The sequence below is a fragment of the Desulfopila sp. IMCC35006 genome (genome assembly GCF_005116645.1).
Taxonomy (GTDB): Bacteria; Desulfobacterota; Desulfobulbia; order Desulfobulbales; family Desulfocapsaceae; genus Desulforhopalus_A.
This window is the reverse complement of record NZ_SWCM01000023.1, coordinates 1-56162: the sequence shown is the minus strand read 5'-3', so window position 1 is coordinate 56162 and position 56162 is coordinate 1. Positions and strand designations below refer to the sequence as shown.

Annotated in this window: 46 protein-coding genes; 23 read left to right on the top strand and 23 right to left on the bottom strand. The window is 51.2% G+C overall.

Annotated features, from left to right (window positions below; all coding sequences use genetic code 11):
• Positions 1 to 221 precede the first annotated feature (221 nt).
• The 6 genes from FCL47_RS23125 to FCL47_RS23095 all read left to right on the top strand — a co-directional run bounded on the left by FCL47_RS23125 (position 222) and on the right by FCL47_RS23095 (position 5941).
• Positions 222 to 542: a hypothetical protein gene (locus FCL47_RS23125; RefSeq protein WP_136816087.1), complete on the top strand. Its 321-nt coding sequence runs from the start codon at positions 222 to 224 to the stop codon at positions 540 to 542.
• Between the two features lie 105 nt (positions 543 to 647).
• Positions 648 to 1883 carry a tryptophan synthase subunit beta gene (gene trpB, locus FCL47_RS23120; protein ID WP_136816086.1) on the top strand — a complete coding sequence of 412 codons (1236 nt, stop codon included), beginning with the start codon at positions 648 to 650 and terminating at the stop codon, positions 1881 to 1883.
• A gap of 255 nt (positions 1884 to 2138) precedes the next feature.
• A complete protein-coding gene (locus tag FCL47_RS23115; protein ID WP_136816085.1) occupies positions 2139 to 2462 on the top strand; it encodes a DUF134 domain-containing protein in 324 nt (107 codons plus the stop codon).
• A 67-nt stretch (positions 2463 to 2529) separates the two neighbouring features.
• Entirely contained in the window at positions 2530 to 2730 is a 201-nt protein-coding gene (locus FCL47_RS23110; RefSeq protein ID WP_136816084.1) for a hypothetical protein, read from the top strand.
• Between the two features lie 27 nt (positions 2731 to 2757).
• Complete coding sequence (locus tag FCL47_RS23105; protein WP_136816083.1) at positions 2758 to 3090, top strand: DUF5320 domain-containing protein; 333 nt, start codon at positions 2758 to 2760, stop codon at positions 3088 to 3090.
• Positions 3091 to 3364: 274 nt separating this feature from the next.
• Positions 3365 to 5941: an ATP-binding cassette domain-containing protein gene (locus tag FCL47_RS23095; protein WP_167496612.1), complete on the top strand. Its 2577-nt coding sequence runs from the start codon at positions 3365 to 3367 to the stop codon at positions 5939 to 5941.
• A 310-nt stretch (positions 5942 to 6251) separates the two neighbouring features.
• On the opposite strand, the gene FCL47_RS24490 is transcribed toward FCL47_RS23095, so the two are convergent.
• On the bottom strand, positions 6252 to 6500 hold the full coding sequence (locus FCL47_RS24490) for a hypothetical protein (protein WP_153306391.1): 249 nt from the start codon (positions 6498 to 6500) through the stop codon (positions 6252 to 6254).
• Between the two features lie 158 nt (positions 6501 to 6658).
• Here FCL47_RS24490 and nifE point away from each other — a divergent pair, with 158 nt between their 5' ends.
• The 7 genes from nifE (at position 6659) to pntB (ending at position 15493) form a co-directional block, all read left to right on the top strand.
• Positions 6659 to 8014 (top strand): nitrogenase iron-molybdenum cofactor biosynthesis protein NifE, encoded by a 1356-nt coding sequence (nifE, locus tag FCL47_RS23085; RefSeq protein WP_136816080.1) that lies wholly within the window; start codon positions 6659 to 6661, stop codon positions 8012 to 8014.
• A 2-nt stretch (positions 8015 to 8016) separates the two neighbouring features.
• A complete protein-coding gene (locus FCL47_RS23080; protein WP_136816079.1) occupies positions 8017 to 9369 on the top strand; it encodes a nitrogenase component 1 in 1353 nt (450 codons plus the stop codon).
• Positions 9370 to 9593: 224 nt separating this feature from the next.
• Positions 9594 to 10871, top strand: a complete 1278-nt coding sequence (locus FCL47_RS23075) for a radical SAM protein (RefSeq protein ID WP_136816078.1) — start codon at positions 9594 to 9596, stop codon at positions 10869 to 10871.
• Between the two features lie 133 nt (positions 10872 to 11004).
• Positions 11005 to 11424: a hypothetical protein gene (locus tag FCL47_RS23070; protein ID WP_136816077.1), complete on the top strand. Its 420-nt coding sequence runs from the start codon at positions 11005 to 11007 to the stop codon at positions 11422 to 11424.
• A gap of 216 nt (positions 11425 to 11640) precedes the next feature.
• Positions 11641 to 11841: a helix-turn-helix domain-containing protein gene (locus FCL47_RS23065; protein WP_167496611.1), complete on the top strand. Its 201-nt coding sequence runs from the start codon at positions 11641 to 11643 to the stop codon at positions 11839 to 11841.
• Between the two features lie 690 nt (positions 11842 to 12531).
• Positions 12532 to 14085, top strand: a complete 1554-nt coding sequence (locus FCL47_RS23060; RefSeq protein ID WP_136816075.1) for a Re/Si-specific NAD(P)(+) transhydrogenase subunit alpha — start codon at positions 12532 to 12534, stop codon at positions 14083 to 14085.
• A gap of 10 nt (positions 14086 to 14095) precedes the next feature.
• Positions 14096 to 15493, top strand: coding sequence for a Re/Si-specific NAD(P)(+) transhydrogenase subunit beta (gene pntB, locus FCL47_RS23055; protein WP_136816074.1), 1398 nt, complete (start codon positions 14096 to 14098; stop codon positions 15491 to 15493).
• Positions 15494 to 15533: 40 nt separating this feature from the next.
• On the opposite strand, the gene rpiB is transcribed toward pntB, so the two are convergent.
• From rpiB to FCL47_RS23030, 5 genes are all read right to left on the bottom strand, one after another.
• Positions 15534 to 15980: a ribose 5-phosphate isomerase B gene (rpiB, locus tag FCL47_RS23050; protein ID WP_136816073.1), complete on the bottom strand. Its 447-nt coding sequence runs from the start codon at positions 15978 to 15980 to the stop codon at positions 15534 to 15536.
• Positions 15981 to 16064: 84 nt separating this feature from the next.
• A complete protein-coding gene (locus FCL47_RS23045; RefSeq protein ID WP_136816072.1) occupies positions 16065 to 16271 on the bottom strand; it encodes a hypothetical protein in 207 nt (68 codons plus the stop codon).
• 406 nt (positions 16272 to 16677) lie between these two features.
• Positions 16678 to 18336, bottom strand: a complete 1659-nt coding sequence (groL, locus tag FCL47_RS23040) for a chaperonin GroEL (RefSeq protein ID WP_136816071.1) — start codon at positions 18334 to 18336, stop codon at positions 16678 to 16680.
• Positions 18337 to 18424: 88 nt separating this feature from the next.
• On the bottom strand, positions 18425 to 18715 hold the full coding sequence (gene groES, locus FCL47_RS23035) for a co-chaperone GroES (protein WP_136816070.1): 291 nt from the start codon (positions 18713 to 18715) through the stop codon (positions 18425 to 18427).
• Between the two features lie 235 nt (positions 18716 to 18950).
• A complete protein-coding gene (locus FCL47_RS23030) occupies positions 18951 to 20033 on the bottom strand; it encodes a branched-chain amino acid aminotransferase (RefSeq protein ID WP_136816069.1) in 1083 nt (360 codons plus the stop codon).
• A gap of 698 nt (positions 20034 to 20731) precedes the next feature.
• Between FCL47_RS23030 and FCL47_RS23025 the strand changes: the two genes are divergently transcribed.
• Positions 20732 to 21829 (top strand): AI-2E family transporter, encoded by a 1098-nt coding sequence (locus tag FCL47_RS23025; RefSeq protein WP_240744346.1) that lies wholly within the window; start codon positions 20732 to 20734, stop codon positions 21827 to 21829.
• Between the two features lie 60 nt (positions 21830 to 21889).
• Here FCL47_RS23025 and FCL47_RS23020 read toward each other — a convergent pair whose 3' ends face one another.
• From FCL47_RS23020 to FCL47_RS22980, 9 genes are all read right to left on the bottom strand, one after another.
• Positions 21890 to 23209, bottom strand: a complete 1320-nt coding sequence (locus tag FCL47_RS23020) for a putative sensor domain DACNV-containing protein (protein WP_136816068.1) — start codon at positions 23207 to 23209, stop codon at positions 21890 to 21892.
• Between the two features lie 219 nt (positions 23210 to 23428).
• Positions 23429 to 23857: a YkgJ family cysteine cluster protein gene (locus FCL47_RS23015; RefSeq protein WP_136816067.1), complete on the bottom strand. Its 429-nt coding sequence runs from the start codon at positions 23855 to 23857 to the stop codon at positions 23429 to 23431.
• Positions 23858 to 23866: 9 nt separating this feature from the next.
• Entirely contained in the window at positions 23867 to 24898 is a 1032-nt protein-coding gene (locus tag FCL47_RS23010) for a histone deacetylase (RefSeq protein WP_136816066.1), read from the bottom strand.
• Complete coding sequence (locus tag FCL47_RS23005) at positions 24888 to 25451, bottom strand: GNAT family N-acetyltransferase (RefSeq protein ID WP_240744345.1); 564 nt, start codon at positions 25449 to 25451, stop codon at positions 24888 to 24890. Before FCL47_RS23005 ends, FCL47_RS23010 begins: the two co-directional genes overlap by 11 nt.
• A gap of 57 nt (positions 25452 to 25508) precedes the next feature.
• Positions 25509 to 28586: a PAS domain-containing protein gene (locus tag FCL47_RS23000; protein ID WP_136816065.1), complete on the bottom strand. Its 3078-nt coding sequence runs from the start codon at positions 28584 to 28586 to the stop codon at positions 25509 to 25511.
• A 61-nt stretch (positions 28587 to 28647) separates the two neighbouring features.
• Positions 28648 to 30180, bottom strand: a complete 1533-nt coding sequence (locus FCL47_RS22995; protein WP_136816064.1) for a chemotaxis protein CheW — start codon at positions 30178 to 30180, stop codon at positions 28648 to 28650.
• 21 nt (positions 30181 to 30201) lie between these two features.
• Positions 30202 to 30603, bottom strand: coding sequence for a hypothetical protein (locus FCL47_RS22990; RefSeq protein WP_136816063.1), 402 nt, complete (start codon positions 30601 to 30603; stop codon positions 30202 to 30204).
• A gap of 201 nt (positions 30604 to 30804) precedes the next feature.
• Positions 30805 to 32211, bottom strand: a complete 1407-nt coding sequence (locus tag FCL47_RS22985) for a sigma-54 dependent transcriptional regulator (protein WP_136816062.1) — start codon at positions 32209 to 32211, stop codon at positions 30805 to 30807.
• A complete protein-coding gene (locus tag FCL47_RS22980) occupies positions 32204 to 34135 on the bottom strand; it encodes a PAS domain-containing sensor histidine kinase (RefSeq protein WP_136816061.1) in 1932 nt (643 codons plus the stop codon). The genes FCL47_RS22985 and FCL47_RS22980 overlap by 8 nt, the downstream gene beginning before the upstream one ends.
• Positions 34136 to 34345: 210 nt before the next feature.
• Here FCL47_RS22980 and FCL47_RS22975 point away from each other — a divergent pair, with 210 nt between their 5' ends.
• Positions 34346 to 34738: a universal stress protein gene (locus FCL47_RS22975; RefSeq protein WP_136816060.1), complete on the top strand. Its 393-nt coding sequence runs from the start codon at positions 34346 to 34348 to the stop codon at positions 34736 to 34738.
• Positions 34739 to 34776: 38 nt separating this feature from the next.
• Here the strand turns inward: FCL47_RS22975 and FCL47_RS22970 are convergent, their stop codons facing one another.
• From FCL47_RS22970 to FCL47_RS22955, 4 genes are all read right to left on the bottom strand, one after another.
• Positions 34777 to 36039, bottom strand: coding sequence for an amidohydrolase family protein (locus FCL47_RS22970; protein WP_136816059.1), 1263 nt, complete (start codon positions 36037 to 36039; stop codon positions 34777 to 34779).
• Positions 36011 to 36556: a ferritin gene (locus FCL47_RS22965; RefSeq protein WP_136816058.1), complete on the bottom strand. Its 546-nt coding sequence runs from the start codon at positions 36554 to 36556 to the stop codon at positions 36011 to 36013. Before FCL47_RS22965 ends, FCL47_RS22970 begins: the two co-directional genes overlap by 29 nt.
• Positions 36557 to 36640: 84 nt before the next feature.
• On the bottom strand, positions 36641 to 37831 hold the full coding sequence (locus tag FCL47_RS22960) for a phospholipase A (protein ID WP_136816057.1): 1191 nt from the start codon (positions 37829 to 37831) through the stop codon (positions 36641 to 36643).
• A 46-nt stretch (positions 37832 to 37877) separates the two neighbouring features.
• Positions 37878 to 41036, bottom strand: a complete 3159-nt coding sequence (locus FCL47_RS22955; RefSeq protein ID WP_136816056.1) for a hypothetical protein — start codon at positions 41034 to 41036, stop codon at positions 37878 to 37880.
• Positions 41037 to 41355: 319 nt separating this feature from the next.
• Here FCL47_RS22955 and metC point away from each other — a divergent pair, with 319 nt between their 5' ends.
• The 6 genes from metC to FCL47_RS22925 all read left to right on the top strand — a co-directional run bounded on the left by metC (position 41356) and on the right by FCL47_RS22925 (position 48910).
• On the top strand, positions 41356 to 42513 hold the full coding sequence (gene metC / locus FCL47_RS22950; protein ID WP_205747414.1) for a cystathionine beta-lyase: 1158 nt from the start codon (positions 41356 to 41358) through the stop codon (positions 42511 to 42513).
• A gap of 143 nt (positions 42514 to 42656) precedes the next feature.
• The gene (hgcA, locus tag FCL47_RS22945) at positions 42657 to 43757 is read left to right on the top strand and encodes a mercury methylation corrinoid protein HgcA (RefSeq protein WP_370459590.1); all 1101 of its coding nucleotides are present in this window, start codon (positions 42657 to 42659) and stop codon (positions 43755 to 43757) included.
• 15 nt (positions 43758 to 43772) lie between these two features.
• Entirely contained in the window at positions 43773 to 44066 is a 294-nt protein-coding gene (gene hgcB, locus FCL47_RS22940; protein WP_136816054.1) for a mercury methylation ferredoxin HgcB, read from the top strand.
• A 319-nt stretch (positions 44067 to 44385) separates the two neighbouring features.
• Positions 44386 to 46623, top strand: coding sequence for an HDOD domain-containing protein (locus tag FCL47_RS22935; protein ID WP_136816053.1), 2238 nt, complete (start codon positions 44386 to 44388; stop codon positions 46621 to 46623).
• Positions 46624 to 46628: 5 nt separating this feature from the next.
• A complete protein-coding gene (locus FCL47_RS22930; RefSeq protein WP_136816052.1) occupies positions 46629 to 48557 on the top strand; it encodes a response regulator in 1929 nt (642 codons plus the stop codon).
• 14 nt (positions 48558 to 48571) lie between these two features.
• Positions 48572 to 48910 carry a PilZ domain-containing protein gene (locus FCL47_RS22925; RefSeq protein ID WP_136816051.1) on the top strand — a complete coding sequence of 113 codons (339 nt, stop codon included), beginning with the start codon at positions 48572 to 48574 and terminating at the stop codon, positions 48908 to 48910.
• A 56-nt stretch (positions 48911 to 48966) separates the two neighbouring features.
• On the opposite strand, the gene FCL47_RS22920 is transcribed toward FCL47_RS22925, so the two are convergent.
• Positions 48967 to 49302, bottom strand: coding sequence for a membrane lipoprotein lipid attachment site-containing protein (locus tag FCL47_RS22920; protein ID WP_136816050.1), 336 nt, complete (start codon positions 49300 to 49302; stop codon positions 48967 to 48969).
• A gap of 128 nt (positions 49303 to 49430) precedes the next feature.
• Here FCL47_RS22920 and tdh point away from each other — a divergent pair, with 128 nt between their 5' ends.
• The gene (tdh, locus tag FCL47_RS22915; protein WP_136816090.1) at positions 49431 to 50465 is read left to right on the top strand and encodes an L-threonine 3-dehydrogenase; all 1035 of its coding nucleotides are present in this window, start codon (positions 49431 to 49433) and stop codon (positions 50463 to 50465) included.
• Between the two features lie 3 nt (positions 50466 to 50468).
• Positions 50469 to 51707 (top strand): pyridoxal phosphate-dependent aminotransferase family protein, encoded by a 1239-nt coding sequence (locus FCL47_RS22910; RefSeq protein WP_136816049.1) that lies wholly within the window; start codon positions 50469 to 50471, stop codon positions 51705 to 51707.
• Between the two features lie 61 nt (positions 51708 to 51768).
• Here FCL47_RS22910 and FCL47_RS22905 read toward each other — a convergent pair whose 3' ends face one another.
• From FCL47_RS22905 to FCL47_RS22895, 3 genes are all read right to left on the bottom strand, one after another.
• Positions 51769 to 52947 carry a 4Fe-4S dicluster-binding protein gene (locus tag FCL47_RS22905; RefSeq protein WP_136816048.1) on the bottom strand — a complete coding sequence of 393 codons (1179 nt, stop codon included), beginning with the start codon at positions 52945 to 52947 and terminating at the stop codon, positions 51769 to 51771.
• A 167-nt stretch (positions 52948 to 53114) separates the two neighbouring features.
• Positions 53115 to 54827: an acyl-CoA dehydrogenase gene (locus FCL47_RS22900; protein ID WP_240744343.1), complete on the bottom strand. Its 1713-nt coding sequence runs from the start codon at positions 54825 to 54827 to the stop codon at positions 53115 to 53117.
• Positions 54828 to 54849: 22 nt separating this feature from the next.
• Positions 54850 to 55797, bottom strand: coding sequence for an MBL fold metallo-hydrolase (locus tag FCL47_RS22895; protein ID WP_205747413.1), 948 nt, complete (start codon positions 55795 to 55797; stop codon positions 54850 to 54852).
• Positions 55798 to 56162 lie beyond the last annotated feature (365 nt).

Here is a 56162-nt window from a genome sequence, read left to right as displayed (position 1 = left end):
CGCAATCAAATTCGAAATGAAGCAACACAACAAGCTGTGGCGCAATCAACGATACAAAATCGAAAACGAAAAAAGCTCCTTAAACGATTAAAGAAACCACCTGCAAGTTCTTAACCGGATATTACTGATTATGGCTGGGATAATATTGCCTCTATTCGAACACTCGGCAAGACCGAATAGCAGGCCACAACCATTTGTCTTATTCTGCGAAGGAGAATATTGTGACGAGCAATGCACCGGTTCCATACAGGCCCCTTGGACTCCTGAAAAATCTTCTGGAAAATCTGGGATTCCATGTGGCTTATTGCTACGAAGACCTCGTTTTCGTCGAACATAATGCATTTTTGTTGCGCATGGAGGAAAAAGGCGAGGAGGTGAGTCTGCTGTTCAATTCTGAGTCAGATATGGACAAACGTGAGGCAATCGCTGCACAATTTACAACCGAAGGCAAAGCGCATAATCTCATCATCTCCTTTCCGGGGACCTATCAAATGGTCCCCAATGAAGCAGACGGCACCATCGCTCTTGCATTCCAAGAGTGATGGTGCCGTAAAAATTCCCCTTCTTCTTCTTGTAAATACGGTTCAATTTATATACTATCCTGTTCATTCTTTAACGCACACAACCTTAAACAGGAAGGAACCGCCATGACCAAAGATTATTCTCGCTATCCAGACCAGCATCCTGATTCCACCGGGCACTTCGGTGCCTACGGTGGGTCATATATCCCACCTGAATTGCAGCAGGAAATGGATAAAATCACCGATGCCTATCTCACCATAAGCAAAACCCATCGATTTATCGAAGAACTGCGCTCCATTCGGACACACTATCAGGGACGGCCGACTCCGATATACCACGCGGATCGTTTGTCGAAGATGTGCGGCGGCAGCCAGATCTATCTCAAGCGTGAAGATCTTAACCATACCGGGGCTCACAAACTCAATCACTGTATGGGCGAGGGGCTGCTGGCCAAATACATGGGGAAAAAGAAATTAATCGCCGAAACCGGTGCAGGACAACACGGTGTGGCCCTGGCAACCGCGGCGGCCTATTTTGGCCTGGAATGCGAAATCCATATGGGCGAAGTCGATATTATCAAAGAGGCACCCAATGTTATCCGCATGAAACTGCTTGGCGCCACGGTAGTGCCCGTTTCTTTTGGGCTCAGAACCCTGAAGGAAGCAGTCGATTCGGCTTTCCAGGCCTACCTGAAAGACCCGGTCAACTCAATCTACTGTATCGGTTCGGTGGTTGGCCCCCACCCTTTCCCCATGATGGTGCGTGATTTCCAGGCCATTGTCGGCATTGAATCCAGGGCACAATTCCTGGAAATGACCGGCAGCTTACCGGATGTGGTCTGCGCATGCGTCGGTGGCGGCAGTAACGCCATGGGCATTTTCTCAGGCTTTATCAACGACCCCGTCAAACTCATCGGCGTCGAACCCGGAGGACGTTCACTCAATCTTGGCGACCATGCGGCCACCGCGACTTTCGGCAGGCCAGGCATTATCCATGGGTTTAAATGCTACCTGCTTCAGGACGAAAAAGGCGAACCGGCTCCGGTTTATTCCATCGCCAGCGGACTCGATTACCCCGGCGTAGGCCCGGAGCACAGTCTTCTGAAAGACGAAGGGCGTATCAGCTACGAAATAGCCGATGACGTGGAAACACTTGATGCGTTTTATACGCTCAGCAGCGTCGAAGGGATTATTCCAGCCCTTGAGAGCGCCCACGCCGTTGCCTATTGCATGAAATACGCCAAAGAAATGAAACACGGCAGTATTCTGATAAACCTGAGCGGACGGGGCGATAAAGACCTCGGCTTCGTCACGGAAAACTATGGTTTCAACATCGACGAAGCGAAAAAGAGCATGGCCTGAAAACACCGGCAACCCCCTGACTGTCTCCTCTTGCGGAGACAGTCGATCGGGCTTTCCCCTCCCGCCTGTATTCCCGCTTACCATGGCCAGTGCGTACCCCACTTGCCATTCCCTTGTTTTTTCCCAAAAAATCCTGACGCATAGCGATCCAGATGCAAAACCGCAATTTATTTTGGTCGTACGACCAAAATAAAACTTGCCAAGCACACCGCCCGGCATTACGTTATGAGCAAATACCCATAAACGGAGCACTGCATGCCAAGACCGAAAAAAATGCGACTTGTATCGGACCATCCGTTGATGTCCGGGTACCTGCCTGAAAACATGGCGCCCACCGGCACTGTCAATCTATCGGTGGAAGGAATGGAAGCCATACGCATGAGTGACCTCGAAGGTCTATCGCACGAGGCTGCCGCCGAGCAAATGGATATATCGAGACAGACCTACGGCAGAGTATTGGCCGAGGCGCGCAAGATCGTTGCCGAGGCACTCGTAACCGGAAAAAGGATTTGCTTTGGCGGGGGCATGTATGCACTGCATGGTGGACATCGACGACGGCGGCAAAGGGGTCGCCAATAAATTGCCCATTGATTTTTCGGATTTTCCCCGAAAAATTCAATGAAAAAACACAACTGGAGGTACTCTCATGCCACAAGGAAACGGCGGCGGACCGAATAATACCGGCCCCAACAATAACGAAAACAACAAACAGGACAACACCAACAAAAGATGCACTCCCGGCGGCAGAGGATTGGGCCGTGGTGGCGGCCAGGGTCGCCGGGATGGAAGCGGAGGCGGCCAGGGTCGTGGCGGTGGAGGCAAAGGCGGCCGGCGCAGTCAAGGTTAAATCAATGTGAGAACAGGAGGTTGAATCATGCCAGGATTTGACAGAAGCGGACCAATGGGTGGTGGAGCAATGACCGGTGGACAAAGAGGATTCTGCAACACGACCAATAGAGCAGGCGCAGGCGCTGCTGCAGGATACGGATTTGGCCGAGGATGCCGCAGAGGCGGTTTTTATGGCGGTGGAGCAGGCCGGGGCTTTGGACGGGGGTTCGGGGTAGAAGGACGCACTGTCTCTTCGCCCATGGGCGCGGCCGCCCCGACGGATGAGCTGGAATACCTCACCCGGCAGGCGCAGAATCTGGAAAGCAGTCTGCAAACGATAAAAAAACGAATTGACGATTTGCAGCAGAAGTCGGAATAAAACAGGAATAAGAAAGTGTTGCCATTACGCTCACCAAAAGCAGAGTTGAGAATGTAATGGCAACAACTTCACAGAAATTTCCACCAGGGTCCAGGCCGAGACAGCGCAGTCACAGTCGACATTGTACTGTAAGGGAATATTACACGTTATCATATACTTCCAGATGGCCGTCCGGCTCAGGCCAACTCGTCTTGTCACTTCCGCTTTATTCCAACCACAGTCGGTCAGAAGACCAAATAGAATGTCCTTGCTACGATCTATCTGGATACCCGCAATGTACCATAAAATAAAAGTGCCCATCACCAAACGGTCCCTTTATTACTGGATTTTCCGTAAACATCACGGATTGCAGCTATTCCTGCTGGCCATTATTCTGATGGGCGTTTTTTTCAAGGTTGTGCCGCTGGAGCTGCAGAAAAGAATCGTCAATGAAGCCATCAGCCAACGAGATGAGCACCTGCTTCTGTGGTATTGCGGCCTCTACCTGTCAGCGGTTCTCCTGGCCGGGTTGAGTAAATACCTGATCAACATGCTCCAGGTGATCATTGGCCAGAAAATCCTCATCGGCTTGCGGACAGAACTCTATTTGCACGTGCTGCATTTGCCACTCCAGCGTTACCGGGGCCTGCGGCCGGGGTCAGCCATCTCGGCCATTACCGGAGAACTGAATGCCATAGGTGCTTTTCTGGGCCAGGCCCTGGCCGTTCCACTCACCTCAATAATTACCTATGTCGTCGTGTTCAGCTATATGTTTTCATTGAGCCGTACGCTGACCCTCATTACCATCGCTGTTTATCCGTTTGAAATCGTCCTCATTCCCCTGCTGCAAAAAAAGTTCAACACCTGGAATCAAAAACGCATCAGCACCGTGCGGGAGATGAGCGACACCGTCAATGAGGCCATCAGCGGAATCGTGGAGATTCAGAGTTATAACAGATACCAGTTTGAAAAAGACAGGATCAGCCGGATAATAGCCAAACTCTACCGCATAATCATCACCCTCAATATCTTTAAATTCGGCATTAAATTTTCGGGTAATTTTTTCCAGGCCCTGGGGCCTTTTTTATTATTTCTAGTCGGCGGCCATCTGGCAATCAACGGCCAGTTCAGCCTTGGCGCCCTGGTGGCATTTCTCTCCGCCCATGAAAAGCTGTACGATCCCTGGCAGGAGCTCCGCCTTTTTTATCAAGAATATCAAAATGCCCTTGTCAGCTATCAACAGATCACCAGACTTTTCGAGAATCATGAAACACTGCCGCCCCCGGCTGCAGCGCAGGTCATTTCACCCGCTGCCTACCTGGAGCTTTGCCATATCTATTATAACCTCCCCGGCAACGTCACCCTCCTGCGTGACGTCAGCCTGAGCATACGCAAAGGTGAACATATCGCCCTGATAGGAGCGTCAGGATGTGGTAAATCCACCCTTGCCCTGGTGCTGGCCCGCCTGTATCAAACTTCAGAAGGCACCATCCATTTCCAGGGTCGGGACATGACCCATTGCTCCCCGGAGTTTATCAGCTCCCGAATTGCCATGATCCCGCAACGCCCATTTATTTTTTCAGGAACGATTGCGGAAAATATCATGTACGGTTTGCCTGAGACACCGGCAAACAGCGGCTCGCACACGGAAATCCGTGCGCGCATACGCCGCATCATTCAAAGCATCGGCCTGGAAAAGGACGTAATCTGGCTGGGAATGAGCTCTATCCCCCCCGTTAAGGAGGCACGCAAGCTCCAGAAACATGTCCTGAAGATGAGACAGATCGTGCATCATGAGCTCAGGAGTCAATTCGAAGAGGTCGTGGAGTTCTACGACCCTGATGCGTTTCTTCACTATGCCACCCTGCGCGACAATCTCATCTTCGGTGAATGCGAGAGCGGAAAACTGGCAATCGATAAACTGCCGACCAACGAGAAATTTCTCGTTTTAATGGAGAAAACCGATATTAAAAACGACCTGCTCGGTCTTGGCCTTGCCCTGGCCCGAATTACCATGGAGATGCTGCAACAGACCACGACTGACGAATCGTTTTTTACCAAAAGTCCCATGGAAGCTGTGGAAGTTGACAGATATGCCGATATCCTGAACCACCTGGATGATGCCGTCAGGTTGACCCGCGAGGAAAAAAATCGTCTGCTGCTCCTTGCTCTGCGTTATATACCGGCAAAACATGGACAGATTCGCCTGCAGCCGGAATTTACCGAAAAAATTCTCTCGGCCAGAAAGTACTTTCTCTCTGAAATGCAAAAGGTTGGCAATTGCCACGGCCATGAGCACCGTTCGGGAGAACTGTTCGACCCGGAAACATCCACAAAGGACAATGAGGAAAGTGAATTCAATACCTACTGTTACTCAGGCTATCTTTATAATCGTAATATCCGAACCAATATATTAATGGGCTCGGTCAAGAAGACATTTGAAGACATTCTGCAACTCAAAGAACTCGCCTGGGACACCTTTAAACGCAGAGGACTTCTGGAAGAAATTATTGATCTTGGTCTCGATTTCATTGTCGGCAGCCAGGGAAGCCATCTTTCCGGGGGACAAAAACAAAAAATTGCCATCGCCCGAGCCCTGCTCACCGACGCCCCCGTTCTCATAATGGATGAAGCAACGGCAAGCCTTGATAATATTTCGCAATCGATGTTTCAGGAGTATATTTCACAATCCCTCAGAGACAAGACAATCATCTCCATCATTCATCGCCTGGATCTCGCGCATTTCTATGACCGTATAATCGTGATGGATAACGGTGCAATCGTCGAAGACGGGACATACGAGGAACTCATGCGCCAAGAAGGTGCATTGTACCGGCTCTATCATAATAACACTCCCCCGAAAGCTCAGTGAATCTGCCGGGCATTGAACATTGTTTTACTTTACAGGTGATGCGAGCAAAACCGTTACCGCAGTGACGGTTTGCCCGGCAAGTAACGTTACCATATAGTTGCTGGACAAACCTGTATGGTTATTATTGATAGCATACCGTAGGACCTAGGAAATTATGCGCCCGGTTGGATGCCAACCGGATTATACCCATTTCCGCATCAATGCAGCTGAGGGAGCAGCAGGCAGGCTGCAATTCTTACCCAGTACAGAAGGATAAATAACCATGCCGACGTGTATCAATCACCCTGATCGAGAAACCAGCTACGTGTGCTTAAAAAACAATGTTGCTCTCTGCGAAGAATGTCTTGCCTGCAGTGATCCGCAACTTTTTTGTAAGTTTCGGCCGGCCTGTATAATCTGGTTTATGACCAAAAAGCTCGATGGGATGGACGCTGGCAGCAAAAAGGTCAAAAAATAATCCTCTCCGCAATAGCTTCGACATTGCGATGGCATCGCCCCAGCAACGACAAAACATCCTACAAAACAGGTAGCCATCCTTCTTTTTTGTAGGATTCCGCACAAACAGTCTCCTCGCATTCCCCACCGGGAAAAGACCGGCTTCAAAACATAACAGATTGATTTCATAGGATTAACACGACAATAAATCATCTGGCACATCCTTTGCTCAAGAGGGAATATGAAACGATCAACCTTACCTTGACGACAAAGGATGACAATATGAGCACAGCACCTCTTTTAAAAGACCGATCAAAACAGATTCACCGCAAGGGCTCTTCCCCATTTGAAATTGATTGCAATAAGGAAAGCCTTGCCGGAGCGGTAAGCCAGCGGGCCTGTGTCTTCTGCGGCTCACGGGTAGTCCTCTATCCCATCGCCGATGCGATCCATCTGGTTCATGGCCCGATAGGCTGTGCCGTCTACACCTGGGACATTCGCGGCGCGCTGTCGTCAGGGCCTGAACTGCATCGGCTGTCTTTTTCCACTGATCTGCAGGAACTCGATGTTATCTTTGGCGGGGAGAAAAAACTTGCCAAAGCCCTCGATGAACTGATCGATCTCCATCAGCCCAAGGCCGCCTTTGTCTATTCGACCTGCATTGTCGGAATTATTGGCGACGATCTGGAGGCCGTCTGTAAAAAGGCTTCCGAAGAAAAAGGAATCCCGGTGCTGCCGGTCGAATCAGCCGGTTTTAAAAAAGGCAACAAGCGGGGCGGCTATGAAGCCGCCTGCAATGCCATGTCCCGGCTGGTTGGCATGGGAGATATCAGCAACATCTCCAAACATTCCATTAACATTCTGGGCGATTTCAACCTGGCCGGTGAAATATGGTTGATCCGCGAATATTTCGAGCGCATCGGCATTGAAGTGGTTGCGAATATTACCGGTGACGGCCGGGTCGCCGACATTCAACGCTGCCATGGGGCGGCACTTAATGTGGTCCAGTGTTCCGGTGCGACGATGGATCTGGCCAATATGCTGAAAGACGGCTATGGCATTCCCTCCATCCGGGTCTCCTATTTCGGCATCGAAGATATGGCCGAAGCCCTCTACTCCGTCGCCCGCCACTTTGATGACCCGGAAATGCTCGCCAAGGCCAGGCAGGTGGTCAAGGACGAACTCGTCACCCTGCTGCCGGAGCTGGCCAGATACAAACAAGCCCTTACCGGTAAAAAAGCGGCCATTTACGTCGGCGGCGCGTTCAAGGCTTTTTCGCTGGTCAAGGCCTTCCGGCTCATTGGCATGGACGTGGTCATGGTTGGCTCCCAGACCGGCACCAAGGAAGATTATAACGAACTCGCAGAGATAACCGACGAAGGGTGCATCATCGTCGACGATGCAAACACCCTCGAGCTCTCCTCTTTCCTAAAAGAAAAGGACGTCGATGTCTTTGTCGGCGGAGTCAAGGAACGGCCCATCGCCTACAAACTCGGGGTGGCTTTCTGCGACCACAATCACGAACGAAAGGAGATGCTGGCAGGTTTCCAGGGCATGATGAATTTTGCCCGCGAGGTATACGGCTCGGTAATGAGCCCTGTCTGGAAATTTGTCCCCCGTAGATCCAAGGAGGGTTAATCATGACCACAATGCCAAGTTATACCGCAACCACGAATGCCTGCAAACTGTGTAAACCCCTCGGTGCGTCGCTTGCCTTCCGGGGTATCGAAAACTGCGTCCCCTTCCTGCACGGCTCCCAGGGATGCGCCACCTATATGCGCCGTTATATTATCAGTCATTTTAACGAACCCATCGATATCGCCTCGTCCTCCCTGGGCGAAAAACAGGCCATTTATGGTGGCGGAGCAAATCTGAAACTCGGCCTGAAAAACGTCACCACCAAATACGCGCCGAAGATCATCGGGGTCGCGACAACCTGCCTGACCGAAACCATTGGCGACAATGTACCGATGATCCTTGCGGAGTACCAGAAAGAGTTCGGCACTGCCGACTCCCCGCTGGTGGTCCATGTCTCGACTCCAAGCTATGCCGGGACCCACATGGAAGGCTTTAATGCCGCCATTAAAGAAATTGTCGACCAGCTGACCGTCGAATCGGAACCGAATGCAACCATCAACCTGTTCAGCGGGTTTATCTCCCCCGCCGACATCCGGTATCTCCGCGAAGTATGCAGTGACTTTGACCTCGATGCGACAATTCTCCCTGACTACTCGGACACGCTCGATGGCCAGGCACTGAACGATTATCCACTTATCCCCGAAGGCGGCACGCCTCTGGCGGCAATAAGGGCCATGAGCGGAGCCAGGGCCAGCATAGAGTTCGGCGCAACGCTGCCGGCTGAAACCGGCGGCAAAGTACTTGAACGAAAGTTCGGCACCAAACTGTATCAGACCGGGCTGCCCATTGGCATCCGGGCGACCGATACCCTTTTTGCCCGGCTGGCAGAACTCAGCGGCAACAAAATTCCGGCCAAATATGTAGCGGCCCGGGGACGACTGATCGACAGTATGGTCGACGGCCATAAATATATTTTCGGCAAACGGGCGGTGGTCTACGGGGAAGAAGATCTGGTTGTCGGCATGACCTCCTTTCTCGCTGAAATCGGCATTCATGTCGTCCTGTGCGCCTCCGGCGGTAAAAGCGGAAAAATGGCATCCGGTGTTGCCGCTGCCCTTGCAGGGATGGATTGTGAACTTCCGGTGGTAAAAGAAGATGTCGATTTTTTCGATATCGAAACCATGGCCAGAGAGCTGCAGGTCGACCTGGTTATCGGCCATTCAAAGGGATATGCCTTTGCCAGAAAAGAGAATCTTCCCCTCATTCGAGTGGGCTTTCCCATCCATGACCGCATCGGTGGGCAGCGGATTCTGCATCTCGGGTATCACGGTGCGCAGGCATTGTTTGATCTTATCACCAATACCGTTATTGAAAAAAAGCAGGGCGATTCCCCCGTCGGCTACAGTTATATGTGATGGGCTCGTAAAACGACAACCTTTTAAAAACCTAATTTTTACGATGGCTAAGTAAAAAACTTTCTGTTCGAGGGGTGAATGTTTCTATTGTTATGGTGTGCTAGAGTTCGCCGTAATGATGGCAAAACGCAACGCCCGAAGGAAGTGCCCTTGGGGTACAACGAAGAATATGAAGACACCTCTCCCCTTTTGGGGGTTTTTACGACACCATCAAAGGACATAACATGAAAAATTCAGAGAAAAGAGATTTTCGCAGCCACCCCTGTTTTAATGCCGACGCTAAAGGGAAATTCGGCCGAGTACATCTGCCCGTAGCGCCCAAATGCAATATTAAATGCAACTTCTGCGATCGTAAATATGACTGTGTCAATGAGTCACGGCCAGGTGTCACCAGCACCGTCCTCTCCCCGGAGCAAGCCGGTGTCTATATGCAGCGGGTGCTGGAAAAGGAACCCCGGATCAGCGTGGCTGGCATTGCCGGGCCCGGCGACCCTTTTGCCAATGGTCCGGAAACCATCGCCACCATGCGCACGATCAGGAAAAATCACCCGGAAACCCTTCTCTGTGTTTCCTCAAACGGCATGGCCATCGGGCCTTACATTGAGGCCTTGGCGGAAATAGAAGTCTCCCACGTAACTATCACCGTCTGTGCAGTTGATCCGGAGATTGGCCAAAAGATTTACTCCTGGGTACAAGACGGAAAGGTGATCTATCATGGATTGCAAGCGGCGGAAATCCTGCTGTCCCGCCAGCTTGCGGCAATCAAAAAATTAAAGGCCCATGACATTACAGTAAAGGTCAATTGCATTGTCGTCCCGGGAATCAATGACCACCATATTGAAGATGTCGCCCGAACCATGAAGGAACTGGGTGTTGACCTGCTCAACTGCATGGCCATGTTTCCCAACGTCAACACCCCCTTTGGCCACCTTGCCCAGCCGGATAAAGAACTGATGGAACGGCTTCGTGCCAAGGCTGAAGAGTATCTACCGCAGATGCGTCACTGCACGCGCTGCCGGGCCGATGCGGTAGGTCTGCTGGACGATGATCGTACCGAAGAATTCAGAAGCTGCCTGACCGCCTGTTCGTCACTCAAACCAATGCCTGCCGAAATGCGCCCGTATGTGGCCGTTGCGACAGAAGAAGGAATACTGATCAACCAGCACCTCGGTGAGGCACGCACCTTTCAAATCTGGGAGCAGCTTGACGGCTCCTATCACAAGGTCGAGGATCGTTCAGGGCCCGGAGTCGGCGGTGGAATCAAGCGCTGGCATCAGTTGGCCAAAATCCTCGGCGACTGCCGTGCCGTGCTGATCAGCGGCATCGGCGCAACGCCCCTGGAGATACTTTCCAAGTCCGGGATAAAGCCGATCGAAGCAGCCGGATTTATCGAAGAAGGCTTGCAGGCGGTTTACGAAAACAGAAAAACCTCATCGCTCAAAGGTAGAAAAGTCTCCTGTGCCGACGGCAGCTGCAGTGGATCGGGCGGTGGATGCGGTTAAATTTCTCTTTTGCATTTGTGTCAGGCAGAAAGGTGATTATTTATATCAGTACGCGATTTTCCTGTTTGCGTAAGGCATCCGGAATCAATTTCTGATAACCGAATGCCTGCCACCCTAAACAAAGGAGAATATTATGAAAGATACTGGAAGCTTGCACCAAAAAGTCCAAGGTCTTTGCGACTGCTTTGCCACCAACGACCCCCTCAAAGAAATGTCCAAGGTAAAGGGCGAGTCCGACACTGACGAGGCGGCATTGAAATGGATCGCCCTGGCCATTCTGCACGGGATTAACAGTAATGCAAAAGAAATAACCATCGCCAACACCAAAAAAGAAGGCGTAAAAGTAACCGCCGAATACAGAAAAGCAGACCTTCCTTCCCCCGGTGGCCCGATAGCCGAAAAAATCATTAACGCGGTAAGGGAAATCTCCCATCTTGAAGGGGGCAAAGCGGAAACAACTCTCGCCTTTGGCATCCGCAATAACAGCATGGATCTGAAAATTAAATCCAAGCATGAAGGTGGCGACGAAAAAATAACGATAAAATTCCCATAATTCTGTAATTTTTCCACTCGAAAAAAACCACGCCAAGCTGTTCTTTTCACAGCTCTAATACGGCTTTCTGGTTGGTAAAGCCGCCAGAAAGCCGCAGAATTACGCAATCATCGCCTGCAAGAAAAAATATTATGACTATTGTCTCACATTGTGGCACGAAACCAGATGCCCTCAATCAACAAATGTCTTAACAATAATCTTTACTCATGCAAGGCTATGCAAAAAAGAATTCCTATTCATCGTGAACTCCCTGATCTCGTAACTGTTCCTGAGGCCGCCAGATTCCTCGGGGTAGGACGAAAAGTGGTTTACCAGTTACTCGAGCATGGTGTATTACGCGCCATCAGGCAACAGAGCAAAATTTTCATCGACCCCTGTTGCCTCTACGACTTTCAGAGCAAAGGCAAAATGGCCTGAAACAGACGCCATCCTGACAACGTCCCTCGGAACTCTTCGAGGGACGTACCTGTCTCAGCGTAGCCTGTTGCATCTTTTCATATTTTTTCACAAGTAAATATTCTGTCGGCAGTTCATTCTTGCAGCTTGCTGCCCGCAGCGCGGAATTAAATCAATCAGCTTGTTATGGCTGGCTAGTTTCACGACGAAATGGCCTACCGAACCGGAGCTGCATCTCTATAAGATGTATTGTCTTTTCTCAGAACAGATATTATTTTTTGTGATTACCCCTAATGTTAAGCTACTGAACCAGGGTGTGGGCTGTTCGTTTCCCGGGACGCCGTAAACCCATCCCTGGGGGCTTCGCTGCAGCCATCCTTGGCTGCAGAGACCCGTAAAACAAACAGCCCACACCCTTCCATTTCGACAAGCTGAGCTTGAGGGGTAATCAGATTATTTTTTGCGGATTAGCGACTGATAAATATAGTGCCTGGGGTTTTGACCAGAAAATTATTTTGTGCCGGAACTTACCCCGCAAAGCTTTTTGGCAGGCTAAGTATTATAGTGAAAAATGATGCTCATTTCGGGGAGTTCCCCTGAGCCAATACGTTTTCAACCAACTCCATTGTCTTACCAGCCCCGCTTAGCAGCGCGGTATACGTTCCTTCACGGAAAAATTTTCTACTGCACTCAATGAAGAGGAGATAAAGCATGCGAATCGGTGTACCAAGAGAGATACACAACGGCGAGAAGCGGGTGGCGACGACGCCTGAAGCAGCCGAACTGCTTAAAAAGCTCGGTTTCGAAATCAGCATTGAATCAGGTGCCGGTTCCGCCGCAAAATTTCCCGATGAGGCGTATCGTGCCGTTGGCGTAAGGATAGAAAGCGATGCACAGACGCTGTACCGCGAATCGGACATCATCCTCAAACTCCGGCCACCTGAATCAGATCCCGATGGTCCTCTGGACGAAGTGGCGTTGCTCCGGGAAGGACAGACCCTCATCAGTTTTATTCAGCCTGCGCAAAATCAGAAGCTTTTGCAAAACCTGGCCCAGAAAAAAATCTCCGTGCTGGCAATGGACTCCATCCCGAGAATATCCCGGGCCCAGAAGATGGATGCGCTGAGTTCGATGGCCAATATCGCCGGGTATCGGGCCGTCGTTGAAGCGGCCCAGCACTTTGGCCGATTTTTCACCGGCCAGATCACTGCGGCCGGCAAGATTCCCCCGGCAACAGTGCTGGTTATCGGGGCGGGAGTCGCCGGCCTTGCGGCAATCGGCGCCGCCAGAAGTATGGGCGCAATCGTCCGGGCCTTTGACACGCGTCCCGAGGTGAAGGAACAGGTCGAGAGCATGGATGGCGAATTTTTGATGCTCGATTTCCCGGGGGAAGACGGTTCTGGCGAGGGCGGCTATGCCAAGGTAATGAGTGATGAGTTCATCAAGGCTGAAATGGAACTTTTTGCCCGCCAGGCCGAAGAAGTCGATATTATTATCACCACCGCACTCATCCCGGGCAAACCGGCCCCCGAACTGATCACCGAAGCCATGGTCAAATCCATGAAGGAAGGCAGTGTCATTGTCGATCTTGCTGCCGAAAACGGCGGCAACTGCAAACTCACCGAAGCCGATAACGTGGTGGTGCGACACGGAGTAACCATCATCGGGTACACCGACCTGCCGTCACGCCTCGCCACCCAGTCCAGCCAGCTGTATGCCACCAACCTCCGTCATTTGTTGACGGATCTCACACCGCAAAAAGATGGTGTGATTGCTCTTAACATGGAAGATGAGATAATTCGCGGCGCCACGGTCATCAAAAATGGTGCAATCACCTGGCCTCCGCCTGCGCCGAAACTTTCAGCTACGCCTAAAAAGCAGCCGGCATCGGCCACGAAACAGCCGAAAGTCGAAAAAAAACAAAACCCGCTCGGTCTGTTTCTGTTAATCATCGTCAGCGCTCTTGCCTTACTGGGCCTGGGCAGCGTTGCCCCTCCGGCCTTCATGTCCCATTTCACTGTTTTTGTCCTGGCCTGTTTTGTCGGATATATGGTTGTCTGGAATGTTAAACCGTCGCTGCATACACCGCTTATGAGTGTCACCAACGCGATCAGCAGCATCATCGTCATTGGTGCGCTGCTGCAGATCTCGTCTCAAAGTGGTTTGATCATGTTTCTGGCCGGAATCGCTGTTTTGATTACCAGCATAAATATTTTCGGCGGCTTTGCCGTCACTCATCGCATGCTGGCCATGTTCAGAAAGTAGGAGGACACACATGTCACAAGGTATTGTCAGCGTAGCCTATATCGGCGCAACTATCATGTTCATCCTCGCCCTGGGTGGTTTGAGCCAGCCGGAGACTTCGAGACGGGGAAATTATTTCGGCATGTTCGGCATGCTCCTCGCACTGCTGGCCACTATTATCGGTATTGTTTCGGACAACTATTTTATCTTATTTGCCGGCATTGCCATCGGTGGTTCTATCGGGCTTCTGGTTGCCAAGAAAGTCAAGATGACCCAGATGCCGGAACTGGTGGCGATCCTGCACAGTCTTGTTGGCCTTGCCGCGGTACTGGTTGGTTTTGCTAATTTTATCGGCCATGACACGGGCCTTGCCGGCATCGACAAGACCATCCATGACATTGAGACATATCTGGGCGTACTCATCGGCGCCCTCACGTTCTCCGGCTCGATTGTTGCTTTTCTCAAACTGAGCGCCAGAATCAGCGGCAAGCCGATGCTTCTTCCGGCCAGGCACTGGCTCAATCTTGCTCTGCTTATCGGCGCCATATGGCTGGGAAATATATTCGTCGGCCAGTCGGCGCTGGGCGGCGGCAGCTGGCCTCTGGTCATGATGACCATAATCGCCCTAGCCTTCGGAGTGCATATGGTCATGGCCATTGGCGGGGCCGATATGCCGGTGGTCATTTCCATGCTGAACAGCTATTCCGGGTGGGCTGCGGCGGCTACCGGCTTTATGCTCAATAACGATCTGCTCATCGTGGTGGGTGCGCTGGTTGGCAGCAGCGGCGCCATCCTGAGTTATATCATGTGCCGGGCGATGAATCGGAAATTCATTGCGGTTATCGCCGGCGGCTTTGGAACTTCAAGCGGTGCACCGGCTGCCGGAGTTGAGGGAGATGCCGGAAATATAATCGCCATTGACGGTGCAGAGGCAGCCGACCTGCTGTTGAATGCAAAAGAAGTCATGATAATCCCGGGCTATGGCATGGCCGTTGCCCAGGCCCAGCATACCGTACATGAGATCACCCGCAAACTGCGCGAGAAAAAAATTAATGTCCGTTTTGCTATCCACCCGGTCGCCGGACGTATGCCGGGACACATGAACGTGCTGCTGGCCGAGGCCAAAGTACCCTATGATATCGTCTTTGAATTGGATGAGGTCAATGATGACTTTCCTGAGGTCGATGTCTCGCTGGTAATCGGTGCCAATGACATCGTCAATCCGGCTGCACAGGAAGTCCCGGACAGTCCCATTGCCGGGATGCCGGTGCTGGAATGCTGGAAAGGTAAAACAACGATCGTCCTGAAGCGGTCCATGGCAACCGGCTATGCCGGGGTGGACAACCCACTTTTTTATAAGGAAAATACCCGGATGCTGTTTGGCGATGCCCGGGAAAGCCTGGATGGCGTATTGAAAAACCTGGATTAATCTCTATTCTGAGAGGCAATAATTTCTTTTTTATTGCCTCTCAGCATGTATTCCGCTCTGCCAGGGCTATCTTATCAATTCTTTTCTGGTGCCTGCCTCCCTGGAATTCAGCATTCAACCAGGCATCCACTATTTTGATCCCTTCCTCCAGGGAAATCATCCTCTCGCCCAGAGCAATCATGTTGGCATTATTATGTTCTTTGGCTAAACGGGCGCTTTCGACATTCCAGCAAACCCCGCAGCGAACACCCGGCACTTTATTGGCGACCATCGCCTCACCATTGCCGCTCCCGCCAAAAACCACGCCATACTCGCATTCACCCTTCGCAACACTTTCGGCAGCAGGGCGACAGTAGTCAGGATAATCAACAGCTTCTTCACTGTCCGTTCCAAAATCGATTACCTGATAGCCCTTATTCATTGCGTGGGCTTTGATAACTTCTTTCATTTTATAGCCGGCATGATCGGTTCCAAGCGCAATCTTCATCCCATCAGTTTCCTAATATACAGCCACATGGCGTCTTACTGCGTTTTGCATATTCGCAGAGCAGAACAGGCAATTCACTGAGGATTACCTTGGCGTCGGATCAGAGGCGCCGCCGGCATAGGTGCACTGCTTAAAATCCAGTGGCTTATGGCATTTCTTACAGGTGTGCTCATGATCGAACTCATCGGAAAAGATTTCAACTTCTGCACCACAATGACTACATTTACAGATGAACGATTTCAAGTTTTTAAAAGATTCAAATCCGGGACAGTGACTACTTGGGGTATTCATTCTGTTCACCTCCAGTGTTTACATGATAATCTGAAAAAAACCACCCCCAACGGGCATTAAAAATCCCGGCTTGCATCCTGTTTGCCGGGGTTAGGAAAAACATTGGCAAGCGTCGTGTTTCTGCTAATGCATCACTAACTTATCTAAGAATTGCAGAGAGCAAAGTCAAGTGACACATAGTGCTTCTTACTCCGTTCTCACAGGCTGTTACCTCCTGAAACCCTGGCAAAAGACAGAAGCCTGGAAATTAAAAAAGTCGGCGCAGCCACGAAATTTTAGCCTCTGCCTTCCTGCCAGCGGTACCACACTTGACGGCAGGCAGATAACGCTGCCGTCAAGACAAAAAAAAGGCCCCTAAAAAGGGGCCTTTTTTTACTACCATAAAGCAGGTGAACTGAAAAAACGGTTACATCATTCCGCCCATTCCGCCCATACCACCCATGCCGCCCATGCCTGGAGGCATTCCACCACCAGCGCCGGCACCAGCCTCTTCAGGGGCTTCGGCGATAACGCACTCGGTGGTCAGCAGCATACCGGAAACCGACGCAGCATTCTGCAGGGCGGTTCTGGTAACTTTTGCCGGATCGATAACACCGGCAGCGATGAGGTCTTCATACTCTTCCGTGGCAGCATTGAAACCCATTGCACCTTTTAAGGTCTTCACATGCTCAACGATCACCGATCCTTCACGACCGGCATTGTTGGCGATCTGACGAATGGGTTCTTCAAGGGCGCGGAGCAGAATGTTTTTCCCTGCTATCTGCTCGCCGGGCAAATCAAGCGCGGCCAAAGCGGTGAGACAACGGATATAGGCAACACCGCCGCCAGGAACAACACCTTCTTCAACTGCGGCACGAGTTGCATTGAGCGCATCCTCAACCCGGGCTTTTTTCTCTTTCATCTCAATCTCGGTGGCTGCACCAACATTGATAACGGCAACACCGCCAATCAACTTAGCAAGACGCTCCTGGAGCTTCTCACGATCGTAATCAGAGGTAGTATCATCGATCTGGGTACGGATCTGCTTTACGCGGGCGGCAAGCTTATCTTTATCACCGGCACCATCGATGATGGTTGTGTTGTCTTTATCAACGGTAATACGCTTGCAGGTTCCAAGATCATTGACAGTTACGTTCTCCAGCTTGATACCGAGGTCCTCGGTAATAACCTGGCCACCGGTGAGAACAGCGATGTCTTCGAGCATTGCTTTACGACGATCGCCAAAACCTGGCGCCTTGACTGCGGCAACATTCAAGGTACCGCGCAGCTTGTTGACAACGAGAGTGGCAAGAGCTTCACCATCAACGTCTTCAGCAATGATGAACAGTCCTTTACCCATCTTGGCGACAGATTCCAGTACCGGGAGAAGATCCTTCATGCTGGAGACTTTCTTTTCTACCAGGAGGATGTAGGGATCGTCCATGCTGACTTCCATACGGTCCGGATCGGTGACAAAATAGGGAGAGAGGTATCCGCGATCAAACTGCATACCTTCAACGACATCAAGACTGGTGTCCATTGATTTTGCTTCTTCAACCGTAATGACGCCCTCTTTACCAACCTTGTCCATGGCCTCGGCAATGATTTTGCCAATGGTCTCGTCGCTGTTGGCAGAGATAGTTCCAACCTGAGCGATCTCTTTCTGCTCTTTGGTCGGGGTAGCGATTTTGGCCAGTTCTGCAACCACGACCTCGACACCTTTGTCGATACCGCGCTTGATTTCCATCGGATTGCCGCCGGCAGCAACCAGCTTGACACCCTCACGATATATCGCCTGAGCCAGAACGGTTGCGGTTGTGGTACCGTCACCGGCAACATCGGAAGTCTTCGAAGCAACTTCCTTGACCATCTGGGCACCCATGTTCTCAAACTTATCCTTTACCTCGATCTCTTTGGCGACAGTCACACCGTCTTTGGTAATGGTGGGTGCACCGTAGGATTTTTCGATCAGGACGTTACGACCTTTAGGACCAAGAGTTACCTTTACCGCATCTGCCAGGATGTTTACACCTGCAAGAATCGACTCGCGGGCTTTCACTCCATATTTTAATTCTTTTCCAGCCATTATTGTATTCTCCCTTTTTCGTGTTCTACACTATTACGAAATATATTTTCATGAACAAAAACAACTTACGTCACAATTCCTTGAGGATTTACTTCTCCAGAACTCCCAGGATATCGTCTTCGCGCATGATCAGATAATCTTCTCCACCAAACTTTACATCCGTGCCGCCATATTTGGAAAACAGCACGCGGTCTCCAGCAACAACCTGCAAAGCAACCCTTTCACCTTTATCATTTAATTTGCCGGGTCCTACTGCGACGATTTCACCCTCTGCCGGTTTTTCCTTGGCACTGTCCGGGATAATAATACCACCTGCGGTTTTTTCTTCTTCAGCAAGTCTCTTTACCAAAAGACGATCATTCAATGGACGGATTTTCATTACTTCCTCCTAACGATACTAATTAAATGGTTCAAAAAAAAAGGGCCCATCGATTTTGTTTTTTCATGGAATCCCAACTTTATATTCTGCCCATTTTGGTGGGCAGGTATATCAAACTGGCCAAGAATATAGGGTTTGAATTTCAAAAATCAAGGGCGGTGGACAAAAAAAAGAGGAGGGAGTCGGCGACCCGACAGCAGTAATATAAGGTCGCCGAATTACAAATATTTTCTAATCAGGCGACACGAACCAGCCAGCGAAACGGATCGTCCTGATATCCTTTTTGAATGGCCTGAAGTTCCGTCAGTAATCGCGTCGACAATGGGCCTGTCTGACAGTTGTTGATCACATGGGTGCGGTCTTTGTACAACAACTCCCCGACGGGGGAAATGACCGCTGCGGTTCCGGTGCCGAAGACCTCCTGCAATTGTCCACTTTCATTTGCGGCGAGGACCTCATCAATGGCAATCTGTCTCTCGACAACATCGACGCCCCAGCTTGCGGCGAGTTTGAGAACCGAATCCCTGGTTAATCCGCCCAGAATCGATCCTTCCAGGGGTGGGGTTATCAGTTGATCGCCGATTTTGAAAAAAATATTACTCGTTCCAACCTCTTCGATGTATTTATGTTCGCAGGCATCGAGCCACAAGACCTGAGTGCAGCCGGCCTTTTTGGCAATCTCCGACATATAGAGTGAGGCCGCATAATTCCCGCCGGTTTTCACGCTGCCGACACCACCCTTGACTGCCCGGACATATTCATCACTGATATAAATTTTGGTCGGATTACAGCCTTCGGCATAGTAGGCACCGACCGGACACAAGATAATATAGAAATAATAGACACCGGATGGTTTCACCCCAAGAGTAGGTTCGGTCGCGATCATAGTCGGCCGGATATAGAGCGTTGCGCCTTCGGCTGCAGGCACCCAGTCTTTTTCCAGATAAATAAGGGCCTTGAGAATTTTCACCATCTTCTCGGCTGAAAAACGCGGCATGCACATCCGCAGGGCGGAATTGTTCATACGCTCAAAATTGTCTTTCGGTCGAAACAAAAACAGCTGATTGTCCTTGCCCCGATATGCTTTAAGACCTTCGAATATTGCCTGACCGTAATGGAAAACCATTGCCGCAGGGTTCAGGGTAAAATCATGATATGGGCATATTTTACTGTCATGCCACCCTCTTTCCCGGTCCCACTTCATCAAAAACATGTGGTCGGTAAAATGAACGCCAAAGCCAAGCTTATCGGCCGAAGGTTTTTCCTTCCGTTTATCCGCAGGCACTTTTTCCACTGTAACTTCAAGATCTTCCCACATTATCCCATTCTCCCTGACACGACTCGTTTCTATCACCAAATTTTCTTTGCTTAATCCGGTGAAGGATATATAGTTTCCTGCTAAACTCTGAGAACAAAGGCATTGAAACATTCTGCTGCCGTAGCCAAGCAGAATACCTCAGCCAACGGTTTTATTGCAACCCAATTTCTAACTTCCTGAGTGCTGATGATTAGTGACGTAGAAATTCTCTCGTGCTGTCCGAGAGAATTTCGTGACGGAACTTATCCCGCAAATCTTTTGGGCGGGATTAGTGATTTGATGACGGAACTTATCCCCGCACAACACGGGGACTGAAAAGAGTACCCGTCAAGCGAGTACTGAACAGAGTACCCGCAAGGGGCATTAAACAAAATCCCGCAAATCTTTTGGGCGGGATTAGTGATTTGATGACGGAACTTATCCCCGCACAGCACGGGGACTGAAAAGAGTACCCGTCAAGCGAGTACTAAAAAGAGTACCCACAAGGGGCATTAAACAGAATCCCGCAAATCTTTTGGGCGGGATTAGTGATTTCGTGACGGAACTTATCCCGCAAAGCACGGGGACTAAAAAGAGTACCCGTCAAGCGAGTACTAAAAAGAGTACCCGCAAGGGGCATTAAACAGAATCCCGCAAAGCTTTTCTGGCGGGGTGAGAGTCGGTTAATCACCTATTATTTCTTGGCAAAAACACTACCCATGAGCAAGGCCCCATCAGCACTTCCGTTTAACAACCAGCCGCCCAGCCCGGCGAGCATGAAGTATTTTCTGCTGGTCTTTATCATTTCGATTTTCTTCTTTGGCCGCATTCTCTGGCCACTGTGGTCGATTCTGGTACTGTCGTTTCTGCTGACCAATCTGTTTCGGCCCATTTACATCTTCGCCAGCAACAAGATACCGGATGCTCTCGCCTCAGCGCTCACCTGTCTGCTCATTATCGCTATTGTTTTTATCCCGCTGCTATTTTTCGTCTTTGCCCTCACCGACGAAGCACTCAATCTCATCAGCTGGGGAAAAGACAGTGGCGTTATTCTCAAACTGCAGACTTTTCTGCAGGAAAGTCCGTATGTTCTGCAAATCCAGCAACAATTGAAGGAGCTGGGCTTTAAATTCAACCCCACCCAGGTAACCGATACCTTTTCGTATCTCGTGAAAAACGGTGGACTGTTCCTCTATACTCAGGCCAGCGGCTGGGCAGCAAATATCCTGCAGTTTTTGTTTCTCTTTTTTATCATGATCCTGGTTATTTTCTTTCTCCTGATGGACCAGCCAAAATTAATCGCCTACATGATCCGCATCTCTCCTCTCCCCGAAGATGAAAACCATCTGCTGATTGCTAAATTTGATGAAATCGCCAATGCCATCCTCAAGGGAAATGGCGTCTGCGGCCTGATTCAGGGAATTTTAGGCGGGATTCTGTTTTCCATCTTAGATCTGAACTCGCCACTGCTGTGGGGTTCTGTCATGGCGGTTCTGGCCTTTCTGCCAATTTTCGGCATCGGACTGGTGATGATTCCGACGGCGATATTTCTCGCCCTGACCGGCCGGATAAACGAAGGTATTTTCCTGTTTATTGTCTATATCGTTCTTTCGGGCAGCTTCGAGTATCTCGTCAAACCCAAAATGGTCGGCACCCAGGTGAAAATGCACACGCTTCTGGTGTTTCTGTCAATTCTCGGCGGCTTGAGCGTCTATGGCATTTTAGGCATCATCTACGGTCCGCTGATCATAACGGCTTTTCTCACCCTGTCGGACATCTACTTGATCCGATACGACCAGCGCATTCAGCGGCAATAAGAGCCGTCAGTACCCTGCACCCCGCAGGGGGGTGCCGGAGAACGGTTACCTGAAAAGAAATCAGGTGAAGTCGATGGGGATCACATCCCAGCACGTCACCATGTCTCTTGACCAGGTAACAACCCGGGCTTTGGCATCCTGCGAGACAATGATGCCCAGAACATCGCGCAGCTTATGGCAGAGATAATAGAGCGACCGGTGCCGCGTACCGACGCTTTCAACCAGCTCAACCTGACGGCGGGTGGCCTCGGGATCAAGCGCCAGGGCGACACTGCCACCCATCTCCATGGTGCCCTGAATGATACCGCCAAAACCAATTAATTCCAGCCCCTCAGTGGTAACCACCGCCCCATCCACCCCGGTCAACCGGGCAATAAAACGGGCGAACTTAAAAATTCGCTCATCTAACTGGGCCATCTCTTCTGTTTGCAAAGAGACATAATCCTTCCATCCGGCATTATAGTCAGGACCATAGAGCCTGCCGCAATTTTTGGCCAGAACCTCCATGATCTGCAGGACGATTTTTCGCAGCTGATTTCGGGCTCCGTCTTCGGCAAAACGGTATTTCAGATCGATATAGGGATTATCGTGGGCAACCATTGCCTCCATCCCGGCCGGAAAAGAGATAATCGTGCCGCCATGACCTGAACGGCGCATGGTGCTGATCACATGCTTGAAGAACTGCAGATAAAGGCTGGGGACAAAAGACGGATCGATCCGTGCCCACTTCTTTTGCCCGGGATCCTGATTTTGTTCATGCAGCATGGCCAGCTCATCCCGTACCTGACCGAACCTTTTGGCCACCCATTGCGACTGAAATACATTCATAGCCGGGGCGGTTATATTGCCGCCACTCAACTGGGCCAGAATATCCTGACCGCGACAGACAATGAGGCGCCCTGATCCTACGACGTTGATCCCGAGAGCCGACGGCAAAGGAGTTGCCTGTTTGCTGCCACCGTGGATAACATGCATCCATTTGGAACCCGAATGGATCAAGCCCCAGATCTGCAGACCCTCGGAGATTCGGTAGCGTATGCCGATAAGAGAATTATTATAATCCGTCGAAGGGCCCAGCTTTAACAGTTCGTATTCGTTGTACGGTCGAGGTTTCGAAAAAACCAGGGTGAACAAGCCCTTGGATTCGCCACAACCATCGGCATCAATATCTTCCGGCTCGCACAGCATGATTCTGAAACGCAGACCACGCGCTTCCTCCTGCATCTGGCTGACCTGATAGCAGGTGGAAACCAGCTCCTCCACTACCGAAACATCCGGCAGTCTTTTGTAGCCTGCCCCGCCACTGTCAAGGCCGGGACTACCAAGGCGCCAGAGGGCCAGCAGTTCAAAAACCAGATCTTTTGGATACTTATGCAACATTGAGCATATCAGATGAAGGGGAAGAAGTTGGCAATCTGCCTGGATGCCGGCAATGGGCGGCATCCGGCAAAAAGATACAGAACCCGGTTCGAAAATCGTCGAACCTTCTCTTACGGAACTATAAGAGATTACCGGGAATGAGGAAACAAATTTATTGCAGAAACTGCCCAGAGCCTTACGACACCCGAACCCTTGGAAAAGCCCGGAAAATTTTGTGGCTCACTTCAATGGCAGGCCAAATCTGTCCTGACCGAGCAGATGTATCGCGCTGTCTCCGCCAAAGAGCTGCAGAAAACTATCGTCCGCCAGGTTGCAGCGAAACCCCCGGCAGGTCTTCGGGCGGTAATGATACAGCTTGCAGTAATACTTGTCATTGCGGTGCTCCAGGAAAAGGCACCCCCTATCATCGGGATGAATCATATACACCTTGCCGCTGCTTTTCGCTTCGAGCGTGGCCTGTTCCAGACCTTTCTCCCGGATATCCTGCATGCTGACATTGACCCCGACATGCCCCCCCATCTTCTTAATAAAATCAACCTCATCCGCCTGCAGCACGATTTTACGGTACTTTTTGCAACAGGTGCCGCATTGGCGGCACGCATGAAAGATCGTCCGCATCGCGCTTTCGTCGATATTTTTTTCCTTCATTTCAACACCTTATGTCAAAGTCCAATAATTGCGCAGGGGATGATTTTTCAGTAACTGATTGGCTCGCTCTGAAAAAAATACGCCGATTTTGTTCTGCCTTGGCTGCAACAGGCTATCGAAAGTTGCCAGAACCGATGCTTCCAGGGATACCGGATTATACCCTCCTTCGAGCACCATGAGAAGCCGGTCGCCACAGGCTTCATGGGCATACTGCTTCAGCATCCTGGTAATCAAACCATACCATTCCGTGGTGAGCAGAGTCCCACTGATAGTATCATCCCTATGCGCGTCATAACCGGCGGATACGAGAATGATCTGCGGCAGGTACTGCTCGACAACGCTCTGCAGGATTCGCCCGAGCAGAAAGGTGTACTCCGCATCGCCGAATTGGGGGAATACCGGAATATTAATGGTGTACCCCTCACCTCTGCCGGTACCGACTTCCGTCATTTCCCCGGAAAACGGAAAAATCCCCCGCTGGTGTACAGAGATGAACAGGACCTCGTCGGTATCATAGAATACCTCCTGCGTACCGTTGCCATGATGGGCATCAAAATCGAGAATAAGGATCCGGTTCAACGAATACTGGCGACGCAGATACTGCGCCGCTATGCTGACATTATTGAAGACACAAAAGCCCATTCCCCGTCCCGGTTCCGCATGATGACCGGGAGGCCGGATCATCGCGAAACCATAATCGATGTCCCGCGCCATAATCTGGTCGGCAAGCTCGAGACAGCCGCCTGCGGCAAGCTCGGCGACATAGAAAGAGTGCTCCATAAGATAGGTGTCACGATCGTATGAATAGGGATCGGACCGCACAATGTGTTCGCGCAACTGCTGCAGATAAAAAGAGGAATGGACGGCTTCGATCTCCGCAGCTACGGCGGCCCTCGGCTGGCATGGCAGGCATTTATTCCCATACCTTTCTCGAACAATCGAAGCCAGCTTGCGGATTCGTTCAGGATTTTCCGGCGAATGCCGGAGAATCGCATGATCAAGATATCGATCGTCTACGAGAAAACCAACCTTACTGTTCATAATGGTAGTGATAAATAGGCGTCCTGGCAAAAGAGACGGCATCAATGCGAAACAGATGCCCTACCCGTTGTACCCGGTGGTCATCGTAGTGCAGCGAATCGGCGAGCTGAAACCCCAGTTTTCTGAGGCAGCGCTGTTGTGGAACATTGTCAATATCGGTATACATCTCTACCCTCTGCATTTTCATCCGGGTAAACAACTGAATGATCGCATACTTCTGGGCCTCGGTACCATAACCCTTATTGCGCATTTCCGGTTCGGAAATTTTCAGGGCCATAACCGCGCAGCTTTTCTGTTCGGACCGGAGCCAGTAATGCAATGTCCCGATGGGTCCCTTTCCTTTTAATTCGATGATAAAGACCCGGTTTTCATCATTCCAGTAAGCCCCTGAGGCTATGCTCTCCAGACCTCTTGCCTCGTCGATGCAATCGGGAGTGAGGTATCTGCCATGAGCAGTCGCACTATTGCTCCAGTCCACGAAAAACGGCAGATCACTGGCCACAATCCGCCGCAAACTGAGACGCGGGGTCAATATCTTATCACCAAAGATCATAATCACACTTTTTAGCCCCGGACAGCACGTATAGCCTGTCCGGGGAATGACAGAGAATTAGAGATTCTGTACCGCATCCTGCAGATTTTTATTTGATTGAACCAAACGATCGAGAGCACCGACCGTCTCTGTCAGCGATTGATTGACGACCGAGATTGACTGCTGGTTTTCTTTGGCGGAAACAGCAACGCTCTCAATCTCCGTCATAACATTCTGACCGCCGGCACAAAGGTCTTTCGACTTCTGGCTGAGATTACCCACTGCCCCGGAAATAACCGTTATCCCTCTGGAGATGGTTTCCATCGAATCGAGCGCAGTATTGATAACCTTCCCGCCATCATCCAGCATAGTCATACCCGACTGCATGGCAGTGATGGTCTGCAGCGAATCTTTTTCGACCTGCTTGACGATGTCGGAGATATCAATTGCCGATTTGGAACTGTTTTCGGCCAGCTTGCGCACCTCATCGGCGACGACGGCAAAGCCTCGTCCGGCATCGCCGGCTCTGGCGGCTTCAATGGCCGCGTTAAAAGCCAGGAGGTTGGTCTTCGAGGCAATATCCTTGATGATATCGACAAACCCTGAAATCTTTTCCAGCTTATTGACCAGACCGCCGACCATCTCATTGTTCTTCTGCATGGTGCTGTTGATTTCCACCAGCTTCTGCTCGGCATTTTTACCGGCCGCCTTGCCTGTTTCCGCTTCCCTGGACAGATCTGTCGCGAGCTGATTGGATTCGGTGGAAAGATTCAGCATCTCCGAAGAATTGGCAACCATCTCCTTGACCATCTTCAACGATTCCTGAAGCTGTTTCGCTTCCTGATCGATCAAGCTGTTCATTTCATCGACCTTCTGATCTGCCTGCACCATCTGGTGTTTGGATGCATTGACCAGGGTATCGACATCTTCGACTGCCTCATTAATCAATTTCTCCACCGCTTTTTCGGCGGTCACATCGGTAATGTACTCCAACGCGCCTTTAATATTGCCTTTCGCGTCCTTGATCGGGGAGGCGGTATATTTTATCGGCATGTCTTTACCGTTGGGATGAGCAGTTGCCTGGGCGTGAACAACACGGTCGGTGTGCATGGCCTGACTACAGGCGCATTTTTCCGTCCGGCAGTGATCGGTTTTAAACAGATCATAGCATTTTTTACCTATCGTCTGGTCCGGAGTCGACCCTACCGCTGCAGCGCCGGCGGGGTTCATAAACGTGACGGTATAATCGGTGTCAATGGACATTATCGGCGTCGGGATAGTATTAAGGTTTTCTATCTTTTCATCCGCTGCCTGCTTCTGTTTTGCCTCCTCGGTCATATCCAGCACATACTCCAGGGCCCCTTTTATATTGCCCTTGGCATCCTTGATCGGGGCGCCGGTATATTTAATCGGGATAATCACTCCTTCCGCCGGCCGGGCGATGGTATGTTCCGTTACCACCGAGTCGGTCTTCATCGCCCGGGCACAGGCACATTTCTCTGTTTTGCAATGGGGCGTTTTAAAGAGGTCATAACATTTTTTTCCGATGACCTGGTCCGGCGTCGAACCAACGACCGCGGCCCCGGCCGGATTCATAAAGGTGATGGTAAAATCGGTGTCAATGGACATTATCGGCGTCGGGATGGTATTGAGGTTTTCAATCTTTTCATCCGCGGCCTGTTTCTGCTTCGCCTCTTCGGTCATATCCAGGACATACTCCAGGGCCCCTTTGATATTGCCCTTGGCATCCTTGATCGGGGCGCCGGTATATTTAATCGGGATAATCACCCCTTCCGCCGGCCGGGCGATGGTCGTCTCGGTTATCACCGAATCGGTCTTCATCGCCCGGGCACAGGCGCATTTCTCCGTCTTGCAATGGGGGGTTTTAAAGAGGTCAAAGCATTTTTTACCGAGAACCTGATCAGGGGTCGAACCAACAACGGCAGCCCCGGCCGGGTTCATAAAGGTGATGGTAAAATCGGTGTCAATCGACATTATCGGCGTCGGGATGGTATTGAGGTTTTCGATTTTTTCATCCGCAGCTTGTTTCTGCCTGTTCTCCTCAGTCGTATCAAGAACAAATTCAAGGGCCCCTTTGATATTGCCCTTGGCGTCCTTGATCGGCGCGCCGGTATATTTGATCGGGATAATCACCCCTTCGGCCGGCCGGGCAATGGTTTGCTCGGTGACGACTGAATCGGTTCGCATCGCCCGGCTGCAGGCACATTTTTCCGTTCGGCAATGGGGGGTTTTGAACATATCGTAGCATTTTTTACCAATCAGCTCATCCGGCGTTGTACCAAGCACCGCGGCACCTGCCGGGTTGATAAAGGTGATCGCGTAATCGGTGTCAATCGCCAGCACCGGCGTGGGCAGGGTGTTGAGATTCTCAATTTTCTCATCAGCCATCTGCTTCTGCTTTGTTTCTTCGGTCATATCGAGAATATATTCGAGTGCCCCCTTGATATTACCTTTGGCATCCTTGATCGGCGCTCCGGTATATTTGATCGGGATAATGACGCCATCCCGCGGCCTGGCAATGGTTTGTTCCGTCACCACAGAATCGGTTTTCATGGCCCGGGCACAGGCGCATTTTTCCGTCTTGCAGTGGGGGGTCTTAAACAGGTCGTAACATTTTTTACCCACGACCTCATCAACCGTCAATCCGGCGACAGCAGCACCGGCTGGATTCATGAAAGTGATCGTAAATTTGGTGTCGATCTCCATTATGGGCGTGGGAATAACATCGAGATCGGTGGACAACTGCCGCAACTGGGCCTGCGTCTGTTTCAGATCACTGATATCATCGAGCTTCACAAAGGTACTGCCACTGCCATTCATGGGTATCGCCTTGCTGGTGAAGAACGTCAGGCCATTTTCCCCATCCCGATATATCACCTCTGCGGAGACGGGTTTGGCAATTCTTCTCGACTTGTCGACCGGGCAATCCTTGGTACCGCAAAGCTGGGTGGGACAGGACTCTTCACAGGTTATTTTATTTATTACCGCATCACCAGTCAGATTAAATCTATCAAAGAAGGCTTGATTTGCCCAGGTGATCACTTTTTTCTCATCAACGATGTAACTCGGCTCCATGAGTAAATTCAAACACGACCCATCCTGCTCACTTACTTGTACGTTTTTTTTTTTCTCCATTTTTTCCTCTTTCGCTAATATTTCAGGCAACTGTCTTCACCTTTGAAAAATCTCTTTATTTTCAGGCCACAGCAGCATTCAGGTGGTTTTGTATCAGATTATGAATATTGACAACAAAGACATGTTCTTTTTTTCCTGTGCCGCCATCAAAAACAATCAACCGGTCGAGAGTATCTTCTCTTTTAGCCAGATCCGGGTTGACCGATGTGGTCTTCTGCGATTGTTCCTGCTTATAAATCGTTACAATACCGTCTACTTCCAGGGCCACAATCTGTGAATTGAAATGGCATATTATAAGTTTTTGCTCCAGCGAATTTCCCGAACTCTTGCCATAACCGTAGAATTCTCTGAGATTTACAACCGGGACAACTACTCCCCGCAAATTAATAATGTCTTTGCTGAATCCGCTGCCGCCCGGGATAGCCATAATCCCTTTTTTTTCAATTATTTCCTGAACATCCTTAAGCTGCACTGCCATACGCCGGCCAACATTGAAAATGAGATAACAGTTTTCGGTCAGGATATGATGGGATCCGGTCACGGCCGAGCCTCTCCCGCTGTCGTCCGCAACGGGATCACAGGCCAGCCGGCCCATAGCCTGGAGTTCATCGATGCGATCACCTACCAGCTTTGCCATATCCAGCAGCAAGATATTGTATCCTTCCGCTTTCTGGTATATCCCGGAGACAAAGCCGTTCTGGCAAGACCTCATGGGCAAAATTAAATCCTCGGCAATAGTCTCAATCGTTGTCACTTCATCAACAATAACCCCCACCGAACAATGATCGTGGTCCAGGATCATAATTCTGGTTTTTTCACTAAAATACTGATCGCCCTCGATGCTGCGGTCACCGAGAATCCGTTTCGCCTTCAAGACCGGAATGGTTTGCCCTCGCAATGTCAGGGTCCCGTCGATATCGCCATGTTTGAAAATGTCGTCAAGCGAGGCGCTATGGGGAAGATGCTCCATCTCGATGTCATCTGAATAGATATGTTTTGTCACATCGAAAAAAGTTATTTCCCGGGTGCATTCCACCGGGACCCCAAAGGATTGACCGGAAAAATTAAAAACGACATATCGGACATATTTCGACTCTTTTTTATCGTTACGCTCCTCCTGCAGGGACTCGCCAACCCTCCCCAACTCATCAGAATTACCGAAAAAAAGATTATTAAGATCGAGAAGCTCCACCGTTCTGCCGCCCTTTTTCATTTGAATGAGGGCAGAGATAATCTTATCGTCGGTCTGCAATACGCTATCCAGCTGCTGGACATCGGCCCCGCTTGCCGCAAACACTTCCTGGATATCGTCAAACAGCAGCCCGTACCGGCGCCGAAAGAGGGTGACCACCGCTACCATAGCATCCTCGCTATACCCCTGCTGCGTCAGGCCGAGCCGTTTTTTCAGATTAATGATCGGGATCGCCTCTTCGCGCAGATGCATAATCCCCTCAACAAAATCGAGACTGGCGGGGAGTTGTCGAATCGTTCCGGTTATCGGTGTTGCCTCGGCAACACTTTCTGCCCGGAGCGCTATTTCCAGCCCCTGTTTTCTGTCCAGTACAAAAGATGCAAACAACTGTTCCTGTGCCATTACCGAACTCTTTCCGTGAAATTATTGAACATATCCGTTCATTTTCTGGATGACCGCCTCTAACTCATCGATATTTCTTTCGACCTGAGTAATAAAGCGTGGGGCGAGCATATGGTATTTATCTCCGTTAACGCCTGCCGAATCAGCCATCACCAGTATTTTTTTCAAGCCGTCAAAGTTGTCCCTGGCCGCAATCATCGCGTCGAGATCGGAACTATTTTCCGCATAAAGAATTATAAGATCGCCATTTCTGGGGGTGCTGTCCGACGGTGGCGAGACATAAACAACATCGCCGAAGAGGGGACGAATTGACTGCAGCCCGTTAATTTTTCGCAGTCGGGTCAGATATCGTTGTGGACAAATCTGCCACCGGCAGTCTGGACCACAGGCAGATTTGTTTATTGCGTAGAAAAATTTTCTCATTCTATTGTCGATTGGTGAAAGAGGAATTGTGAACATTTTTTGATACGGCGACAATCACAATCCCAAGAGCATCAATCGTGCCAGCCTAAACAGACCGTTCAGGAAAAATATATTATATGTTTTTACGAGGGGTTACTTGAAAGGAACTTCAGGAAAAGCCAAGGGACAGAGGGGAGAAAAGTGTCAACAAAAGTGAACAATTCAATTTTTATTGACAATAACCTCGTCAGAAAAATTGATGCGGTATTTCTCAAAAAGCTGATAGAGACGGGTCCTGGATATCTGGGAGATCCTGGCGGCCTCGGTGACATTACCGCCCGCGAGTTGTTTGAGTTGGCCGAGGTACTCAAGTTCGCATTTCTTTTTATAGCCCGACCAGGTGGGCAGATCCCCGGCTGACTCTTTTTTCGGCGGGGCCTTTTTTGAACTCAGCCCGGCACGAGCCTGGTGCACCCTGAAACTATCCGGCAAATGGACGGCAAAACAGGTGGGTCCCAACATGGGGTTGGTGATGACCTGCTCCACTGTCTGATATAATTCCCGGACATTACCGGGCCAATCATAGGCTTGAAGAGCTTCGGTAAAATCGGCGCTGACCCCTTTTATTTCCAGCCCATAGCGAAGACAGAGCCTCAGGATAAAATAGAGTACCAGTTCCCGAACATCCCCGAGCCTTTCTTTCAAGGCCGGCAATGCAATGGTATAGGCTTGCAGCCGGAACAGGAGGTCACTTCTGAAGGTACCATTTTCGACACATTTTTTTAAATCCCGATTGGTGGCGGCAACAACCCGAAAATCACTGTACGCCTGCTTTGTCGATCCGACCGGGCGGTACTCGTGTTCCTGCAGAAGGCGCAGAAATGTTTTCTGGATGCTCAGCGGAAGCTCCCCAACCTCATCGAGAAACAAGGTGCCGCCGTGGGCATGTTTGACAAGACCCTCCTGAGCAGAATCGGCATTGGTAAATGCCCCTTTCACATGACCGAAAAGCGTGCTTTCGATCAGCGTTTCCGGCAGAGATGCACAATCGACAACCACAAAATTTTTATCGGCTCTGGCACTGTTTTCATGAATGGCTCTGGCAAATAACTCTTTACCGGTTCCGGTGGGACCGGTCACCAGAACGCTGACATCGGAAATAGATGCCCGGGCGACCTGGTCGAGACATTTTTTGATAACCGGACTGCTGCCGATTATCGCGTCCCTCTTCAAGGCAACCGGACGTGATGACACTTTCTTTTTTTCTCGTCTGTACTGCAGGGCGCGGCTTAACTGCAGCGAGAGTTCCCTGATTACATAGGGTTTTTCGATATAGCTCCAGGCACCGCTCAGCACCGCTTTTTCAGCCCCGTCTGCATCGCCCTGCCCGGTGATAATGATCACTTCCGGTTGTCCTGTACTGGCAGTTATGGAGGGAATATACTCCAGACCATTGCCATCCGGCAGCTGCACATCAAGTAAAACCACATCAAAGGATGCCTGCCGCAAAAGGGTCAGCCCGTCCGCCAGGGTTCCTGCCGCACTGGCCTTGTGGCCATCGGCAGTCAGCTGCTCAAGGAGCATCTCGGTCAGGACATGATCGTCATCGAGTATCAGGATTTCAGCCATGATTCAGTACCTTCCGGACAATTTGATACAGCTTTTCTTTTTTGACGGGCTTTACCAGCAACTCTCTAATACCTGACAGAGTTGCTCGCTTTTTGTCGAAGTTGCCGCTATGTCCAGTGACCATGATAATCGGAATATCCGGCCGCTGGCCCAGAAATTCACGGGCGAGTTCGGCTCCGGTCATCCCGGGCATAAGCATATCGGTGATCACCAGATCACAACAATTCGGATCCTGACGAAACGCCCGGACCGCGGCAATACTGTCGCTAAACGTCGTCACCACATACCCTTTCTCCTGGAGCAGTTCGCGCAGCAGATCAGTCAGACCAATCTCATCATCGATGACCATAATCCGTTCATTACCACCCAGTTCGCCAATCTTTTTTGCCGGCCGGCCAGGCTCCTCGCCACCATCGATGTTCAGATAGACATGGAAAGTCGTTCCCACTCCAACCTGACTGGCAACCTGTATAGCACCCTGATGCTTGGCGATGATCCCATGGACAACCGCTAATCCTAACCCCGTCCCATGCTCCTTTCTTTTGGTAGTAAAAAAGGGATCGAAGATCTTGTCCAGCTTATCTTTGGCAATACCGCATCCGGTATCGCTCACCTCGAGATCGAGGAGAACCCCGGTCCCCCTGGCCAAGGGCGCATGACTGACGATCTGTCCCACATCTTCGATCTCGGACAGTCGGATAGTTATCCGACCATGGCCGTCGCCGATGGCTTGTCTGGCGTTGGTACACAGGTTCATCAGGACCTGATGCATCTGGCCGGAATCCGCGAGAATTGAGCGACAGGAAGGATCTATCTCGTGCAGCAGTTCAATCGTCGCCGGCAGGGATGGCGTAAGCAGTTTGATAACCTCTTCGACGACATACTGTATTTTCACCGGGCGGAACTGCCCGTCACTCTCTTTCCTGCTGAAGGTCAGGATCCGTTTGACCAGGTCTACCGCCCGGTCGCCACCGGCGATCACCTGGTCCAGATCCTTTCTTGCCGGATGGTCCGGCGCGAGACGGCCTCTGGCGATCTCACCATAGCCTATCATGGCAGCAAGAATATTGTTAAAATCGTGGGCAATTCCTCCGGCGAGTGTGCCGAGGGCCTCCATCTTCATCCGCTGCTGCAGCTGCTGTTCCATCATTTTTTCACGGCTTACATCCCGGGCGACCTGTACGAGCTGACACAACTTGCCCTGCTGATCAAAAATAGGAAAAGATGAAACGGTGAAGGTTTTATCAAGAATCTCGTTATATATAGTGCCAACCTGGAAGCGGGGTTTCTCTCTTGACTGCAGAAGCGGACAGTTTTCACAGGGGGTTGTCCGGCGATGGAAAACTTCATAACATGTACGGCCTTTGAGCGCGCCCAGCGCATAGCCGAATAAATCGTGAGCCACCTTGTTGGCTCTGACTATGCGCATCTCGAGGTCCTGGATCGTGACGATGTCCGGCAACGCATCGACCGTTGCTTCCCATTCTTTTTTTGCCAGATAAATCTGGCTTTGGGTATTTTTTTCCCCGATGATATCAGTTATTACCGAGAGGCTGAGGACCAGCCCGGCAAGCTCGCCATCATCCGCATGATACGGCTTGACAATCCCGCGAAGCCACTCAGTCCGCTCCATGAGCGGCAATCGCAGGCCAAAATCGAATTGAACGTTATCGAGGTTGTCCCTCGGGAGTTTATTGACGGGAAACAGTTCCCTGGGCAGGGGTTTGCCCTTGGCATCAACCAGCTCCAGCTCAAGCTCCGCCAAGGTACAACCGACCAGTCCGCCGGCCGGTAAACCGAGCAATTTCTCGGCGGACCTGTTGCAGGCGCTCACCACGGCATCACTGGTAAATATGATGGTAGCCGCGCCGATACTTTCGAGAAAATCAGGCACAACTTTAGGGTGATAATTGATTCGGGGCATGAATTATCAATCGGATAGCAAAAATGAACAGTAATGGCAAATGAAAAGGAGAGCCATTCTCAGCAAACCATTTCCTAACTTTATACACGTGTGTGAACGAATTTTGAAGAAGATATTGTGGATTTCGGCAAAATTTAATACGTTACAGCGATATTGTATAAATACGCCACCAACCGCAACCGACCATCGACCATTTACAAAGGAACTATCATGCAGATTCTTGTCGCCTACCGAGGTACCAATGTTGGGAAAGACCTTCTCAACCTGGCCATACAACACGCCAAGGCATTTGGCGGGACGATCCAACTCGTCACGTCTCTGCCGGGGGGAGAAAAAACAACCAAGAAAAAGATCACTGAGGCTGAGGATAACCTCGCTGAAGCAGGGAAATTACTCGACGAGCAAAACATTCCGCACGAGAACCATCTCCTGATCCGCAATAACAGTGCCGGGGAGGACATTGTCGCGTTTGCCGCGGACAATGCATGCGACGAGATTATTATCGGCGTAAAAAGCCGTTCTAAAGTCGGCAAAATTCTTTTCGGCCGAACGGCTCAGCACATCATCCTGAAGGCGCATTGCCCTGTCGTTTCTGTAAAATAGTGCTGGCATCGTAAAAATTACCCAAAGGGCATAGAAATCTAGGTGTGTTTAACGGGGTTTTTACGATAGAGCGCACTCGGCACACCCCGCAGATATATCTCCTCGAGATAGGAGAGCTTTCTGGGGAGTTGTGCCGGAGCCCCTCTGGCAACGAGGAAAGTTGCCGTTTTGCCGTTTACGAGCAGCCCAAAATCGTCGATACCGAGTAACTCTGCACCATTGCTGGTTGCACACTGAACCGTCTCGGCTAAACTGTATCCGGCCTTTTTATACAGCTTCATCTCTTCAACCATCGATTCCCCATGCAGGACCCCGAGACTGCCGGCATCGGTGCCGAGAGCAACCTTTACCCCCAATTCTCTCGCCATGGCCAGCTGCCCGAGCTGGTGCTCGAGATTTTTCTCGATAACCTGACGATCAGCCCCCGCCTGGGCGGCGTGGATATTGCTGCCATAGGCTTTCATGGTAAAAACGGTCGGCACCCAGAAGGTGCCCTTTTCAGCCATCAGCTCCAGGTTTTCCCTGCCCATGAAAAAGCCATGCTCTATGGAGTGGCAGCCGCCGGCAACGGCGAGCTGCACCGGCACCCTGCCGTTGGTATGGACCATCACCTTTCTGTTTTGCTGTTCTGCCGCCCGCACCACCGCTGCTATTTCTTCTAGAGTAAACTGCGGCAGTGTTTCTTTGCCGAATATTTTCAGGCTGTTCAATCCTGAGTTGACCAGTTTCACGTGGTCAATGGCATCATTCTCGGCGGCATACGCTTCGGCCAGACTTTCCCCTTCTCCCGGGTATCTGCCGATCAAGGCACCGTAACGCCCCTTTTTGTGCCAGGCCCGACCGGCGACTTTCAGAATAATCTCCCGCTGCATCTCCGGCTCCGCTCTGTAGCGAAGGGCAAAGCCGCCGTGGTCGCCGCCGTCACGGGCGGCAAGGACTCCATGGGAAAAGAGATAGTGGAGATGCCGGCCGATAACCGGACGCAGCTCTTCATATCCTGCAGACAACTGCCATTCCCGTATCGTATGATCAGTAGTCCCGGACATATACAAATGGACATGGCAGTCAACCAGTGGCGGTATAACAGTACAGTGGGATAAATCCTTGACCTGTGCTGCCGGCGGCAGAGTCTCGACGGAATACGGTTCGATTGCCGCGAATCTGCCATCAACGATCTTCAACAGCACTTTTTCCCGGATTGGTCCGCCGCTGCCGTCTATCAGCCAACCGGCGAGGATATAGAGCGCCTTGTCCATTTGCCCTTTACCGATGTTACGCTGCCGCTTTTGCTGCAGCTTCAACGCCTTTACTGAAATCGGTCGGAATAGTTGTTGCCCGAGCTGCCAGCTCCCGATCGAGCATCAGCAGGGCATGGGCGTTGTCGCCAATCAATTTCAACTGAAGAATGATGTCATTATCATTTTCTTCCTCTTCGACCTGCTCGGTTACATACCATTCAAGAAAAATCTGCGTTGCATGGTCCTTTTTGCTTTGGGCCATTTCCATCAGTTCATTGATCGAACTGGTGATGAACTGTTCATGGGCCAGCGTCTTGGTAAACATGTCGAGCTGCGAAGAGAACTCTGCAGGGGGCGCCTGGAGGGCTTCAAGTTTTACCTCCTCCCCCTGGCGCTGCACATATTCATAGATTTTCATGGCATGAAACATTTCCTCGTGATACTGCACCATGAACCAGTTGGCAAAACCTTTCAGACCCATATTACTGGAATAGGCCGACATCGACATATACAGGTAGGCCGAATACATCTCTTTGTTTATCTGTTCGTTAAGGGCTTGGGCCATTTGTTTATCTAACATGAAAAACCTCCTTTATAAGATGAAAAAAAATCTCCTGACTGACTTGGTATGGTAAGCATCAAGCAGCGACTGGCAAGCCGGAGATCATCTGATGAAGGCCAAGCCCAACCTGAATATCTGGCTGCGGTCCTCGTAATGCAGGAGATCTTCGGCCAGCGCATTGGTGTATTGCGCGAAAAAGTAAACATCCAGGGCGTCGCCGAAAAAGTGTTTGAGAGGATAAGAAAAATCAAGCTGGAGAGAAACACCTTCATCCGCCCACCGAAACTGCGTTCCAGCGACAAACGTTTCAGCCAGGCTGAACTTTGCACCGAGATCAAAATACCCTCGGTAGTCGGGAAGGGTCGCATTCGTATCATCATCATTTTCCACATATGTCCAGATTTTGGGCGACAGCTGAAAGCCGAATTTGCTGTCAGGATCGTAAAAGATCAGAATCGGTTCAATGTAGGCAAAATTAGTGGACCGGGAAAGGTCTTCTCCCCGGCCATTGGATTCATGCTGGAAACCACCCTGCAGAAACACTCCCCGCAGAAGGCCGTGCGCGGATGTTAAATAATTTTGTGACAGCCAGAAAAGTTCAGGTTTATAACTGGTGTCTTCAAAAGGCGCCGAAGCCGATTGCAAATCCCAGAAAGACGTCTGGGTATATCCCATATGCAGCCCTTTTATCCATGGATGCAACTCGGCAAAACTTGTATCCGCCCCAAAAAAACGATATTTGAAACTAATCTGAAATTTGCTTTTTGCCGGGTCTGTACCGACAAGAAAATATACCGGCTGATAGGCCGATGCATTTTTTTGATACGGCTCGTAGGTACTGGACATCGCGTCCAGACTGGGCCGGACTGCATCGGGAGCAGCCTCTGCATCGCCCTGTGGCGGCGCGACCACATCAAAGACAAGCCGGGGTGCATCCACACCGGCAAAGGACATGACAACCTGCCCCTGCAGGATACTGGGGAGCGTGAAGCTATAGTGCTGCCGGAGACCGGCAATGTTGCCCGTTGCTTCTGACGGAGCCGATGCAGGGTCTTTGAGGGCGAGGAGAACAAATTTTTTTTCCGCGGCAATCAGCTCACAGCTTATTTCGTCTGGAAAAAGTGCTGTCTTGTCTGCCCCCCCGGCAAGAGAGACGAGCAGGATCTCCACCTTTTCACCAACGGTCAGTTGATCCTGTTCCATGGAAACGGCAAACTGTCGAGCCTGGCTCGACAAAGGCGCAAAAATAACACTTATACAAATGAGGGCAAATACGTGCAATCTTCTCATCATGACCCAGTCCGGAGTGAAAGAAATAATAAACCAAAGCGTTGAAAAATTACTCTCTCCATTTAATCTTTGATCCTAATTTCTCCATATCAATAAGATATTGTGTCGATCTGTCGAGATAAAAGGACAGCGGCTTCGAAAAATCTTTGCCAACCAGTCCATCCACAAAAAACTGACTGACCTCCCGGTGCCGGTTGAGAACCAGCTGCGAACGGTAGAAGATCAGCCATTCCTCCCTGGTCATTTTCTGCACCATAATTTCCAGGGCTTTTCCGGCTCGCGGCTGATACATCCAGAAATACATAAGATCCAGGGCGTTGACAATAATTAACCGTTCCTGCTCCCTGGCCTCATAGTTCAGCGTCTGCATCATCATCTTCGGAGACTGCAGCATCTCAAGGACATCTTCCTCAGGAAACTGCAGGTCCAGCCGGGAAAAAACCGCAAACAGCTGGGTGATTTTCGTCCGGTAGGCGGCGAGTCGGAGCCGGATATTGGTCTGACGGTCGGCCAGTCCCTCGATGACTGCGGCGACACAGTCCGAGGCGAATTTGGAGATAATTGCCGCCCACTTCTGCAAGACCCCGGAGATATCGGGGACACCACTCAGCTGAAGCACCACACCGATGGCCGAATTCAGCAGGATAGCCAGGGGAATGGCCAGAATCGATCGAAAAAAATTACCGACTGCGGCAGACCTGGGCAAGCCGCGGAAGGTATTATGCGTCGAAATATAGATGCCGTTGGCAAGGCCCATAACCGAATAGAGCAGCACCGGATTGGTGGCGGTGGTAATGCCGAACGCCCGGTCCAGCAGCAGGGTTTTCACCAGATAATCGAGAAGCGGCACGGAAAAGCCGGTATACAGCAGCGAATCGGCAATACGGCTCCAGCTGACCAGGGAGTTCCAGGGCAGCAGCGGGGAACGGCGCAGCCCGCCTCCGCCGAGAACCGACTGGATGATATTGCGCGTACCGGTTATGCCAAACCAGATAAAAGCACCCAGGTAGGCAAGCAGCCACCAATCCTTGGTCAGACTGAAGGTAAGAAAAGCCGGGATGAAGCCCAGAACAACCTTCAAACTGTTTTTGAGATTCGTATTGAGATATTTCCAGGGATGGCTCAGTCGCTCCTTTGCTCTCCTGTCGACTAACAGCTTGCCGTTATCGCCATGCTTCCCCAGCCCGCCAAGGGTGGCAATATTGCCTGCCGCCGGGGGATGGACAAGAAAACCGTCAAGATCCCAGTCATTCCATCGTCGGCAAGCGGTCTTGTTTAAAAAAGGCAGCCTGGACCAGAAACTTTTTTTCCCGGCTGCTGCCGATCCATCGCGGCAGCGGTAGTGAGCGTTTCTGGTCAACAGGCCGGTAACCGGGATGAGGGATCGATTTTTCTGGCTGACCCCCTCTCGAACCACTTTTTTCGCCCGTGCAGGCAGGGTATCGAGTATTACCAGTCCCATCCCGTGCTGATGTTCCGCCTGACCGGTAGACCCGGAGCCGATGCGTGAACCCAGGGTACGCTTTTTATAAAAATTATGTAAATTTTCCAGATGGTAAAGGATATCCATCAACTGTAATTTTCTCTCCTGCATCTTCTCGTTCTGCAGGATATCTTCTTGGGTCCGCTGATCCTCCGGCAACTGTTCCAGGCGGTTTTTGTGACGCAGACGCTGCTCCTCATGCTCCCAGATGATGGCGCGAATGACCCTTTTAAGACTGATGACATTATCTTCATTCAGGGCTTGCTGCAGCTCACTTATCAGAGCGTAATGCTGTTCGGGACTTGTCAGATCAACAACCTCGCCGTCATAGATGCCTCTTTGAGCTGAACTGCCCGAGGTTATGCCATGAGCCGCATTTTTGAGATTATACGCCTCTATATGGCTGATCATCCCTTCGCACAAGTAGAGCAGCTCCAGGGTATCCTGTATCGACAGATTGCTCAGATTGAGGGTAAACTTTGAACTTGAATGCAAAGACAACAGTCTGGCGAGCAGGGTATTGAGGTCCAACAGAAGCAATGGGGGGACATCGGGACTGTCCTGCGGGTGGCTCGGGTCATGGACCTCCGGATTGCGGGATGGCAGCAGGAACTGGTCGATTATCGTTTCGACATCCATCTCCTGCAGCTGCGCAAGACGTCGCTGGACAAGCTTGGTCGAATCTGTCGATGGCTGGGGCGGGCCCTGCTGGAGTTCATGTATTTCTGCCTGAATATGATCGGCAAGGGCGTTGTGGATGAACCTGGCGAGATGCAATACCGAAGGCTGTCCAGTTCCGATAAAGCGGAGAAAGGCATCAGCCGGCAGCGGCTCGAGCGAGAGATGCAGATCCCGGTTGAGGGTTTCACGATGACGGGCATTGAAAACATCGAACATATCAAAAACATATTTCTGCTGGTACTCCGAGACCAGACGGCCCTCTTCCATCAGCTGTATTACCGCTTCCTCTTTGAGAAACTTGAGAAAGGCCCGATTATCGTTGAAGCCGTGGGGTTCCCAGGTAAAACGGACATATTTATCGCGAAAACGACAGGACATCTCAATACCCACCTGCACGTGAATATCCAGAATGGCACTGGCTTCGATCAGCTCTTCGATCACGTCCGGGCGGACGTAATTATAATAGACCACGGTCAGGTAGCGGATGCCTTTGATCCAGGCATCCATCACCAGGTGGGTCGGCGACTTTCGCCCCTTGGTGTTCGCATCGTGAACACGATCGTCAAAGGTATACTGGTTCCACTCTTCCGGCATTTCCAGCAGGTGGTATTTGGCCAGTTCGGCCCGCACCAATCGCGGATTCCCGGTGGAAACCATCCGGAAATCATGGGCCAGCTTCAGCTGACGCAACTCATTGTCCTTGACCCGCAACAGATCCTTCATGATCTGCAGCTGCACTCGTGCGGTATTCTTCTGGTAGAACGACGTGGAGGAAAGGGAGACCTCGTCACGGACAACACGCAAGGCCTTGATCCGGTCACGGGCCCGACCTTGTTCAAAGGAGCCCAGCAGGCTGGCAATAGCATAGGCGATCCTCAATCCGCGTGGCGCAGCCATCTCCTTGATGCCATGCGGATGCATATGCTCGACAAGCAGGGAGCGCAGCTCCTTGGAACGGCTGCCTTTTTCCAGCACCTCCCGAACGATGTCGAGAAGCTGGTAGTCATTTGAATCAAAAAATATCGCTGCAGGTCGTTTATTCATAAGAGCCGTGGCGTTGTGGTGTCAGATAAAGTAAAGGATACACATAGTATCTCTTATGTCCTCTTTGAGGATCCCAGAAAAAAGCATATAAAATTCAAGCTGGCAGGTACCACTTTTCTTCATTTCCCGGTAGAGTAGCGGCTGGCTCCGTTTGCATGAGGGCAGACATCGCAACAGGTGAGACAAACACTACTGAGCACCCTACAGAGTGGGTTCTTGTTTTTTTTGCAGGAAAACGATCTGTCTCAAGGTACTTATCCCGGCTTCGTTCCCGTTTACCGGGGGTTGAACACCAAGTCATATATCAGGATACTTCAATATGAAACAAGAAACCAGAATGTTTGGTAAAATATGGCCCGAAAGAGACCGGACTCCAGCCACAACCATCAATCCGCCCCTTTATCGAGGCTCAACCGTTCTGTTCGATGGCTATCAGCAGATGATACAGGTGAATCGTCATGAGTACGAGGGCATCACCTACGGCACAGACCGGCTGCCCACCCAGAGGCAATTTGAAGAGGCCATGCGCGAGCTCGAAGGCGGTGCCGTGACCCGAGTTTTCCAATCCGGTATTGCCGCCATCCAGACCGCTCTGCTGGCCTTTACCAGGAGCGGCGACCATATCCTGGTATGCGACAACGCCTACGGGCCAGGGCAACGGTTCTGTAGAAAAGTCCTGAAAAAATTCGATATCGATTACACTCCCGTTCCGGCCGATGTCGGCGCGGACATTGCGCAATATATCAGGCCCAATACCGTGTTGATCCTCCTTGAATCACCGGGATCGATAACCTTTGAAATTCAGGATATCCCGGCAATCACCGCCATCGCCCGGCAGAAAAATATCATTACCGTACTGGACGCCACCTGGGCCACGCCGCTCTATGTGAAACCTTTCGAGCTGGGAATCGATGTATCCATCCATTCAGTCACCAAATACATTTCCGGCTATTCCGACGTGCTTGCTGGAACGGTGACGGTGAATGAACGTAATGCCGAGACTTTTGCCGCCTTTTACAAACTGATGGAAATTTATACTCCGGCAGAAGAATGTTATCTCGCCCTGCGCGGCCTGCACTCCATGGCCACCAGATTACGGCAGCACCAGCAGTCGGCACTGACCATAGCCAGATGGCTGGAGAGCGTTGCCATCGTCGACCAGGTCCTCCATCCCGCCTTGCCAAGCCATCCGGAGCATCATCTCTGGCAAAGGGACTTCACCGGCTCCTCCGGACTTTTTGCCTTCACCTTCAAAAAAGAGTATACCGACGAGCAACTGACTGCCTTTATCGATTCCCTGCGGCTGTTCCGTCTCGGCTACAGCTGGGGCGGTTATCAAAGCCTGCTCACCGCCGCCAGGATCGTTCGGGCCACCCCATCGAGATATGCGGGTAAAACTGTCGTCCGCCTCAGCATCGGCCTTGAGGACTGCGAGGATCTGCGCCACGACCTGGAACAGGGCCTTGCTCTGCTGTAATAAAGGATGTATCTTTTGTTCTTACGATACAAGGCATTTTTGAGGGTATTATGAGCGACGCACTCCAGCAGCAGATTTTCCCCCTACTGCACACCGAACAAAACAAACCCGGCAGCCCGGCACCTCTCCAGGTGCCGGAAGAAATCCCCGCCGGCCCATGCTGAGGCCCGAAACCGCCTCCACGGTCCAGTGGATATGCACGCGCCGGATACACCATCTGCCCTTTTGTCGAGGGTTTTACCGAAACCCCGGCAGGACCGGTTCCCAGGGTAGCCACATCACTTTCAATCCGGGACAGACTTGGCACCCTCGGGGCCAGAACCGGGTTTACCCGTAATACCTATAGCATCACCCCGGGCCTGTACTGCGTTGGCAAACCAGGCAAAGACTCACCGGTCCTGGTCACCGCGAACTACAAACTGACCTTTGATGCGTTGCGTAGAGCACTCCCCCATCTCTCCCTGTGGATTCTGGTGGTCGATACCCGGGGTATTAATGTCTGGTGTGCTGCGGGCAAGAAGACCTTTTCAGCCGAAGAAGTTGCCTATCAGGTAAAAAGTGCAAAACTTGATCAGGTGGTGGCGCACCGGGAACTGCTCCTGCCCCAGCTTGCGGCAAGCGGTGTGGCAGCCAGGGAGCTCAAAAAACTCTGCGGCTTTCGAGGCCGGTTCGGGCCGATTGCAGCCGCTATGCTGCCGGAGTTTCTCAAGAACGGCAAAGCGGACGAAAGAATGCGTACCGTAACTTTTTCCCTCACCGAACGGGCCGCTCTTATCCCTCTGGAAATCTGCATGTTATGGAAACGACTCCTCGCCGCCGCCATTGTTCTCTTCGTCCTTTCGGGAATTTCGCCCCAGATATTTTCCCTGGAAGCCGCCCGCAGCCGCGGCCTGATTCTCTTGCTTGCCACCCTCGGGGCGATCACGGCAGGGGCAGTACTCACCCCACTGCTGCTGCCCTGGATTCCATTTCGACAATTCTGGCTGAAAGGCACGGTGACCGGCAGTATAACGGCCATGCTGTTTCTGCTTGGGATACAGCCGGCAGTTAATGGGCCGGAAAAACTTGCCATTTTTCTGTTCATCACCACCTGTGCCGCCTATCTCGCCATGAACTTTACCGGCTCTACCCCGTTCACTTCACTTTCCGGAGTGGAAAAAGAGTTGCGCAGGGGCCTGCCGGTGCAGATAGGTGCAGCAGCACTGGCTCTGCTGATCTGGCTCGCCGGCCCATTTATACCGTAAAGGAGAAAAGCTGGCATGAAAGGATTCAGATATCTTGATAATACGGCAATATTGCGGCTGTCAGAAGAAAAATGCATCGGTTGCGGCAGCTGTGAACTGGTCTGTCCGCACCGCATCTTCCGCGTTCGGCACGGCAAAGCCAGCATCACCGACCACAACAGGTGCATGGAATGCGGCGCCTGCGCGAAAAACTGTCCGGCCGACGCCATCTATGTAAACCCCGATGACGGCTGCGGCTGTGCCGCCTATATCATCAACAGCTGGCTTGCCGGCATACGCGGCAAGCCGCCATCAGGCTGCGGCTGTTGAGGCGCCCCGATATTTTACCTAACATACTTTACGCCACATTCTTCTTTATTTTTGCCAGCCCCATCGTCCGGCAAACGAACTATGGCACACCATAAATGACAGAACTACAAAAAATAGTTGATAATTTTTTGTATGATGGTATCAAGAGTAGTTTTCTGTTGACAATTTGCATGATTTTTTCATTCATGCTAAACTTTTACAGTTGTTTTCTCGCAGAATTGCCTAAACTCGAAGAGCTGCTTTACGATAGATAAATAAAAACTTAGCGATTCTCTGCTTCGACTTCCACAGTCTAACAAGTACTATCAGGTCAGGGCGCATGATCAGTAAAGATAACACCTTTTCTCTCATCCAAAAGTCCGGCAATCTGCCAACGCTTCCGGCAATTCTCATCAAACTGCTCGCGGCCTGTGACGATGAAGACACGGCGATGGCCGATATTGCCGCTATCATAAGCAGGGATCCGGTGCTCACCTGCAAAGTACTGCAACTCGTCAATTCAACCTATTACGGTTGCCGGTATTCCTTTAGCAACATAGAACAGGCAGTTGTTTATCTCGGTGAAAATACCATTAAAAACCTTGCGATAACCATGTCGGTTCACCAGGTTTTCGGACACAGGAGTTTCACCAGCCTGAAAAAATTCAACATCAACGTTTTCTGGTATCACTCGCTGCTGTGTGCCACCCTCGCCCGACGCATTGCCCAGCGGATCGGATTTGCCAACATTGAAGAAGCGTACCTTGCCGGCCTTCTCCATGATATCGGCAGACTGATCCTGGTTGCCACATTCCCTGCGGAACATGAAACAATCCTCGCCAGAACAAAAAATCGGCAAAACACCTTGTGGGCCGAAAAACAGCTGCTGGGAGTGATGCACAGCGAAACAGGCGGCTGGCTGCTGCAAAAATGGCGGCTCAACTCCATGCTCGCCGATGCCGTAGCTTACCACCATGAATCACCGGACAGGATTAAAGAGGCGTTCCCCCTGGTCAGAATTATTTATACCGCGAATCTCCTCTGTCAGGAAAACGATATCGGCGAACAAAAATATGCCGACGCTGATCTGTTGACAGGCCTTGACCATGACGCTTTAGAAGAAATAGTCGAAGGGGCGGAGGAGGAGGTGGAAGGGATTGCGATCAGTCTTGAAATCAAGATTGAAAAACCGGCTGGCAACGCTGCCCCCTCCCCAATAAATGACAGTACCTCTTCAGACGACCCAGAAGGGGAAGCGACTGCATGTCCGGCTGCAACCACTCCGCCGGAGGACACGGCCGATACACAGCAGGAGAAGCTGCAGCAAGCCCTGACCGCCCGGGTTAAAAGTGTTTCCCTGCTGTCGAGTTTTCTTGAGAACCTGGCCCATGCCGCAGATACTGAACAAATCATGGCGGCCTGCGAGCAGGCAATGTCGATTCTCTTTACCATTGAGAAAGTGCTGTTTTTCTTGCCGGATAGCAAGAACCTTCTCCTGAAGGGACGAACGTCACCGGACAACCGGCTGCATCAGGCGAGCCAGGGGTTGACCCTCACGGTCCCAAAAAGCTCGAGCCTGATTGTCAAAACCTACCACGATATGGCAATCACCTCGCTTACGACAGAAAAACCTGCGGAGAATCTTGCCGACCGCCAAATCCTGACAATACTTGACAGCGACACGATTCTTCTGGTGCCACTCGTTGCCGATAAGAAACCGACAGGGGTTATTCTGCTTGGCCTGCCCGATAAAGGGGACTCACTCACCCAGGCTGACCACAAACTGATCCAGGTCGTCATCCACCAGGTGAGTCTGTGTCTCCAGCTGGAGAGAATGAAGGAGCAAAAAGCGGCGGAACTCGATGCTGCCCGGATGGCAGCAGTATCGATGACGGCAAGAAAAGTTGCCCATGAGATAAATAATCCGCTCGGGATCATCAGTAATTATATCGCCTCGATTAAACTTAAAAATTCCGCCGACAACGCAATTCAGAATGAGTTGGATATCATTGACGAAGAGATTCAACGAATATCCTCGATGATCAGGCAGCTCGACATTTTCTCCAAAGATCCCGTTTTTCATTTTGCCGTAACCGACGTCAATGCCACGATCAAGGGTATCGTCCAGCTTCTCAATGCAGCGCACTCCAGCAGCCCGGGAATCGATATTTCCTTTTTGCCTGACAAAACACTTCCGCGCATCATGACCTCAAATGATGGTCTCAAGCAGATCCTTATCAACCTGCTGAAAAATGCTGCTGAAGCGATGCCCGACGGCGGCAGCATAACGGTAGAAACAAGACAGTCAGCACCGGAAGCGACCACCGTTAAAAAAGGGATTGAGATTGTTGTGACGGACACGGGCCCGGGATTACCAGACCTCGTCAAAAACCGACTTTTTGCTCCCTTTGTCACTACCAAACAAAATGGACACTCCGGCCTTGGCTTGTCAATAGTTCATAAAACCGTCAAGGATCTTGACGGGACCATTACCTGTACCAGCAATCCGCTGGTCGGAACCTGCTTTGTAATATATCTTCCCGATTCCGGCCAAAACGAGCTGCCAAGGAGAACGTAATAGCCATGCAATCGAATATTCTACTCGTAGACGACGAACCACGATTTATTGACAGTCTGCATGATATACTCAAACATTTCAATTATAAATGCACGAAAGCCCCGAACGGAACCGAGGCGATCCAGTTGCTGAAAACAAATCAATTTGACCTGGCGCTGCTTGATGTGGGGTTGCCGGATATCTGCGGCTGTGAGATTGTAAAATCCATCAAAACATGGAACATCCGCACGGCCGCCATCATGTTGACCGGCATCAGTACGGTTGAAACCGCAGTAAAAGCCATGAAGTTTGGCGCATATGATTTTCTCAGAAAACCTATCCATCACGAGACCCTCATAAAAACAATCGATAAGGCCCTGCAGCACAACAAGCTGAAAAGCGAGCTTGAGATCAGTGAAGAACGATACGAAACCCTGGCGGAAGCTGCCTGGGAAGGAATATTCATCCATGAGAACAACCGGATTATCGAAGCAAACAGCCAGTTTCTGCAGATGTTTGGCTATACCCACAGCGAGCTGTTCCAAGGCATAAGAGTTGACAATATTTTTACCCCGGCCTCAAGGGCTATAGCCGTAAAATTTATCGAGCAGGAGATCGCCGGAAGCTTTGAGCTGTCAGGAATAAAAAAAGATGGGACAAAATTTATTGTCGAGGCGAAATCCCGTCCGATAACCTACCTCAATAAACCGAGACGAGTCTGTGTGATCAGGGACATTTCCGAGCGAGTCCGGGCGGAAGAAGAAAAACTCAGGCTGCAGAAAAAACTGGCCAAAGCGGGAAAGCTCAGTGCCCTTGGATTAATGGCCGGATCAGTAGCCCATGACCTGAACAATATCCTTTCGGGAATTGTCAGCTACCCAGACCTGCTGCTCGCCCAGATGAGCGAAACGGATAAATATTATATCCAGATTAAAAAAATCCAGGAAGCAGGAAAACGGGCGGCGGCGGTAGTTTCCGACCTGGTGACCATAGCAAGAAATGGCGCATCACCTAAAACGATTGAAAATATCAATGATATCATCGTCGATCATCTCAACTCACTCGAACACCTTGAACGTCTGGCAAACTTTCCGAACACCAGAATTCAAACCAGACTCAATAAAAATTTACATAACATCTGCTGTTCGCCACAGCACCTGCATAAAATTCTTCTCAACCTGATCGGCAATTCCCTGGAGGTAATCGAAGGAGAAGGGATCATCCAGATATCCACGGAAAACTGTACGTTTGCCCATCCCCTGACAAACGACAAGACTGGCCCCGGGGATAATGACTATATCAAATTGACCGTATCCGACAATGGGCCGGGAATCAGGCAGGAAGATATCGAGTGCATTTTCGATCCTTTTTATACCACGAAGGTGATGGGAAAAAGCGGCACCGGTCTTGGCTTATCCATCGTCTGGAACATCATCCAGGACCACAGGGGCTGGGTAGAGATCAAAGACAATAATCCCGGGGCGGTTTTCGAAATTTATCTGCCTGCAACCCAGGAAACGGCGTCCCCTCTTATGGGTTGTGGGACATTCGATTCTCTGCAGGGAAATGGCGAAACTGTGCTGCTCATCGACGACCAGAAAGAACAGAATGACCTGATGGAAAAAGTTCTCCAGAAAATGGGCTATCAGACATACTCGGTACAGAGCGGGGAAGAAGGGATAGCCTTTTTAAAAAAACAGCCGGTTGATCTGGTTCTCTTGGATATGATCATGGGAGAGGGGCTGAACGGACGGGAGACATTTGAACAGATCCTAAAAATTCATCCGCACCAGAAAGCAATCGTCATCAGCGGTTATGCCAGAAATGATGAGATAGTGAAAATAAGAAATCTTGGCGTGGTGGATTTCATTGAAAAGCCGGTGACAATCAACAAGATTGGCCTGGCAGTTAAAAAGTCTCTGGCCCCCACAAATACTGGCATCGATCCGCAATAAGACGGCCTGCTGACATGGTACAAGAAAAAAGATCCTTTACCCGCATTGCCTTAAATATACCGGCAAGCATTTCTCTCTATCACTTGGAATTCCGCCAGAATGGCGTTATTGCCAATATCAGTCTCTCCGGTTGTTTCTTTCCCTTTACAGGAGAACTGCCCATAGGTGAGCTCTGCGAAGTGACTATTACCGTTGGCGAGGGGCTGGAAACAGAAACGGTCAGCCTCTCCGGCATGGTTGTCAGATGCGATGCCGAAGGGGCTGGAATCAACTTCACCGAATATTCCCCTGAGGTCAGACTGCAACTGGAGAAAATAATATCTCAAGAATCGGCAAAGCAGCGGTCATCCTGAGGTAGATTGTTTGCCTTGTGCCAGGGATATCGTTTCCCGAACGAAGCGGGAACCGATTACTTCGGGTTTTCATAAAAGATATACGATGTTGAATAATCGCTGAATTCAAAATACACTTTTTTCTCGCCCGGATCGGCCACACTGTTTAAGTTACTGTCGAGGATGCCATACCCGAAGCGATAAGGACGTTCGACATTACCATTTGTGGATGTCGCTGTGGTCAACTTGTCTATTTTCATAAATCTTCTGACCAGCTTATCTCCGGCGTACACTTCAAGTATGCCGTCGGTTCCAGTCCAGTTCTGCACGGCCCGACCGATCTTGTTTTGCGTTTCCTGGGTGCATCCGGCAAGGAGAAGAGCAATAACTGCACAAAACATCATTTTTTTCATGGGTCTTCCTTTTCGTTCAATGGAGAATGAGGAGGTTGGCGCCACAAACAGTAAGGATTAATATAAAAAATTAAAGCCAATAAAAGCATCATGCACATTCATTCTATAATGGGGTAGATATGAGAACAATGAAGGCATTGGTCAAGGCGAAAAAACAGGAAGGGCTCTGGCTTGAAGAGGTGCCGGTTCCGGTACCGGGCAAGAACGAGGTATTGATCAAGATTTCCCGGACCGCCATCTGCGGCACAGATGTGCATATTTTCAACTGGGACAGCTGGGCCCAGCGGACCATCCCGGTACCGATGCCGATCGGTCATGAATTTGTCGGGGTCGTCGCCGAAGTCGGCGAAAATGTCATCGACTTCCATCCGGGCGACCTGGTGTCCGGCGAAGGGCATTTAGTCTGCGGCCACTGCCGCAACTGCCTGGCCGGGCGACGCCACCTGTGCATGAACACCAGCGGAGTAGGTGTCAATCGGCCGGGAGCCTATGCCGAATACCTTTCCATCCCGGTGACCAATGTCTGGTTTTGCGATGCATCCATCCCCCTTGATATTCTCACCTGTTTTGATCCACTCGGCAACGCGGTACATACCGCCCTCTCCTTTGATATATTAGGGGAAGATGTCCTCATCACCGGCGCCGGTCCTATCGGCTGCATGGCTGCGGCCATCGCCGCGCATGCCGGAGCACGCCACGTGGTGGTGAGCGATGTCAACCCCTATCGTTTGCATCTCGCCAAGACAGTCGGGGCCACCCGGGTCGTGGATGTGCGCCACGAAAAAATCAGCGATATTCAGCATGAGCTGGGCATGAAGGAGGGATTTGATGTCGCCATGGAGATGTCCGGCAATCCCGCCGCCCTCGATGCGATTCTGGATAATATATGTCACGGAGCGAAAATTGCGCTGCTGGGGATCATGCCCCAGAGCACCCCGGTCGATTGGAACAAGGTGGTATTTAACGGCCTGACCATCAAAGGTGTTTATGGGCGGGAAATGTTTGAAACCTGGTATAAAATGACCGCAATGCTGCAGTCCGGGCTGGATATTGCACCGCTGATCACCCATAGATTTCCCTATACCGACTTTCTCCAGGGGTTTGAGGTCATGCGCTCCGGAAAATCGGGCAAGGTAATCCTCAACTGGGACCTGGAGGACTAACATATGGCACTGGCACAACTCGATAAAACATTACAGCAGGAAATTCTTGCTCTCCAGCGGGAAGGACGGGCCAAACCGCCGGAGCGGGTCATCACCGGCTACCTCCCGCCAGAAGGAGAGCGCGGCCCCCGCTATACCCTGCAGGGTGAAAAGAAAGCGTTTCTCCGCATGAACTCCAACTCCTACCTCTCGCTCTCCAATCATCCGCAGTTGATCGCCGCCGCCGATACAGCGACCCATCGCTGCGGGGTGGGCCCCGGAGCTGTCCGTTTTATTGATGGCACATTCATCTACCACCAGGAACTCGAACAGCGGGTGGCACAATTTGTTGACAAGCCAGCGGCGAAAATTTTCAACTCCGCCTATACCGCGAATTGCGGCCTGGCGCTGACCATCAGCAGCAAAACCACCCACTGGATCGGCGACCAGCTCAACCACAACTCGATCATCCGGGCAATGCGAATAGCCGGGGTACCCAGCGCCAACAAAGGTATTTATGGTCACAACGACATGGATGAGCTGCGCCGCTGCCTCGATGCGGTGGGTCCGGAAATCGATCGGGTGGTGGTGATCTTCGACGGTATCTTCAGCATGCGCGGCGATTATGCGCCCATCGATACCATTCTGTCGATCACCGGAGAGTACAGCGGGAAGTTTCGCGATGGAGTCATCACCGTGGTCGACGACTCCCACGGCATTGGTGCCTATGGTGCTGCCGGCCGGGGAACTGTCGAATATTCCGGCGGCAGCCCCGATATCATCATCGGCACTTTCGGCAAGGCCTTCGGGGTCAATGGCGGCTTTATTGCGGCCAGTACAACCCTGATTGAAATGGTGCGGCAGAAGGCCGACACCTATATCTACACGAATCCTTTAAGTGTGGCCGATTGTGCGGCGGCGACCAAAGCGCTTGATATCTGCGACAGCCAGGAAGGGCAGGCTCTGCTGCAAAACCTCAAGCAGAGGACGCAGCAGTTCCGACGCGGTCTGGAGCAATCCGGTATTGAATCGATTGCCGGTCCGCATCCGGTGGTGCCGGTTATGGTACGGGACACGGCAAAAACCCGCGCCCTGGTCAACCATCTCTATGCCAACGGTATCCTGGTGGTCGGGCTCACCTTTCCTGTCGTGCCCAGAGGCGATGAATCCATGCGTTTCCAGATCAACGCCGCCCATACGCCGGCGGATATCGATTATGTGCTGGAAGTGCTGGCGAAGGGAACGGTCACCATTAAAAAATAGCGTCTCGGGCCGTCGCGAAGCCCGAGACGCTATTCAAGAGCAGGTAAACCCCAGTTGTTACCTACCCCATTTTGAGCGTACTGCGTATTTTCTTCTTTATGCCGTCTATGACAAAAGGAGTCAACCGTTTCTTTTCTTTGAGGATCTCTTTAAAGAGATCCTTTTTCTTCAGCGGGATCTGCGGCCGCTTCGCGGGAATCAGCGACAGCGATTGCGTCGGGCAGGAACTGATGCAGGCCCCGCAACCAAGACAGTTATCGGCTATCACCCGCATCTGCTTCTTTTTCCGACCGTTATCGCAATCGACAAGCTCCAGCGCAGTCACGTTGCAGGCCTTTTTGCAGAGACCGCAGCCGACACAGGTCTCGCTGTCAATCTGTAGCGTAAAGTTGGTCTTGGCGATCCCCATGGGAAAGCCCTGGTTTATCCCGCCCAGCAGCTCGCAGCAGCAGGAGCAGCAGTTGCAGATAAACGACGGTTTATGCCGGATGTTATCGGTGATATGGGTCAGGTTCAGGTCTCGTGCCTGACCAAGTATTGCCAGCAATTGTTCTTTGGTGCGATATTCGGCAAAGCCCCTGCGCACCATGAATCTGGCGGCCGTGCCAAGGGAGATGCAGATCTCCCTGGTCGGCGCATTCTTTGCGCAGCTCTCGCCTAAGTGTTCTTTTTTATGGCGGCAGTAACACATGCCGATAGCGCCATAACCGCTGGTGTTGATTATTTCCCGGGCGCTCTCGTAGGTCGCCACCTGGGAGCTGACTGGAATATGCTCTTCATACGGCAGCGCGCGGGTAAGCGGGGTCTTACTGGCAAAAAATTCCCGGCCCATCCGCTGCTCAGGGTCGCCGAAGAGGTACTCGGTCATCAGCTGAGCGAGTTCCGCCACCGGCAGATCGCTGCGCTGCTTCATAAAGCTGAACTCAAAAAAGCCGATAAGCCCCGGCATCAGCAGATAATAGGTTTTCCCGCCGTAGGTGGTGTCCATCACCAGCCCCTTTTCCGCCATCGCCTCAAGCTGCTGCGCCAGCCGGTCCGACTCCCAGCCGGTCGCCCGCCCCAGTTCTTTTAAGGTCGCCTCGGTGAGCGGAAAACGAGAGGCGACATAGGCATCCTCCTCGGTAAAAAGAATGGCCAGGATGCGGCGCAGTTTCTCGGTATCCGGCAGGCCGATTGGATATTTGTTCAGGCGGTCGATCAGTGGAACGATGCTGCTTTTTCCGTCAAGATGGTGACCCATTTTTATTACCTGCTCATAACTGTTAACTGGAAAACCGAAAAGACTGCATCTCCTCGGAGTTGTAAACGTTTTCCAGTGCCGGAGATGCGCGAAAGAGGTCTTTAAACTGTATTAAAGATACGTTTAAAGGCCGATGACAAGACAGATTCGGTGCTGGGGAACGTTTATTATTTATTCATAACATATTGATCCTTAAGCGCATAGACACTGTCCCATACCCGGCCGAATCCTGCTTTATCGAGGACGGGTTTCTTCATCATTTTCTGAAAGAGCTCTTCCTGGGTTGCCGAATTTTCATGACTGAGAATCATCTGCAGGGCAAAGGCCGCATAATCTTTTACCAGAAAAGTGAAGATCTGTTCCAGCATATCTTTGTCAATGGCGTAGATTCTGCTGTTTTCCAGGATCAACTGGGCGTAGACAATCAGGGTGAAAAGCTCGCCTGCCGCCAGCATATAATCGATATTTTTTGCCTGCTCCGCAGTCGGCGGCGCCGTCATGAGCAGGGTGCGAAAGAGTTCCACCTGTTCTTGAAACACCCGGACATTCGGTGAATCGGCATCACCATAGGCCAGCCGGTAATCGGGAAAATGGATGGAAGCCAGGCCGCCGGTCTTCTGCCGGAAAAGGTAGCCGTCATCCGCCGCCTCTCTTATTTGCGGAATTTCCGGGTACTCGACCGGCGTAAAGAAGTAGTTTTTGACGAATTTAATGATCAGCGCCATATTGACATGCTCGGTGCCTTCCAGCTTGGGCAGCATGCCGATATCCCGCAAGGCCATCTCAAAGTAGGTGTCCTGCTCATACCCCTTGGCGGCGATGATCTCATGGAGCAGCCCCACCACCTTCTCCCCCTGACCGGTCACCTTCATCTTGACCACCGGGTTAAAGAGCAGGTAGCGACGATCGTCATCCGAAGCACTGCGCATATAATCCGCGGCCCGGAAGGCAAACAGTTTCATGCCGATCAGTCGGGCATAACTCTCGGTAAAGAGCTTTTTCACATGGGGAAAATCGGTCACATAGCGGCCATAGAGATTACGGCCCGCCGCGTGGTTCAGCGCCTCGTAAAAGCAGTGGGTCGCGATGCCGATCGAGGCGCAGCCCAGTTCAAATTTGCCGATATTGATGGTATTGAGAGAAGAGTTCCAGGCATGCTCACCCCGGGAGATGATGTCCTCCTCGGTGATGGGATAATCGTGCAGGGCATATTCGGCCACATAGGCCTGGCGTACCCCGGAGGTGTCGATCTTCTTGACGCACTCATATTTTTCGTGCGTGGGATCGACCGCAAAAAAGACATATTCGCCGGTGCCGTCGACTTTGGCAAAGGTCGACACCAGTGCTGCGGCATTGCCGTTGCCGATATAGTATTTCGAGCCCCTGGCCAGATAGGTGCCGTCAGCCTGGGGGACAAGCAGCATCTCACTGGAGTACAGGTCGGCGCCATGCGTCTTTTCCGACAGCCCGAAGGCAAAAATACCACCCTCGGCCAGCAGCTTCGCCGCCTTTTTTTTCACCGTCTCGTTGGTGCCCATCCAGATCGGTCCGAGCCCGAGAATAGTCACCTGCCAGGCATACCAGTAGCAAAGCCCATAAAATCCGAGGATCTCGTTATACTCACTGATCCGGTACATGTCCCAGCGTCCGTTATCCGCGCTGTATTCTTTAGGCGTTAGAAAATCGGCAAATATTTTCTCGTCCTTGATAAATTTGAGAAAATCCTCGTACCAGACCATCGACTGATCGTCCTGCTTGATTTTCTGCAGTCCCTTTGTTTCAAAAAAATCGATGGTTTTAAGGACCAGTTCCCGCGATCGGGGGTCGGCATGGAATCGCTCATATTTTTTCGGGTTGAGCAGCGACAACGAATGTGACATGAAGATATCTCCTAGGAGGAGGCTAGCCAAGAACGGCCGAATGAAACAGCTCAGTAACATCATCAAATAAACCGATCTCCAGAAGAGCTTGCCGAAGCAGTTCGGGCTGCTGGAGAAAATCCTGCATAAAGACTATTTCCGAGGCCTTGAGATAGAGCTGGAAGGTATCCAGCACCCGTCCTTTCAAGACCTTATCGATCAGCAGCATGACATTCTTTTCCTCCCGATAGGGACTCAGCTGCACCGCCCGCTGCAGGAACTTGGAGATGTAGAAAAGAAGCACGCCCTTTATACTCTTCACCGTCTGCCGATGGGAGGGCAGCACGGTTTTACCCTGCAGCCCGGCCAGCTTGACCACTGTTGCACAGTAGGCAGCATAATTTTTAAAACGCCCCCCTTTTTCCAGATCCACATCGAGCAGCGGTGACTGAAATACACCCCGCAAAAGGGTATCGCCGGTTACCGCCCAATCATCGCCGACATAGACCAGATCGCTCTGGGAATGACCGGGACAGGACAATACTTCAATGCCCAGCCTTTCGGGCAAGTCGTTTTCCGCCACGAGAAACTTCTTCGGAAAAGGCGGAAACAGCACGCCGCTGTCAAAGATCTGCCGCAGCTTGGCAAGATAGACGTCATCAAAGCCCAGGTCCGCAAGCAGATGGGCCATGGCTTCGATCCGCCGGTCATGTCCGGCAATCTTCAGACAATCGCGATACGGAAAATACAACGCAGCCGGGCAATTTTGTTCAAGCCAGTGGGCCTGTCCGTAATGATCGACATGGCAATGGGTGATAACGATATGCTTCAGGCTGGCCAGATCAACATGCTCCGCGAGATACCGCTGTGCTTCCCTGGTGGGAGGTCCGGTATCGAAAAGCACCAGTTCTCCCGCCAGGCTGCCCGTGTAACAATGAACAGGACCGACCATATACGGTGTACTGATGGTATGCTGGGTCAACATGGTCATATTGATTGTACCGTATTGTCGCTCCGACAGAAACCCATGAACCTTTGCGTGCCCACTCGAGAGTGGGCACGTAGGATGATTAATAGCACACCGCGAATCCCGCCCAAAAGCTTTGCGGGACTCTGTCATTCACGAAATTCTTTCCTTGTAAACAGCACAAGAGGATTAGTGGTTAGTCACTAACCCCGCCCAACAGCATTGCGGGACTCTGTTTAGTCCTCGCTTGACGGGGATAAGTTCATTCACGAAATTCTTTCCTTGTAAACAGCACAAGAGGATTAGTGGTTAGTCACTAACCCCGCCCAACAGCATTGCGGGACTCTGTTTAGTCCTCGCTTGACGGGGATAAGTTCATTCACGAAATT

Bases quoted from the DNA above. Each gene is read 5' to 3' on its own strand.
- trpB (WP_136816086.1), top strand. From the start codon at position 648: ATGACCAAAGATTATTCTCGCTATCCAGACCAGCATCCTGATTCCACC.
- FCL47_RS23115 (WP_136816085.1), top strand. From the start codon at position 2,139: ATGCCAAGACCGAAAAAAATGCGACTTGTATCGGACCATCCGTTGATG.
- FCL47_RS23110 (WP_136816084.1), top strand. From the start codon at position 2,530: ATGCCACAAGGAAACGGCGGCGGACCGAATAATACCGGCCCCAACAAT.
- FCL47_RS23105 (WP_136816083.1), top strand. From the start codon at position 2,758: ATGCCAGGATTTGACAGAAGCGGACCAATGGGTGGTGGAGCAATGACC.
- FCL47_RS23095 (WP_167496612.1), top strand. From the start codon at position 3,365: ATGTACCATAAAATAAAAGTGCCCATCACCAAACGGTCCCTTTATTAC.
- nifE (WP_136816080.1), top strand. From the start codon at position 6,659: ATGAGCACAGCACCTCTTTTAAAAGACCGATCAAAACAGATTCACCGC.
- FCL47_RS23080 (WP_136816079.1), top strand. From the start codon at position 8,017: ATGACCACAATGCCAAGTTATACCGCAACCACGAATGCCTGCAAACTG.
- FCL47_RS23075 (WP_136816078.1), top strand. From the start codon at position 9,594: ATGAAAAATTCAGAGAAAAGAGATTTTCGCAGCCACCCCTGTTTTAAT.
- FCL47_RS23070 (WP_136816077.1), top strand. From the start codon at position 11,005: ATGAAAGATACTGGAAGCTTGCACCAAAAAGTCCAAGGTCTTTGCGAC.
- FCL47_RS23065 (WP_167496611.1), top strand. From the start codon at position 11,641: ATGCAAAAAAGAATTCCTATTCATCGTGAACTCCCTGATCTCGTAACT.
- FCL47_RS23060 (WP_136816075.1), top strand. From the start codon at position 12,532: ATGCGAATCGGTGTACCAAGAGAGATACACAACGGCGAGAAGCGGGTG.
- pntB (WP_136816074.1), top strand. From the start codon at position 14,096: ATGTCACAAGGTATTGTCAGCGTAGCCTATATCGGCGCAACTATCATG.
- rpiB (WP_136816073.1), bottom strand. From the start codon at position 15,980: ATGAAGATTGCGCTTGGAACCGATCATGCCGGCTATAAAATGAAAGAA.
- FCL47_RS23045 (WP_136816072.1), bottom strand. From the start codon at position 16,271: ATGAATACCCCAAGTAGTCACTGTCCCGGATTTGAATCTTTTAAAAAC.
- groL (WP_136816071.1), bottom strand. From the start codon at position 18,336: ATGGCTGGAAAAGAATTAAAATATGGAGTGAAAGCCCGCGAGTCGATT.
- groES (WP_136816070.1), bottom strand. From the start codon at position 18,715: ATGAAAATCCGTCCATTGAATGATCGTCTTTTGGTAAAGAGACTTGCT.
- FCL47_RS23030 (WP_136816069.1), bottom strand. From the start codon at position 20,033: ATGTGGGAAGATCTTGAAGTTACAGTGGAAAAAGTGCCTGCGGATAAA.
- FCL47_RS23025 (WP_240744346.1), top strand. From the start codon at position 20,732: ATGAGCAAGGCCCCATCAGCACTTCCGTTTAACAACCAGCCGCCCAGC.
- FCL47_RS23020 (WP_136816068.1), bottom strand. From the start codon at position 23,209: ATGTTGCATAAGTATCCAAAAGATCTGGTTTTTGAACTGCTGGCCCTC.
- FCL47_RS23015 (WP_136816067.1), bottom strand. From the start codon at position 23,857: ATGAAGGAAAAAAATATCGACGAAAGCGCGATGCGGACGATCTTTCAT.
- FCL47_RS23010 (WP_136816066.1), bottom strand. From the start codon at position 24,898: ATGAACAGTAAGGTTGGTTTTCTCGTAGACGATCGATATCTTGATCAT.
- FCL47_RS23005 (WP_240744345.1), bottom strand. From the start codon at position 25,451: ATGATCTTTGGTGATAAGATATTGACCCCGCGTCTCAGTTTGCGGCGG.
- FCL47_RS23000 (WP_136816065.1), bottom strand. From the start codon at position 28,586: ATGGAGAAAAAAAAAAACGTACAAGTAAGTGAGCAGGATGGGTCGTGT.
- FCL47_RS22995 (WP_136816064.1), bottom strand. From the start codon at position 30,180: ATGGCACAGGAACAGTTGTTTGCATCTTTTGTACTGGACAGAAAACAG.
- FCL47_RS22990 (WP_136816063.1), bottom strand. From the start codon at position 30,603: ATGAGAAAATTTTTCTACGCAATAAACAAATCTGCCTGTGGTCCAGAC.
- FCL47_RS22985 (WP_136816062.1), bottom strand. From the start codon at position 32,211: ATGGCTGAAATCCTGATACTCGATGACGATCATGTCCTGACCGAGATG.
- FCL47_RS22980 (WP_136816061.1), bottom strand. From the start codon at position 34,135: ATGCCCCGAATCAATTATCACCCTAAAGTTGTGCCTGATTTTCTCGAA.
- FCL47_RS22975 (WP_136816060.1), top strand. From the start codon at position 34,346: ATGCAGATTCTTGTCGCCTACCGAGGTACCAATGTTGGGAAAGACCTT.
- FCL47_RS22965 (WP_136816058.1), bottom strand. From the start codon at position 36,556: ATGTTAGATAAACAAATGGCCCAAGCCCTTAACGAACAGATAAACAAA.
- FCL47_RS22960 (WP_136816057.1), bottom strand. From the start codon at position 37,831: ATGATGAGAAGATTGCACGTATTTGCCCTCATTTGTATAAGTGTTATT.
- FCL47_RS22955 (WP_136816056.1), bottom strand. From the start codon at position 41,036: ATGAATAAACGACCTGCAGCGATATTTTTTGATTCAAATGACTACCAG.
- metC (WP_205747414.1), top strand. From the start codon at position 41,356: ATGAAACAAGAAACCAGAATGTTTGGTAAAATATGGCCCGAAAGAGAC.
- hgcB (WP_136816054.1), top strand. From the start codon at position 43,773: ATGAAAGGATTCAGATATCTTGATAATACGGCAATATTGCGGCTGTCA.
- FCL47_RS22935 (WP_136816053.1), top strand. From the start codon at position 44,386: ATGATCAGTAAAGATAACACCTTTTCTCTCATCCAAAAGTCCGGCAAT.
- FCL47_RS22930 (WP_136816052.1), top strand. From the start codon at position 46,629: ATGCAATCGAATATTCTACTCGTAGACGACGAACCACGATTTATTGAC.
- FCL47_RS22925 (WP_136816051.1), top strand. From the start codon at position 48,572: ATGGTACAAGAAAAAAGATCCTTTACCCGCATTGCCTTAAATATACCG.
- FCL47_RS22920 (WP_136816050.1), bottom strand. From the start codon at position 49,302: ATGAAAAAAATGATGTTTTGTGCAGTTATTGCTCTTCTCCTTGCCGGA.
- tdh (WP_136816090.1), top strand. From the start codon at position 49,431: ATGAAGGCATTGGTCAAGGCGAAAAAACAGGAAGGGCTCTGGCTTGAA.
- FCL47_RS22910 (WP_136816049.1), top strand. From the start codon at position 50,469: ATGGCACTGGCACAACTCGATAAAACATTACAGCAGGAAATTCTTGCT.
- FCL47_RS22905 (WP_136816048.1), bottom strand. From the start codon at position 52,947: ATGGGTCACCATCTTGACGGAAAAAGCAGCATCGTTCCACTGATCGAC.
- FCL47_RS22900 (WP_240744343.1), bottom strand. From the start codon at position 54,827: ATGTCACATTCGTTGTCGCTGCTCAACCCGAAAAAATATGAGCGATTC.
- FCL47_RS22895 (WP_205747413.1), bottom strand. From the start codon at position 55,797: ATGACCATGTTGACCCAGCATACCATCAGTACACCGTATATGGTCGGT.